The organism is Labilibaculum euxinicum, assembly GCF_963678175.1.
GTDB classification, from domain to species: Bacteria; Bacteroidota; Bacteroidia; order Bacteroidales; family Marinifilaceae; genus Labilibaculum; species Labilibaculum euxinus.
Map to the genome: position 1 here is coordinate 3,863,985 of NZ_OY782756.1, position 57,671 is coordinate 3,921,655.

At 36.5% G+C, this 57,671-nt stretch carries 50 protein-coding genes (2 of these 50 cut by a window edge); 17 read left to right on the forward strand and 33 right to left on the reverse strand.

What is annotated here, in order from left to right:
- The 4 genes from ACY0M5_RS15465 to ACY0M5_RS15480 form a co-directional block, all read left to right on the forward strand.
- Positions 1 to 252: the end of a M56 family metallopeptidase gene (locus tag ACY0M5_RS15465; protein ID WP_461629747.1), read on the forward strand. The gene continues 2,715 nt to the left of window position 1, outside the view; 252 of the gene's 2,967 nt are visible here — the last part of the coding sequence; the start codon falls outside the window, past its left edge; the stop codon is at positions 250 to 252.
- Between the two features lie 230 nt (positions 253 to 482).
- A complete protein-coding gene (locus ACY0M5_RS15470; protein ID WP_124992718.1) occupies positions 483 to 905 on the forward strand; it encodes a hypothetical protein in 423 nt (140 codons plus the stop codon).
- 100 nt (positions 906 to 1,005) lie between these two features.
- The gene (locus ACY0M5_RS15475; protein WP_124992717.1) at positions 1,006 to 1,398 is read left to right on the forward strand and encodes a DUF302 domain-containing protein; all 393 of its coding nucleotides are present in this window, start codon (positions 1,006 to 1,008) and stop codon (positions 1,396 to 1,398) included.
- A 53-nt stretch (positions 1,399 to 1,451) separates the two neighbouring features.
- Positions 1,452 to 1,955: a hypothetical protein gene (locus tag ACY0M5_RS15480; protein ID WP_124992716.1), complete on the forward strand. Its 504-nt coding sequence runs from the start codon at positions 1,452 to 1,454 to the stop codon at positions 1,953 to 1,955.
- 2 nt (positions 1,956 to 1,957) lie between these two features.
- Here ACY0M5_RS15480 and ACY0M5_RS15485 read toward each other — a convergent pair whose 3' ends face one another.
- Positions 1,958 to 2,599: a protein-L-isoaspartate(D-aspartate) O-methyltransferase gene (locus ACY0M5_RS15485; protein WP_461629748.1), complete on the reverse strand. Its 642-nt coding sequence runs from the start codon at positions 2,597 to 2,599 to the stop codon at positions 1,958 to 1,960.
- A gap of 241 nt (positions 2,600 to 2,840) precedes the next feature.
- On the opposite strand from ACY0M5_RS15485, the gene ACY0M5_RS15490 reads away from it, so the two are divergent.
- Together ACY0M5_RS15490 and ACY0M5_RS15495 are read left to right on the forward strand one after the other, a co-directional pair.
- The gene (locus ACY0M5_RS15490; protein WP_461629749.1) at positions 2,841 to 4,361 is read left to right on the forward strand and encodes a M28 family metallopeptidase; all 1,521 of its coding nucleotides are present in this window, start codon (positions 2,841 to 2,843) and stop codon (positions 4,359 to 4,361) included.
- Positions 4,362 to 4,495: 134 nt separating this feature from the next.
- Positions 4,496 to 5,227 carry a hypothetical protein gene (locus ACY0M5_RS15495; RefSeq protein ID WP_461629750.1) on the forward strand — a complete coding sequence of 244 codons (732 nt, stop codon included), beginning with the start codon at positions 4,496 to 4,498 and terminating at the stop codon, positions 5,225 to 5,227.
- A 31-nt stretch (positions 5,228 to 5,258) separates the two neighbouring features.
- Here ACY0M5_RS15495 and ACY0M5_RS15500 read toward each other — a convergent pair whose 3' ends face one another.
- From ACY0M5_RS15500 to ACY0M5_RS15545, 10 genes are all read right to left on the reverse strand, one after another.
- A complete protein-coding gene (locus ACY0M5_RS15500; RefSeq protein WP_461629751.1) occupies positions 5,259 to 5,885 on the reverse strand; it encodes an MOSC domain-containing protein in 627 nt (208 codons plus the stop codon).
- 164 nt (positions 5,886 to 6,049) lie between these two features.
- Positions 6,050 to 6,634, reverse strand: coding sequence for a hypothetical protein (locus tag ACY0M5_RS15505; protein ID WP_461629752.1), 585 nt, complete (start codon positions 6,632 to 6,634; stop codon positions 6,050 to 6,052).
- Between the two features lie 149 nt (positions 6,635 to 6,783).
- Positions 6,784 to 7,452: a 3-keto-disaccharide hydrolase gene (locus tag ACY0M5_RS15510; RefSeq protein ID WP_461629753.1), complete on the reverse strand. Its 669-nt coding sequence runs from the start codon at positions 7,450 to 7,452 to the stop codon at positions 6,784 to 6,786.
- A gap of 114 nt (positions 7,453 to 7,566) precedes the next feature.
- The gene (locus ACY0M5_RS15515) at positions 7,567 to 7,884 is read right to left on the reverse strand and encodes a hypothetical protein (RefSeq protein WP_124992709.1); all 318 of its coding nucleotides are present in this window, start codon (positions 7,882 to 7,884) and stop codon (positions 7,567 to 7,569) included.
- 85 nt (positions 7,885 to 7,969) lie between these two features.
- Entirely contained in the window at positions 7,970 to 9,535 is a 1,566-nt protein-coding gene (locus ACY0M5_RS15520; protein ID WP_156196620.1) for a hypothetical protein, read from the reverse strand.
- A gap of 277 nt (positions 9,536 to 9,812) precedes the next feature.
- Positions 9,813 to 10,106 carry a hypothetical protein gene (locus ACY0M5_RS15525; protein WP_124992705.1) on the reverse strand — a complete coding sequence of 98 codons (294 nt, stop codon included), beginning with the start codon at positions 10,104 to 10,106 and terminating at the stop codon, positions 9,813 to 9,815.
- An 84-nt stretch (positions 10,107 to 10,190) separates the two neighbouring features.
- Complete coding sequence (locus tag ACY0M5_RS15530) at positions 10,191 to 11,789, reverse strand: beta-N-acetylhexosaminidase (RefSeq protein WP_461629754.1); 1,599 nt, start codon at positions 11,787 to 11,789, stop codon at positions 10,191 to 10,193.
- Positions 11,790 to 11,896: 107 nt separating this feature from the next.
- The gene (locus ACY0M5_RS15535) at positions 11,897 to 14,617 is read right to left on the reverse strand and encodes a bifunctional YncE family protein/alkaline phosphatase family protein (RefSeq protein WP_461629755.1); all 2,721 of its coding nucleotides are present in this window, start codon (positions 14,615 to 14,617) and stop codon (positions 11,897 to 11,899) included.
- Positions 14,618 to 15,030: 413 nt separating this feature from the next.
- Positions 15,031 to 16,854 carry a glycoside hydrolase family 2 protein gene (locus ACY0M5_RS15540; protein WP_461629756.1) on the reverse strand — a complete coding sequence of 608 codons (1,824 nt, stop codon included), beginning with the start codon at positions 16,852 to 16,854 and terminating at the stop codon, positions 15,031 to 15,033.
- A 21-nt stretch (positions 16,855 to 16,875) separates the two neighbouring features.
- Positions 16,876 to 18,174: a BNR-4 repeat-containing protein gene (locus tag ACY0M5_RS15545; protein WP_461629757.1), complete on the reverse strand. Its 1,299-nt coding sequence runs from the start codon at positions 18,172 to 18,174 to the stop codon at positions 16,876 to 16,878.
- A 218-nt stretch (positions 18,175 to 18,392) separates the two neighbouring features.
- Here ACY0M5_RS15545 and ACY0M5_RS15550 point away from each other — a divergent pair, with 218 nt between their 5' ends.
- Positions 18,393 to 19,544 (forward strand): helix-turn-helix domain-containing protein, encoded by a 1,152-nt coding sequence (locus tag ACY0M5_RS15550; protein ID WP_124992700.1) that lies wholly within the window; start codon positions 18,393 to 18,395, stop codon positions 19,542 to 19,544.
- A gap of 88 nt (positions 19,545 to 19,632) precedes the next feature.
- Positions 19,633 to 20,553 carry an alpha/beta hydrolase gene (locus ACY0M5_RS15555; RefSeq protein WP_461629758.1) on the forward strand — a complete coding sequence of 307 codons (921 nt, stop codon included), beginning with the start codon at positions 19,633 to 19,635 and terminating at the stop codon, positions 20,551 to 20,553.
- A 418-nt stretch (positions 20,554 to 20,971) separates the two neighbouring features.
- Here ACY0M5_RS15555 and ACY0M5_RS15560 read toward each other — a convergent pair whose 3' ends face one another.
- The 3 genes from ACY0M5_RS15560 to kduI form a co-directional block, all read right to left on the reverse strand.
- Positions 20,972 to 22,240: a DUF4861 domain-containing protein gene (locus ACY0M5_RS15560; RefSeq protein WP_461629759.1), complete on the reverse strand. Its 1,269-nt coding sequence runs from the start codon at positions 22,238 to 22,240 to the stop codon at positions 20,972 to 20,974.
- Between the two features lie 142 nt (positions 22,241 to 22,382).
- Positions 22,383 to 23,174, reverse strand: a complete 792-nt coding sequence (locus ACY0M5_RS15565; RefSeq protein ID WP_191991610.1) for a gluconate 5-dehydrogenase — start codon at positions 23,172 to 23,174, stop codon at positions 22,383 to 22,385.
- 34 nt (positions 23,175 to 23,208) lie between these two features.
- The gene (gene kduI / locus ACY0M5_RS15570) at positions 23,209 to 24,051 is read right to left on the reverse strand and encodes a 5-dehydro-4-deoxy-D-glucuronate isomerase (RefSeq protein WP_124992697.1); all 843 of its coding nucleotides are present in this window, start codon (positions 24,049 to 24,051) and stop codon (positions 23,209 to 23,211) included.
- Positions 24,052 to 24,374: 323 nt separating this feature from the next.
- Between kduI and ACY0M5_RS15575 the strand changes: the two genes are divergently transcribed.
- Entirely contained in the window at positions 24,375 to 25,394 is a 1,020-nt protein-coding gene (locus ACY0M5_RS15575) for a LacI family DNA-binding transcriptional regulator (RefSeq protein ID WP_461629760.1), read from the forward strand.
- A 472-nt stretch (positions 25,395 to 25,866) separates the two neighbouring features.
- Here the strand turns inward: ACY0M5_RS15575 and ACY0M5_RS15580 are convergent, their stop codons facing one another.
- Both ACY0M5_RS15580 and ACY0M5_RS15585 read right to left on the reverse strand, forming a co-directional pair.
- Positions 25,867 to 26,610 carry a DUF6261 family protein gene (locus ACY0M5_RS15580; protein WP_461629761.1) on the reverse strand — a complete coding sequence of 248 codons (744 nt, stop codon included), beginning with the start codon at positions 26,608 to 26,610 and terminating at the stop codon, positions 25,867 to 25,869.
- A gap of 111 nt (positions 26,611 to 26,721) precedes the next feature.
- Positions 26,722 to 27,084 (reverse strand): hypothetical protein, encoded by a 363-nt coding sequence (locus ACY0M5_RS15585; RefSeq protein WP_461629762.1) that lies wholly within the window; start codon positions 27,082 to 27,084, stop codon positions 26,722 to 26,724.
- A gap of 354 nt (positions 27,085 to 27,438) precedes the next feature.
- On the opposite strand from ACY0M5_RS15585, the gene ACY0M5_RS15590 reads away from it, so the two are divergent.
- On the forward strand, positions 27,439 to 28,488 hold the full coding sequence (locus tag ACY0M5_RS15590; protein ID WP_461629763.1) for a type I restriction endonuclease: 1,050 nt from the start codon (positions 27,439 to 27,441) through the stop codon (positions 28,486 to 28,488).
- A gap of 105 nt (positions 28,489 to 28,593) precedes the next feature.
- On the opposite strand, the gene ACY0M5_RS15595 is transcribed toward ACY0M5_RS15590, so the two are convergent.
- Positions 28,594 to 28,884, reverse strand: a complete 291-nt coding sequence (locus ACY0M5_RS15595; RefSeq protein WP_461629764.1) for a tetratricopeptide repeat protein — start codon at positions 28,882 to 28,884, stop codon at positions 28,594 to 28,596.
- 149 nt (positions 28,885 to 29,033) lie between these two features.
- On the opposite strand from ACY0M5_RS15595, the gene ACY0M5_RS15600 reads away from it, so the two are divergent.
- Positions 29,034 to 29,630, forward strand: a complete 597-nt coding sequence (locus ACY0M5_RS15600) for a flavin reductase family protein (RefSeq protein ID WP_461629765.1) — start codon at positions 29,034 to 29,036, stop codon at positions 29,628 to 29,630.
- Between the two features lie 801 nt (positions 29,631 to 30,431).
- Positions 30,432 to 30,632: a hypothetical protein gene (locus tag ACY0M5_RS15605; protein ID WP_461629766.1), complete on the forward strand. Its 201-nt coding sequence runs from the start codon at positions 30,432 to 30,434 to the stop codon at positions 30,630 to 30,632.
- 440 nt (positions 30,633 to 31,072) lie between these two features.
- Here the strand turns inward: ACY0M5_RS15605 and ACY0M5_RS15610 are convergent, their stop codons facing one another.
- The 3 genes from ACY0M5_RS15610 to ACY0M5_RS15620 all read right to left on the reverse strand — a co-directional run bounded on the left by ACY0M5_RS15610 (position 31,073) and on the right by ACY0M5_RS15620 (position 35,200).
- On the reverse strand, positions 31,073 to 31,534 hold the full coding sequence (locus ACY0M5_RS15610; RefSeq protein WP_461629767.1) for a DUF4293 domain-containing protein: 462 nt from the start codon (positions 31,532 to 31,534) through the stop codon (positions 31,073 to 31,075).
- 203 nt (positions 31,535 to 31,737) lie between these two features.
- Positions 31,738 to 34,167 carry a DUF5916 domain-containing protein gene (locus tag ACY0M5_RS15615; RefSeq protein WP_461629768.1) on the reverse strand — a complete coding sequence of 810 codons (2,430 nt, stop codon included), beginning with the start codon at positions 34,165 to 34,167 and terminating at the stop codon, positions 31,738 to 31,740.
- A 220-nt stretch (positions 34,168 to 34,387) separates the two neighbouring features.
- A complete protein-coding gene (locus ACY0M5_RS15620; RefSeq protein ID WP_124992689.1) occupies positions 34,388 to 35,200 on the reverse strand; it encodes a prohibitin family protein in 813 nt (270 codons plus the stop codon).
- Positions 35,201 to 35,385: 185 nt separating this feature from the next.
- On the opposite strand from ACY0M5_RS15620, the gene ACY0M5_RS15625 reads away from it, so the two are divergent.
- Together ACY0M5_RS15625 and ACY0M5_RS15630 are read left to right on the forward strand one after the other, a co-directional pair.
- The gene (locus ACY0M5_RS15625) at positions 35,386 to 36,261 is read left to right on the forward strand and encodes a nucleoside phosphorylase (protein WP_101308010.1); all 876 of its coding nucleotides are present in this window, start codon (positions 35,386 to 35,388) and stop codon (positions 36,259 to 36,261) included.
- An 88-nt stretch (positions 36,262 to 36,349) separates the two neighbouring features.
- Positions 36,350 to 37,210, forward strand: a complete 861-nt coding sequence (locus ACY0M5_RS15630) for a transglutaminase family protein (RefSeq protein ID WP_461629769.1) — start codon at positions 36,350 to 36,352, stop codon at positions 37,208 to 37,210.
- 50 nt (positions 37,211 to 37,260) lie between these two features.
- On the opposite strand, the gene rny is transcribed toward ACY0M5_RS15630, so the two are convergent.
- From rny to ACY0M5_RS15645, 3 genes are all read right to left on the reverse strand, one after another.
- Complete coding sequence (rny, locus tag ACY0M5_RS15635) at positions 37,261 to 38,793, reverse strand: ribonuclease Y (RefSeq protein ID WP_101308012.1); 1,533 nt, start codon at positions 38,791 to 38,793, stop codon at positions 37,261 to 37,263.
- A gap of 193 nt (positions 38,794 to 38,986) precedes the next feature.
- Complete coding sequence (locus ACY0M5_RS15640; RefSeq protein ID WP_101308013.1) at positions 38,987 to 39,277, reverse strand: cell division protein ZapA; 291 nt, start codon at positions 39,275 to 39,277, stop codon at positions 38,987 to 38,989.
- 9 nt (positions 39,278 to 39,286) lie between these two features.
- A complete protein-coding gene (locus tag ACY0M5_RS15645; protein WP_461629770.1) occupies positions 39,287 to 39,583 on the reverse strand; it encodes a hypothetical protein in 297 nt (98 codons plus the stop codon).
- 136 nt (positions 39,584 to 39,719) lie between these two features.
- On the opposite strand from ACY0M5_RS15645, the gene ACY0M5_RS15650 reads away from it, so the two are divergent.
- The 3 genes from ACY0M5_RS15650 (at position 39,720) to rplS (ending at position 43,947) form a co-directional block, all read left to right on the forward strand.
- The gene (locus ACY0M5_RS15650) at positions 39,720 to 41,450 is read left to right on the forward strand and encodes a M23 family metallopeptidase (RefSeq protein ID WP_461629771.1); all 1,731 of its coding nucleotides are present in this window, start codon (positions 39,720 to 39,722) and stop codon (positions 41,448 to 41,450) included.
- A 169-nt stretch (positions 41,451 to 41,619) separates the two neighbouring features.
- A complete protein-coding gene (locus ACY0M5_RS15655) occupies positions 41,620 to 43,332 on the forward strand; it encodes a dipeptidase (protein ID WP_461629772.1) in 1,713 nt (570 codons plus the stop codon).
- A 267-nt stretch (positions 43,333 to 43,599) separates the two neighbouring features.
- Positions 43,600 to 43,947, forward strand: coding sequence for a 50S ribosomal protein L19 (rplS, locus tag ACY0M5_RS15660; protein ID WP_124992684.1), 348 nt, complete (start codon positions 43,600 to 43,602; stop codon positions 43,945 to 43,947).
- A gap of 99 nt (positions 43,948 to 44,046) precedes the next feature.
- On the opposite strand, the gene ACY0M5_RS15665 is transcribed toward rplS, so the two are convergent.
- The 10 genes from ACY0M5_RS15665 to ACY0M5_RS15710 all read right to left on the reverse strand — a co-directional run.
- Positions 44,047 to 45,582 carry a carboxypeptidase regulatory-like domain-containing protein gene (locus ACY0M5_RS15665; protein WP_461629773.1) on the reverse strand — a complete coding sequence of 512 codons (1,536 nt, stop codon included), beginning with the start codon at positions 45,580 to 45,582 and terminating at the stop codon, positions 44,047 to 44,049.
- 28 nt (positions 45,583 to 45,610) lie between these two features.
- Positions 45,611 to 45,991 carry a hypothetical protein gene (locus ACY0M5_RS15670; protein ID WP_461629774.1) on the reverse strand — a complete coding sequence of 127 codons (381 nt, stop codon included), beginning with the start codon at positions 45,989 to 45,991 and terminating at the stop codon, positions 45,611 to 45,613.
- A gap of 176 nt (positions 45,992 to 46,167) precedes the next feature.
- Positions 46,168 to 46,701 (reverse strand): hypothetical protein, encoded by a 534-nt coding sequence (locus ACY0M5_RS15675; RefSeq protein WP_461629775.1) that lies wholly within the window; start codon positions 46,699 to 46,701, stop codon positions 46,168 to 46,170.
- Between the two features lie 76 nt (positions 46,702 to 46,777).
- Positions 46,778 to 48,421: a hypothetical protein gene (locus ACY0M5_RS15680; RefSeq protein WP_461629776.1), complete on the reverse strand. Its 1,644-nt coding sequence runs from the start codon at positions 48,419 to 48,421 to the stop codon at positions 46,778 to 46,780.
- 349 nt (positions 48,422 to 48,770) lie between these two features.
- Positions 48,771 to 50,402, reverse strand: coding sequence for a hypothetical protein (locus ACY0M5_RS15685; RefSeq protein WP_461629777.1), 1,632 nt, complete (start codon positions 50,400 to 50,402; stop codon positions 48,771 to 48,773).
- Positions 50,403 to 50,797: 395 nt separating this feature from the next.
- The gene (locus tag ACY0M5_RS15690; RefSeq protein WP_461629778.1) at positions 50,798 to 52,237 is read right to left on the reverse strand and encodes a CsgG/HfaB family protein; all 1,440 of its coding nucleotides are present in this window, start codon (positions 52,235 to 52,237) and stop codon (positions 50,798 to 50,800) included.
- Positions 52,238 to 52,265: 28 nt separating this feature from the next.
- Entirely contained in the window at positions 52,266 to 52,688 is a 423-nt protein-coding gene (locus ACY0M5_RS15695) for a curli production assembly/transport component CsgF (RefSeq protein ID WP_101308292.1), read from the reverse strand.
- A 17-nt stretch (positions 52,689 to 52,705) separates the two neighbouring features.
- Complete coding sequence (locus ACY0M5_RS15700) at positions 52,706 to 53,176, reverse strand: CsgE family curli-type amyloid fiber assembly protein (RefSeq protein ID WP_160463450.1); 471 nt, start codon at positions 53,174 to 53,176, stop codon at positions 52,706 to 52,708.
- 217 nt (positions 53,177 to 53,393) lie between these two features.
- The gene (locus ACY0M5_RS15705) at positions 53,394 to 54,413 is read right to left on the reverse strand and encodes a PorP/SprF family type IX secretion system membrane protein (protein ID WP_461629779.1); all 1,020 of its coding nucleotides are present in this window, start codon (positions 54,411 to 54,413) and stop codon (positions 53,394 to 53,396) included.
- A 1-nt stretch (position 54,414) separates the two neighbouring features.
- Positions 54,415 to 57,671 carry the 3' portion of a T9SS type B sorting domain-containing protein gene (locus ACY0M5_RS15710; protein ID WP_461629780.1) on the reverse strand. The gene runs 1,507 nt beyond the window's last position, so only the last 3,257 of its 4,764 coding nucleotides appear in the window; its start codon lies off the right edge, out of view; it ends in the stop codon at positions 54,415 to 54,417.

Below are 57,671 nucleotides of genomic sequence, written 5' to 3' on the forward strand. Positions count from 1 at the left end.
GGGAAAAATGGTGTTATTGAAATCACCAGCAAAGCGAATAACAAGCAAACTGTAAAAATGAAGTTAGGTTCAATAAAAAACCCACCACTTTTTATTGTTGATGGAAAAATAAGATCAGCAAAAAAAGCTGAGGAAATAAATCCTAATGATATTGAAAGCATTGATGTGCTGAAAGGTGAGCATGCCATTGAAAAATACGGTGAAGAAGCTAAAAATGGTGTTGTAATAATTACAAGTAAAGTGAAAAATTAATAATAAAACGAATAATTATAAAATAACTATAAAAGACTGCATTTCACAAATGTGGTCTTTTACCTTTAACACGATAAAGTTTTAAAATCAGGCATTTGCAGACAAAATATCAAATTCGTATATTAACTGAAAACCATGTAATTATAAATACTCAGCCGATGCTTTTTTTACTTGTTATATTCATTTCATATGTTTTGGTGTGGGTCACCTCACGCTTCAGCAAATACCTCATGAAATTTTCTAAAAATGATCGTTTGCGTTTTGCTTATGGAATCGGCTTCATTACTGTTGGTGGAATGCACATAATTGTTCCAAATATTTTTGAGCATATATTCGCTGCTATTTCCAACTCAACTTACGAAATAATTAATATTTTAGGATTTGTTCTGATTATTTGTGGTGTTGGTCTTTTGATCAGAAGAGTTCATAAAGAAGCAGCAATACTTCTTATTATATTGATGATTATTTTCATTCCTCTAAGTATAATTATGCTTACCCGTTATGTTCCGGGTCCATTAGGTTTAGAGTACGAACCAGTATTGGGATATTTAAGAATTCTCGCCTTCACACTCTTAATTTGGTTTTTAATTAAAGCCTGTGAACTCTCGCCAAGAAGAAAATACAACAAAACAAAATACGACCAGAATATCTAGTTATCGTTTTTATTTTTTACAGTTCACGCATTTTTTCATATCTTGATTGTTGCCTAAAAATAATATAGTGCTACTAATTTATACCTAAAAAAATAAAACGATGAGCTATTTTATCCGTTTAAGTACGCATTTTAAATTTGACGATGCCATTGACCGTGTGACCAGAGCTCTTCAAACCGAAGGATTCGGCATATTAACTGATATTGATGTGAAAGCTACTTTAAAAGAAAAACTGGATGTCAATTTTAAAAAATACAGGATTCTAGGTGCCTGCAACCCATCTTTTGCCTACAAAGCTTTTCAGGTAGAAGATCAAATCGGCATAATGATGCCTTGTAATGTAACTGTTATTGAACAAGATAATGGTCATGTAGATATTTCAATTATGGATCCAACAGCGGCTTTTAACGTAATTGAAAATGAAGCATTACAACCTTTTGCACGGGAACTAAAAAGCAGACTGGAACGATGTTTAACTTATCTTGAAGAATAAACTCCAAATGAATTTTTGACTTTATTATTTGTTTCACTTTCAAAAATTGCCTCATGAAACGCTTGTTTTTTCTCATTTTTATTCTTTCGCATTTAACCTCCTTTTCGCAAAATACAAATACAGAAAATACTATTTCTCCGCATCGTTTATTCGATTTTTGGGTGGGAGAATGGGATGTGTTCACCAATGACGAACTTGTAGGTCACAACACCATTAGTTTGCTGCAAAACGGTAACTTGCTTCAGGAAAACTGGGTGTCGGAAAAAGAAAGTTTTACGGGTACGAGCTATAGTTTTTACAATGATAAGATTGATAAATGGCAGCAAATTTGGATTGATAAAAATGGAAACAATCTATTATTAAAAGGAAATTTTGAAAATGGAAAAATGGTATTGTTAAGCGGTACCGACTCCAATATGGGAGAAGATCAATCTCTTCATCGAATTAGCTGGATATTATTGCCAAACGGCGATGTAAAGCAGATTTGGGAATCAACAATTGACGAAGGTAAAATTTGGAGTATTCAATTTGAAGGGGTTTATAAAAAGAAGAAATAAACTTAATAAAATTTCCCTTTTTCATCAACCATGGGAACAAATCGAACAGGTAAATCAATCTGTTTGCTTATTTTCCCATTTTCTTTTTTTAGAAGAACCAACTTCTTCACATTCTTCTTACCCACAGGAATTACCAATCGGCCTCCTTCTGCCAGTTGAGCAATTAAAGCTTCAGGAACTGCTGTAGGTGAACAAGTCACAATAATTCCATCGAATGGAGCTTTATCAGCCAACCCCTGATAACCATCTCCATAAAAAGTCTTTACATTTTCATATTTTAAAGAATCCAGAACAAAAGAAGCTCTTTTCTGCAGGGATTCAACAATTTCTATGGAATAAACTTCAGCACATATCTCTCCCAATATAGCTGCCTGATACCCGGAACCTGTACCAATTTCCAAAACCCGGCTTTTCGAACTCAATTCGAGCAGTTGAGTCATATACGCAACAATATAAGGTTGTGAAATGGTTTGTCCTTCCCCGATAGGCAAAGGACGATCCTGATACGCGAAACGCTTTAAGCTTGCCGGAACAAATAAATGCCTTTCCACTTTTTCCATCGCACTGATAACAAGAGCGTCATTCACACCTCTTTTAATTATCTGCTCGATGACCATGTTTACCCGAAGTTTCTCAAATTCCATCTTTTGCCGATTAGCAACTTCACTATATCTTCCTAGTGAAACAATCAATAGTATAACAAGGCTGAAGATTTTCATGATTCAAATTCCTTATTTAGTTAAAGTTACGACATTAGAGCTAAAAATGAGAAATAAAATACCTTGTAATCCCTTGCTTAAACAGTAAATAAATAAAAGCCAGATGCGAATCGGAAAACAAATTTTAGTAATTTAATTTCCATATTTCATTATTAAAGTATTTCCCATGCGATCAATCATCATTATCCTTTTCATATCAGTAAGTAATTTGTTTCATTTAAGTGCACAAGACAGTATCGCCTTGTACTATTCAAAATCACTATCGACCAATAAAATACAAAACGATATTGTAACACTATCCTCTGATAGTATGGAAGGACGAGACACTGGAAGTAAAGGACAAAAGCTTGCCGCCCAATACATCTGCCAGCAATTCATTAATGCAGGAGTAAACAATCCTAAAGGAAACAAAGACCGTTCGGGATATTTTCAGAATTTCGCGATCTACAAAAAGGAGCAAGCTGATGCTGAAATTCAGACCATAGATAAGGTATTTAAAAATTACGAAGACATTCTGATATCAGGATTCACTAATTATTCGAACAATAATATGGATCTTGTTTTTTTGGGAACTGCTCCTGACACGAGTTATATAAACAAAGATTATTCTGACAAGGCTGTTCTCTTTCTGAGCACTAACCTGTATGCTGCGGCCATAAAATCGAATGATATTGTAACTGCTTCGAAAGCCAAATTGGTGCTGTTTTGCAATCCCAATAAGAGCAGGCAATACATGGAACTACTTGCAAAAAAAAGAACAATCTCGCCCAGAGGAATGAATTTAAAACCTGAGAATAATAACGATTTCAATCCTTTTGATTCCATCAGCTCTGCCACATCCTTTACCAAATATAAAAACAGAATGCACACCTATCAGGGGGCAATCTCGAATCCGGTTGCCTGCGAACTTCTTCAAATCAAACCCAAAAGATTAAAACAGATTTTAGAGACAAAAAAGATGAAAAAAACAGAACAGAGAATCTGTAAATTCACTTTTAACTTTGATCTAAAATACAAGGAATTAAGCACTGAAAATGTGTTCGCCTTTTTGCCTGGGACCAATAAAAAAGAAGAAGTTTTAGTTATTTCTGCTCATTACGATCATGTTGGAAAAAATGATGGTGAAATATTCAATGGAGCGAATGATAATGCTTCAGGAACTGCCGCAATCATAGAAATTGCACGAAAATTTCAGGAAGCCAGCGATGAGGGGCATAAAACAAAACGCAGCATCCTTTTTGCTGCATTTACAGGAGAAGAAAAAGGTTTGTGCGGATCGAAATATTTTGTAGACAACCCGCCGTTTCCCTTATCAGATATTGTTGGAAATTTAAATTTGGATATGCTGGGCCGACACGATGAATTTAATGACACCACAGATTATGTTTACCTTTTGGGAACCAATCATCTCAAACCTAAATTGAAAGTCATATCCGATAGCATAAATCAGATCAGTACAAAATTACGCCTTGATTACAAATACGATATGCCTGATAATTTTCTGTATCAGGCTTCGGATCAGGCATCCTTTGTGAAGCATGGCATTCCTGCTGTTTTTTATTTTAATGGCTTACATACCGACTACCACAAAGCAAGCGACACTGCTGAAAAAATTGATTTCCAAGCCATAAACAGAGTATCCCAATTGGTATTTTTAACCGCCTGGGAACTGGCAAATGAAGAATAAGCACAACTTTTAATTCTTGTATTTAGGATGGAAAAAATCTTAATATGATTATTTAATTTTAAACAAGACAAAACATAAAATCTTTTTTTACGTATGTTTGTACTGTTACTATTGATTTACCTAATTACACCACTATGAGACGTCATTATTTTTTCATTATATTTTTTATTATTGGAAGTTTTTCATGCGCAAAAGACAACAAATATTCCGGTTATATTGATGAAAACCAAGCACTACTGGAAAATTTAAATGAAGTTGATGGAAGACAACACACCTACAACTATGATTTTGAATTATTAGAATTCCGCGAAAAAGTGGACTATTATGCTCCGGTGAGTTTTTCGGAAGCTATATCAAGTATTCCTTCAGTTATGAGAGATAAAATTAACCTGATATCGCAAAGTGATTTGCCATTTGCTGTTGCTCAGCAAGATGCAAATATTGTGACTTCATGGAATGCCTTCAATAAATTGGTATTTCAGGTTCAATTTTCTTATTTGGAGAATGTTTCGGGCTACCAAACCAATTTTAAAGATTTCTTTATCATCTCTATTACTCAATATCCTGAAGATCCCTTTGCAGATGAACAAGCCACATTAGCAATGGAAGAAAATATAAAGGGTTATGAAAAAATAGTTCTGGAAGGAACTCATCCTTTGTATTACAAACCTGCATCGGGAAGATGGCCCAGAATGTTTGACTATTACAAATATATTGCCGACGATAAGCTTATGGACAAGGAATCAACGGGCTCGTCGCAGTATTACACCTGGTACAATGGCTTGATTTATAAAATAGGATTTAATATGGATGTAAGCACTACCGATCATGAAGCCTTAATTCGAAAAATAATATTAGGAAGTTAACATACAAAAGGACAGCCACCGCTGTCCTTTCTTATTTATTCAAATCCCTTTTACAGCTTGCGGCCAGTGCCGGATCAGATAATGCCTTCTCCAATTTTAACTGATCTTTGGAAGATTCGTACAACAAATTGTACACTTCTCTTATCGATAAGCTTTCCTCTCGCCTTTCCAGCAAAATTAACTCATCCCCTTTCCTTACTTCTCCTTCCTCAATCACACGAATATATATGCCTGGAAAACCAGCATCAATAAACTGGTGAACCATACTGTTGCAATCAAACCTATAATTTAGTTTGTAGCATGGTTGCCGGGGCTGGGTAACCTGAACTCTGGCATTTCCTATTTGAAAAACATCACCAATTTTAATGTCTCCTTCATCCAAATCAGAAATGGTTAAATTTTCGCCAAACATTCCATAATTCCAATCCAAATTTGGGAATTTATCTTTCCAAAAAGCGTAATGTTTTTCAGAATACCAGTAACAGGCTTTATCTGCACCTCCATGATACCTTCTGTCAATTACCGCATCCTTAACAACATCTTCTTTACCAAGAAAAATTGCCTGATCAACTGCATATTTATAAATGCCGGTTTTTTCAATTTGTCCGTGATAATTGATTTCTACACTTTTACCAATATTTGTGGAAACGACTTTCATTGTTTGATTTTAAATATGATTGTGCAACAATTACTTCTTATGCGATTTCAATACAGCATGCACTCCAATCTGCCTCATCCGACAAGCTATTGTCGTAAAAAGTAAACCTTTTATTTATAGCTATTCAAATTAAAAAACTGCTGAATTTAAACCCGCATTTATTATTATTCGTATTGTTCCGGTTTCACCGAGATGGTAAATAAATAAACACCCGACTTGTCCTTATAGTAATAATTCACTTTCACTTTATTATCTCTCATACCCTGCATGTCGGGATTCGTTTTTACGGAATTAATTATGGTCGGCTCCAAATAAGATTTTAGTTCTTCAATATTTACTGAATCCTTATTCATACCAATAAGAGTGTAATTGTATTGAAAAACATTGTCGGGCAATGCAACTGCATTGTCAAGCCTGGTGGCATTATCGACCATAATCGGGCACGATTTATTAAGTTCACCTGCCATTTCCATTAATACTTTATCGAATGTTGTTTTCCGAAATAATCCGGCTAAACTTTCACCTCCAATTTGTCCAATGGCATAAAAAATTGCAAATGCCACAGCAAAAGCAATCCAATATTTAAGCCCTTTCCGCTGTTTCGCCTTTGGTATTTCCTTCAACGATTCAATGGCTTCGGTAGTGCATACGGCTTGTTTGTATTCATCAAATGATTGATCTGAATTACGAATTTTCCAATCGGAATAATTGTTTTCGAGCTTTTTGCTGCACTTTGTACAAAAAGTCATGTATTCCGATTTAAGCTCGTTTAAGTGTCCGCAATTGTTACATTTCAAATAATGCATGTCATTCTAATTTAATTATACTTCCTGAATATTTTTTTACTCATCACCATATCAAAACAATCTACCGGTACAAATAGGCCTAATTGAAGCCATTATAATTTCTTAATCTGCACCTTACGAAAATCAATCGGATAACCTTCATATTGCAATAAAATACGACCTTTCGAAACCGAAGATTCGACTCCCTCGTTTACCAGTTTACCATTCAGCTCCTGTTTAATTTTACCATTTACTACTGTAATAACTGCAGTATTCCATTCTCCAATTGCATTGCTTGCATCTGTAAAACGTTTGGCAACCACACTTCGTCCAGGTTCTGTTTGCACTCCATTAATTCGAAGTGTAACATTCTGAAGAAAAATAAAATCTCCTGTCGCACCTTCTTTTACCTGAAACTGCACTCCCTTAGGCCACAAGGTATCGCGGCTTTCTTTTGGAACCAAATAAGTAATTCCGCTGTTTTTTTTGTTGCTTTTTCTTACGAATGTTGAATCGGTATTCCACCGGAATTCTGCGCATAATTGAAAATTATCAAATGATTGCTCAGACATTAGGTAGCCTGCCTTGTTACCATACAAACGAATCATCTGCTGATCGACAGCAAAGAGCTCTAAAGCATTCTCATGTTTTCCCGATTCAGGTTCATAGGCATACCATCCCGATAAATCCTTTTGGTTAAAAAGTTCGATATTTGATTGTGCTTTGGTAAGGTTCGGAATCAGTACTAAACTGAAAATTAATAGTCGATAAATACAGGTCATTAAAATAAATTTATAGTCTGTTAAAAATATTTGTTTTTTGGGATATTCTTTGATAATTCCGGAATTAATTGCTGCATGGTCTTTTTACTGTTTTTTAATCAATCCCCCCATTTTCTATCCGATAAATTTTGCACCGGCAATTCCAATTCCCGCACCCAATAGCAACGAAAACAATATCATTGGGACAATTGCTTTTTTGTCTTTGGGATAAACAACAATCATAACCGGTATGGCGGTCAGTAAAGCGATAATCATTCCTGTCATCCACGGAGCCAATCCCCAATTCACAAATGGAATAATTAATCCGAGTGCGAAATAGTGTACAAAAGCTGAGATAGTATCCCGCTTATCAAGTTTCTGAATTGTCATTGGAATAATGTCGATCAAACCGGCTGTAAGACCAATACCTATTGCTATCAAAAAATCATTCATTTCGTTATTTGTTTTGTTTTACTGTTTCTTAGTATGTTTTTCCTTTTGTTCTATCAAATAATTTATTTTTCAATTGACGTTTTTGTTACTTAACTAATAAGCCTGTTTCATTATAATCATACTCACTTACGTTCATACTATCCATCAATATTATCGGCCTATCTTGAAGTACTGTATAAGACGTGTCTTTCCCTGTTTCTTCACTTGTACTGAAAACTGAAAATGAATATTGTTTTGTTGCATAATCATATGAATAGCTTTCCACTTCACAGCAAGTTCTATGATTTGATGAATAGTTTAATAAGACCCAATTTCCATCTTGAAAAGCGTAGGTATATGATGCTTCACCTCTCATATAACTATAATCTATTATAATTGCCCCTCCCTGAATTGACACATAAAAATCCGTTTCATTGTATCCATCAAAAGCCCAATCATCATCGTAATCATTAAATGATTCAATTGCACCAAAAGATTGTTTTTGCAATATGTATTTAGAATTAAACTTTTTATATAGAGCCAGACAACGCAAATTAGAGTCCTCCTTTTTTAATGGAGTGTTGTAAGCTACCACAAAACATAAACTGTCGCAACCTGCGCAAAATCCAGAATCTTGGCTAACGACATGCCATAGTACCGGCGTAAATTTTGCAAGAGAATCTGATTCTATCAATTCAATTTTTTTACCGTATCTACTTTCTTTAATTATATTTCTTCTTTCAGAAATTGCATCATGTTTTTCTTTATGATTTTTCCATGCCTCTTTAGGTATCGTAATCATCAATGAATCTAGTTTCTTAATAATGATATTGCTATAAGTAAATTGCTGTTTACGATCATCCGGTTCTTCTCTATAATAATCTATTTCTCTTTCGATTAAATATGAATCTCCTTTTTTTTCGATCCAGTCTCCTTGATCATTATATTTAAGTGCATATTTAACTTCTTTACGGTTTAATTTTGAACCAGAAAATCGATACGAATCTGTATAAGAAGAACTATACGTAGAATCTTGACATACCCACCTATTCGTATAAGAGCTTACATCTAAATCATCAATAATCTTAAGTTTAGTGCGATATTGATAACTAGGAGTGACTTTTCCGTAAGTAAAATCATTTCCGTACTCTGTCTCTTCGATTTGTATTTCTAAATCAGTAACTGGAGTAATCCTTCTATTCTTATAGTAACCTAGCTCTTTTCTTTTAATATTGTAATTAATTTCATCCTGAACATGACTGTAGGTATCAAATTTTCGGAAAGTGTAGATCGTATCATATTTATTGCTTCCAATAGATACATCTAAAAACCGATTATTTTGATCATCGTAAAAATAATAAACGAAACTTGAATCGGATGAATCTAAATCAAGGTGGGCACTTAAAATTGGTTTTCCATTCTTATTAAATTTAATCTTTTGTTCGAACAACATTTTTTGGTAACCAGTACTAAATCTAAAAATACATATTGTCTTTATTTTATTACTCTTTTTATGTTCTGTTAGATTTTCTATTTCATTGCTATCATCAGGATACCTGTAAGTTTCAATATTTTCAACTTTAATCAGTTCAGGTGCTTTATCACATGAAGTTGTAAGAAACAATAAAAGAATAAAAGTACTACAGACAATCAATTTAATTTTTAGAATCATGTTTCCTAAATAGGTATGTTTAAATAATTTATGTAATTCAAAAATCTCTTTTCACCCCACTCTCACGGCACAATAAAAATACTTTTCTCATTTTCAATTCCCGAATCTACGAAACTCAAACTAGCGAACAAAACATTTATACCGCAAAACTTACAACTACTTTTCAAGCAACATAAAAAACATGTATTCGCATAAATAAAAAACCCGGCTCTTTAAAAGAGTCGGGTAAACTTTACATCTAGTTTTGCTACATCTGCTTTATGCAGATATTTAATTCTTAAGCTACTTTCTTACCTTTAAAATATTCAGAAATAATATAATCTGATATTTCATTTCCCCTGTAATCCCAGCCATAAATTCGGTTGTCGGTCATATGATGAGACAATATACATATCAGATAACCTTTTTCTACATCAAAAAAATATTCAAATCCCCAGGGAGAGAATTTATAATACTCATTGTTATACGGCTTGCTTGTTTTAAAACGCCCTTTTGTTTCTGATGATTGATGTGTTTCACCACACAAATTATAAAAATATTGTTTTTGTATTTCAGATAAGTTTGTATACATCTTATTGTTATTTAAAATGTTAGCGGTGAATGGTTCTACGAAATACTTTAAGCAAAGTTTCCAATTTTACAGAAACACTACTAATTATTTCGTTTCCTTCTCTTGTATTATTTTTTCGTTTTCTCGATCAGCCCATGGAATTAAAGGCGATTGGTAATAGTTGATGTTCATGTACTTAAAACGTTCTTTCTGTTTTCCCAAACGAATTCTATACCCGTCCCAGCTTTTGTTGGTGTTCTTCGACCATCCTAATTCGGCGTAGCCCGGCAATCGTGGGAAAACAAGGTATTCAATGTCATCCATTGTTTCAATCGTTTCTCCCCATAATGGTGCTTCAATTCCCACAATATTTTCTTTACTGATGCCTTCCGCAAAGTTTTCAATACTCCACTGGTAAGCCTTTTTCACATTCACATAACCCGCCCAATGCAAGCCCAAGGGACAAATGGAATCGTATTGCATGTCGAGGTAGGCACGGTTGGCCGGCGACATAATGATTTTTACATTTTGATTTACGGCCTTTATTGCATTGTCAGGCTTGGTTTGCCAAAATTGAGCCAGAGAGTTTTCTTCCAATTCGGCCGCTGCCACATCGGCCCATCCAATCATTTTTTTCTTGTGACTGCTTACAATTTTCTGCACCCTATTCACAAAACTGATGTAATCTTTCTTTTTGGTTGCATTCGACTCGTCGCCGCCAATGTGGATGTATTCACCCGGTGTAAGGGCTGCTAATTCGCCAATCACATCATCAATAAATTTATAGGTAATCTCCTTATCGGTGTCCAACGTACTAAAACCAACATTAGTGCCGGTGTACAATTCGGTAACTTTGTTATTGGCATTTAAACAGGCGTAGGAAGCCAAAGCAGCATTGGTGTGCCCGGGCATATCAATCTCGGGGATAACAGTTATGAATCTTTCCTGCGCATAGTTTACAATTTCGCTGTACTGATTCTGAGTATAAAACCCACCTTTTTCGCCGCCTACCTGTGTGCTTCCGCCATGAGTTGTTAAATTGGGCCACGACTTGATTTCGATTCTCCAACCCTGATCATCTGTAAGGTGCAGGTGAAGCACATTCATTTTGTATGCCGCAATCAAATCAATAAACCGCTTTACATCTTCCACTCCAAAAAAGTGACGTGCCACATCCAGCATTGCTCCACGATACTGGTAATTTGGTGCATCCTTAATAATACCGCTGGCCAGTTCCCAAGGACCCTTTTGTACGCTATCCAATTCTATTTTTGCCGGCAGCAGTTGTCTGATGGTTTGCACTCCCCGAAACAATCCGGCTGGCTGATTCGCTTCCAGAACAACTCTTTTTTCAGTAATCTTTAATGTGTACGCTTCATCACCCAAAATAGTATCATCCGACAGAATCAGAGCAATTCCTTTTTTATCGGCCGGATTTGTTACTCGTTTCACTTCAGGAGTAAATCCCGTTGACGGAGCAATCAGCTTTGCCAAATAATTTGCCACTTGTTGACTGCCCTCCTGCTTTTCCTGCACATAAATTTTTGTTTTTGCAGTCCAGTCGAAAGAGCTGCCCGTTGCAACAAGACTGTCAGGCTGAGGAATTAAATTTTCTTTTGCTAAATCTTTAGGTGTTGGCTTTTTGCATGAAAAAAGCAAGAGTGAAATAAGCAATGCTTGTATCAGGAGAATTCGTTTGTTCATAAAAATGATGCTTAAAGGTTTGTTTCGCTTGTGAAAATAAGCAAATATCAAATTAACATCAAAACTTATCATTTGAAATTTAATTGATTTTAAATTGGCAATGCATTCTATTCCTCGGTATTATTTTTTGCAAAATCTTCGCGGGCATCTTCTACATTATCCATTTCGGATCCTTGTTCAATCTTTCTCCAGTCGATGGTTTTATGGTATTTCTTCATCGACAGTTCGGCATCATAAATCCGGTTATCGTGAAGTTCCAATGTATAGGGCGTAAAATCGGGGTTATCCGTAAAAAAATCCTGTAATAACGAACCCGTTAGGTCGAAATGATTCACATAGGGTACATTTAAAATATTGTATATGGTTTTCAATATGGCTCCGAAATTGGCATGAGTATGCGAAACATATCCATGCTTTACATACGGACCTGCCATCATCAAAACAGAACGGTGAGCATCAATATGATCGACTCCTCCCTGAGGATCATCTTCAGTGATAATTACGAGCATATCTTTCCAGTATTTTGTCCGCGATAAAAAGTGCAGTACACGTCCAACAGCCAAATCATTGTCGGCCATATACGACTGGCGGTACGGATATCCTTGTTCGGCATTGGGACCTGCACCATGATCATTGGGAATCATCATAGTGATGAAAGGAGGCATTTCGTCGTTGCTGTCTATCCATTTCTTCGTGAATTCCAATTCAAACTGATCCATTCGGTATTGATCGGGAATGGACGTGTTGTAACCGGCATAATTATGGCTGGTTCTTGTGAACAAGGCATTTTGCATGGGAATCATTACGCCATGAGCAGCACCCGTATTGGTGTCGTACCATGCCTCGCGTTCGTGCCCGCTTTCGTTGGCCTGTCCGAAATTGTAGAATTCTATCTGCTGTCGTTCCAAGGCCTCCCAAAGTCCGCCTGTTTCAGCATAATCTTCCGGATCCACACTTCCGATTGTTTTGGGAAAGCGCCGTCCTTCGGCTTTCGAAAAAGGCATCGCTGTTTTGTCTGTACTGGCATTGGATTCAACCCATTCATTGGGAATTACCCCCACCAACCAATGATGACCATGTACGGATGCATCACTGTCGCAATAGTAATTGTCTGAAAAAGAAAATTGTTTGGCCGCTTTTATATGATTGGGTGAAATACGCAGATTGGGAAACTGATTTTGAAGAGAGTCGGGCAATGTGTAGGTGTTGTTAGTACCATACCGTGCCAATGTACTGTCGCCGGCAGCATCGTTCAACTGCCCGAAAATCTCATCGTAGGTTCTGTTTTCCTTGGTGATATACACCACATGTTTAATCGGGCTTTGGCGCAATCCGGGCAATTCTGGCAGAGGATTTTTTTCATCCTCTTCAATCGTTGTTTCAATAAATGTATTATCGATCGATTGTTTGGTATAGCGGGCCAGTTCATCAGCGCCGGGCACCTGCACTTTTTGAAAACTCCCCAACTGAATTTCACTCACCGAACTGCCCTGAACAGGCGCTACAAAACCAACCCCGCCATTGGGACCTGCTCCCCAACCCCGGCAGGTAATGATGTAAATATTTTTTTCGTCATTCGATAATTCCACTCTGGTTGGTCCCCAGCCTGAAGGAATCAAACCTTTGGTTGTTCTGTCTTGCACATCGATTACTGCAACGGCATTAAATCCCAAAAGGGCAACATACAGGGTCTTTTCATCTTTGGTCATTGTAATTCCAAAGGGCAGCAAACCTCTAAGTTTATCAATACGTTCATCCACTTGAATAGGAATATGTCCGACTATCTTTTGGCTTGTATGATCTATTATTGTAATGTTATCGTTGGTGGCATTGGTTACATAGGCAAATTGTTTTCCCACAGCAATTGAGTTCGGACTTGCACCACCAACAACTTCGGCATCTTCTACTGTTTCCCCAATTAAATATCCGGTTTTGAATTTACTGATTACCTTATTGTTATCAAGGTCAATCGTAAACACACTCATGGCATCGGGATGATTCGGACTGCCCAAACCTGGAATCTGTTTGCCTTCTACCAATGTTCCATGAACCGATTCGGGTGTATTATTTCCGTAAGGATGATGCGAAATCAAAAGGTTTTGAATGTTTTCGGGTGTTGCTCCTGTAATAAGAGGGTAAGAATACATCCCCACATTGGCAACCAAAGCTTGTTTTTTGTCGGGACTTAAAGCAATGCCGAAAGGTTGTCGTCCAACCTTAACCGAAGCAGTTACCTTTTTAGTGGCCAAATCGACACGAACCATTCTGAAATTAGCCCTGTCCAATACCAGCAATTCGTTTTTATCAGGATTCATCATCAAATCGGATGTAAAACTATCCTGATAATCTGTGCCATTCACTTTCCCATTCAATGAAATATCATCTGTCTTTTTCAGTTTCTCAACATCATAAATAACGACATCGCCTTTGTCTCCTCCGCTTAAATAAACATATTTTGAATCGAGGGAAAAAGCAACTCCTAAAAATGAACCTTTGGATAAAGGAGTAGGTATTTTTCCTTCATAATCAGGTATTCGCTGTGCCGTTACCTGCGTTAAATCGATAATAGTAATTACACCATTGTGCAGTGTTACTGCTTTTTTTCCATCAGGCGAGATTGCCATTCCATACGGATCGTTGGTGATGGGGATAACTTCACCTGCAGGAGTCACATAACGACCACTTGGAAGCACAGACACTCCTTTTTTGTCGATCTTACAAAATTGATCTTTCCCCGGTACTTGTAATATTTTTACTGTTTTTACAGAATTTTTGCAACCAATAAACAGTACGATAAGAATTGCAGCCGTAAAAAATTTAAAATTCATGGAATTGTATTGAATGATGAAAAATGTTAGAAGTAGATTCAGCTATAAACCTATAGAATATATGCCTCACAATTCAAAAAACAAGATTAAATTCTGATCAATTTTACATTAACTTTTTCCCATGACATTACTTTTTGTGTAAGGCTATTTTAGGACGAGACATTACAGCAAAAAAAAGAGCGCTGAAAAAAAAATCAACGCTCCTTATTGTGATTATACCAATTTCATTTCAAAACAGACTTTAATTAAAATGAATTAATTTTAGCTGTATCAAGGCAAAAAAGTAAAGCACATCCATGTCACGATGCATCTTTTTAAACGAGGATATAGCTGAAAAGAAACATTTTACAAGGCCTGTTTTGATGTTAATTTGGCATTAGTACCCTTATCGATACTAAACTTATCTCCGTTTTTTATTTGTACTCCTCTTTTTTCTTTTTGTAATAGTTCTGCATAATATAGAAAGCTTTTTTCTTGGCTCCCGACTCCGAAACCAATCCTTTTCTGTTCCAGCCATCCTGCACATCAGGCAATTGACGAAGCGGTGTCATAAAATCGACCAAAATCCATGGTGTTAATCCAACTACGCCGTCAATTTTATCGAACATGGCCAAATTCTCCTGATACATATACTCCTGATATTCTTCACTCCAGCGTGTTTCCTTATCGGCATGAAATCCTTCTATTGCACCACCGCCAAACTCACTAATAATTACCGGTTTATTGTATTCTATCGTGAAACGTTTATTCCGGCAGGTTTCAGGCGATCCGCCGTACCATCCCTGATATTCATTAAAACTTACAATATCAAAAACTTCGGCAATCGGATCACTCACTTTGTAATTATCACCGGCCAATCCATCTTCCCAACCATCTTTTTTGCAGGCCGCACTCAACAAGCGGGTGCTGTCCAACGAACGCACCTGTGAAGCTACTTCTCTTAAAAAGTGATTTCGCGCTTCGCCGGGTACCGTTTCATTTGCAATGGACCAAATTATGGTGGCTGCTCTGTTTTTGTCTCTTCTAACTAATTCGGAATATTGCGCTTTCGCCTTTTTCAAAACCTCTTCATTCTTCCAGTCAATTCCCCAATACAATGGCAATTCTTCCCAAAGTAAAATTCCCATTTCATCGGCCAAACGAACAATATTTTCCTGATGCGGGTAATGTGCCAGGCGGGCAAAATTACAACCCATTTCCTTTGCCCAACCCAACAACAGCTTTGCATCATCCATTGAATGCGCTCTGTCTCTTCGAACCGGATTTTCATCATGAATGGAAACGCCGCGAAGAAAAACCGGCTTCCCATTTAACAGGATTTCTTTTCCCTCTGTCTCTACAGTTCTAAAACCAATTCTATCAGTAAGCTCATCTTCTCCCGCAATCAGTTTTACATCGTAAAGCTTAGGATTTTCGGGCGACCACAAGCTCATCTTTTTTGAGCTAAATGCAAACTCACCTCTTCCCTCTTTGTTTATGGAAACTTCGGCAGCAACTCCCAATTCCTTAATTTCAACCTTTGCCTTGTCAGGATAATCGCTGCCGGCAAGCTGAACAGAACCTTTTACCACACGCGTTTTTTTATTCAACGACTCCTTTTGTAAAATCAGTGTGTAATCATCAATATAGGTTTGAGGAACCTCTACAATTTTCACATCGCGGGTAATTCCTCCATGATTGTACCAATCGGTTACCATGGCCGGAATATAATCCTTCTCACGTCGGTTACTAACTCCTAAAATCAAAAAATTATCCTGCTTTTTTAATAAATCGGTTACCTCAAAACTAAATGGAGTAAATCCACCTTCGTGCACACCCAATTTTTTCCCATTAAATGAAAAAGTAGTTTTATAGTTTGCAGCCCCCACATATATAAATATTCTGGAGTTTTTATGCTTGGGCTGGTAATCGAAGGTTTTTCGGAACCAAATGCTTCCTTCGTAATAATACAACTCTTCTTTTTGCGAATTCCATGAACCGGGAACCCATAAAGTTTGAGCATTATCGAAACTATACTCTACCCTATCGCTCTTCGATTTTGCTTTGCTGTTTTTATACAAAGGACTAAAACCGATCTGCCCGGTTTCATACTGATCCAAAATATACTTCCACTTGCCGTTCAGGCTTTGATGGGTGCGACCATTAACATTCGTAATAAAATTGCCTTGTGCAAATAAATTACCTGCACCAAACAACAGGCAAATAACTAATACCGATATAAATTTTGTGATTCTCATTATTGTATCCTTTAATGATTTCTAATCTAGAAAATATTTAATTCTGCTTTTAAAATTTGTATAATGAATATACTTCTCGTTTTCCATCCACAACACAACTGTTTTATCGCCTTTTTTCATGTTTTTAGGAACAATAGGACGAACATTGTCATATTTTGAATGCTGCGTAATTGGAGTTACTTCCCATGTTTTACCAAAATCTGAAGTCACTCTTTTCTCAATTTCAAAAACTCCGTTCACATTTCTCGATAAATAAATTGTATTAGGCTTTAATGGATGAAAAGTTAAACCCGCAGAATAATGCGGTTCCCGTTCCATTTTTCCCTCAGGTGTTTGAGGAAACCATTTCCCCGAATTACAAATCTCATTATCGATCCATTCTCCTTTTATATATTGAGCGTAGTGATATAAATGTTCCGTTTCTTTCGGATAACGAGCATATAAAATAACCGGATTCCCTTTTTCGTCGGCAGAAATATCGTACACCCATGCTCTTCCAGCTTCTTTTGTTGCCTTATAAACTACTGTTGCTTCTTTAGGCTCAAAAGGAATCTGATTTAAATCACAAATTTTTGTTCCATCAGCTCTCCAGAATGCACCCTTTTCGTAACAGGCGTAATAAACAGAATTGGTTGGTTCTTTTCGCGGATGTCCATCGGTAAAAATGATGTGTATTTTAGATTTTCCATCGGAATAGTACCGAACATAGGGGCGATTGTCATCGTTAAATGGTTGATTCGTTATAAAAACCTGAGCCGGATTAAAAGTTTCGCCATTGTCATCCGACCACATCATGTTGGGTTTAAAACCTGTCCACCGGCCAAAACAAAACAACCTGTTTTTTTCCTTTTTTAAAGCGATCGGATTTGCATAAGTAACACACTTTCGCGGATACAATTTAAATTGCTCCTCGCTAAACACCTCTTTAAAGGAAGTTGCACCAAAATCCTTGGAATCTTCCTTTGCGGACAATTTATTCATACGCACAGCCTGATCGAAATGCTTGGTATAAAACATCAGCACATCTTTGTTGTTCAACTCAATAAAAGAAGGATTCGCATGATCGTCTTTATCCAATTTCGGACTTACCGTTTGAATGTAACTCGTTTTAGCTTCCAGATTCAAAGTCGCAGCTTCAATCGATCCGTCGGAAGTGACCCAACCAGTTACAACTTCAGCCTTTCCATTGTGTTTGTAAATTGCTCCAGGTGCAGAAAACCAACACCATGCTCCATCATTTGTCAATGTGTTTTGTTGTCCTAAAACTACTGTTGACATAAATAAGAAGCAGATGACCGCGAAAACTTTATTTTTCATCATTCTATTAACTATTTTAATTTGAAAATCATTCATTCTTCCACTTTGAAAAACTCAAATTATTTGTGCTTTCAATAATCCTTTTACAAATGAAACGATTCCAAGCATTTTGTCTATCTTTAACATTGCTTTAACGGTACTTATAACGGTTAACACTAAACCCAAAGCATTGTAAAACCAACCATTACAAACCAAACCCGAAAACTGAAAATTCTTCTTTAATGAATATCTCTTTAGATAACAAGCGGCTTATTATTGCGAAAATCAGGAATAGCAAAACATTTTCCAAGGCTCCGACAAGCAGTTCTTTACTTTCCTATCTATTCGAAGAAACAATTAAAGGAACCGATCTTAAAGAAAAATTAATTGAAATAGAATTTTTTGGAGAATCAAAAAACGCAGAAAAAAGCAGTCCCAGAGTGCGGGTTAATGTTTATAATCTGAGGAAAAAAATTGCCCGGTATTACGAAACCGAAGGCAAAGAAGATGCCTGCAGACTGCACATTGAAAAAGGTCAGTATCAATTGATGTTTTCGATGAAAAAAAACAAAGAAAGCGCAGTTAAAAAAATAAAATTATCCTTATACATACCTTACGTAGTACTATTTGTTGTTTTATTGCTGTTTGCCCTTAGTAAAATACCTCAAAAAGCACCTGCCATCTGGAACTCCTTTGTTGCGGATGAAACCAAACCGAAGCTAATTATTGGTGACGCTTTTGGTGTTATGGGCAATACGGCAACCGGTGCCTTTGGATGGAACCGCGATTATACAATCAACAGCATTGAGGAATTTTATCAGTTCTGCGACAACAACCCAAAGCTTAAAAACGAGCTTTCTCCTGCCAATTACACGTACATGACCGGTATGGGAGCCATTACCAGCCAAAAAATTACTTCTCTGTTCGACAAATACAATACTGATTTTAACATTCATTTTTCAAGCCAAACCTCCATTGCTGATTTAAAAGATGGAAATACAATTTATGCCGGCCCAATTAAAAATAACAATTCGTTCATCCATTTTTTTAATGAAGCAAATCAATACTACAAAATTAAGGATTCCAAACTGTATTTCTCGAAACACCCAAGTATAAAGGACACCACATTTAATTTATTCACCGAAGGACTTGTCTCTGAATATTCAATTGTATCTAAATACAAAGGTCCTAATAATCACGATCAATTCGTTTTCTTTTCGGATCACGACATAGGCGTCTGTTCAACAGTAGAATATTTCACAAATACCGACTCCCTGCAAAAATTCACAGCATCTTATTTGGGCAATTCGACCTATTTTACTGCCGTTTTTATGGCGAAAGGCAAAAGCAGAACCAATACCGATTTAAAACTGCTGCTGGTTACCACAGAATAAAATCACCTGCCCGTTTAAACATCGTATTACATCTGCAATTCATCGAATAATCGTAAATTTATTTTCCAAAATCAATAAAATATAAATCATGAAAAAAACAGGTCTTCTCTTGTTACTAATTAGTGTGTATTCGTTCAATATATTTGGTCAGAATAACATTATTCCTCTATGGCCGAATGAGATGCCAAACCACAAAGTTTCAAATGAAACAGAAGTTACAAATGCAACAGATGTTGTTCGGATTTCGAAAGTACAAACGCCGACAATAGAGGTATTCACTCCTGCCAAAAAAAATACAAACGGGCAGGCTGTTCTTATTTGCCCTGGCGGCGGGTATCGAATTTTAGCATACGATTCGGAAGGTACCGATATAGCCAAATGGTTAAATTCAAAAGGAATTACAGCCTTTGTTCTAAAATACCGCTTACCGGATTCTCAGTCGGTTATTGAAAGTTACAAAGCCCCCTTACAAGATGCAATGAGAGCTTTAAGAACCATCCGGTTTAATGCTGAAAAATACAACATCAATAAAAATGAAATAGGTGTAATGGGCTTTTCGGCCGGCGGACATCTGGCTTCAACCCTTGGCACACATTACAATGAATTGATGTATCCTGCAGCTGACGATATTGATTTAGAAAGTGCCCGTCCCGATTTTATGGCACTCATCTATCCTGTAATCAGCATGAAAGAGGGCATTACACATCAAGGATCGAAGCGAAATTTATTGGGAGAAAATCCAACTGAAAAATTAGTCGGTAAATTCTGCAACGACCTACAAGTTACCAGCGATACACCGCCTGCTTTTCTTATTCACGCATCCGATGACAATGGGGTGCCGGTAAAAAACAGCTTGTTGATGTACGAAAGCTTAATCAGCCATGGAGTTTCTGCTGAAATGCATATCTTCTCGACCGGAGGCCACGGCTTTTCTTTTGGTTTTAACAAAGGGCATGTCAGCTCCTGGACCGATTTATTTTACACCTGGAGCAAATCAATCAAAAAATAAGTGAAATAATTTTCACAGCAAAGAGGGTGTTCAAAAAGTTCAGTCTTCTTGTCATGTTGAGCAATCCCGATGGCTCGGGACGAAACAGCTGTTTTTCAAAGTGAAAGATTCTTCGTCCCGATTCATCGGGATCAGAATGACAATAGAACAATGCTTTTTGAATACCCCCTTTGTTCTTTAATCCAATAGATCCTTGGAGATCTCAGATCGGTTTGCAATACGATTATTTTTAATCCTTTGCACGAAGGCATCCGTTAGGGAAATCAATCATTTACAAAAGCTTAACGAACTATCCTTAAACATCAATTGCATAAAAAAAGCAATGCCATATTCTTACGAATACAACATTGCTCACACTAGCCGATATAAAAATATACTAATTCACAATTTTCACAAAATTGGTTTCAGTAAAAAATACTTATTTAATGCTTACAACAACAGGCGAACTCAATTCATCAGCCTGACTTTTCATCAGATTTTCAAAATTTTCCTGTTCTGCCCACTTTTTATTTTCCAACTCCCAGGCGGCAAAAAAGTAGTGCGTTACACTGTTGTTATTATTAATTTTTTGAGTTACAAAGTGTGTTAAACCAACAGGTTGGTTCCAACGGCTTCCATTACTTACCGCTTCGCTCAAAACAGGAGCGTCACCAATTCTTACTTTACTATCCGATGGAAATAAAACTCCCATCGCCAGGCAGTCGTTATTCATCGATTGAATATCGTGGGTTGCAATTGCCTCGAATTGATTGTTTGCCACAAACGAAAATGGTTTCTTTTCTTTTAAGTAGCTGGTTACAATCCCTACAGCCAATTCCGACTCTTCATCCAATCCGCCTACGGTAACATCACTCTGAAACCAATATTTGCCGGCCCAAACAGTAATTTTCTCTTGCGCACTCAGGCTTTTGCCATCCACATTCCATCCGCCGTAATTCAATTCAAAAACAGAACGAACCGGTCCTTTTGTTACCAGCTGAAATTCGAACTTATCGGTTGATCCCAAACGGTATAAAGAATCTTGATGAAACAAGGCCAAACCACCGGCACCTAAGGATGGACCAACATGTAAAACATCCATTCCCCAACTGCTTAGTTCATGGTAACTAGTACTTTCTTTGGTTCCAATTTTATCCATAATCATTTCAGGCTGAAGCTTTCCAAATAAATCCTTAGCATTTCTGCAGTCGAAATAATCACGAAAGCCCATCAAATCGTTTTCCCAACTCACACTTTCGGCCTGATAAATAACCGGAATCCCGGTATATCCTTTCGGGGAAACTGCATGATTAACACCTTCAAATCCTTTTTCGATGGAACCAACTCCCAAACGCACATTGGTACGTACGGTATATTCAGGAATCTTGTCATACGACACAAAATTCACATTCAATTTTTTCACCTCGTTTGCTTCAAAATCGCAAACCAAAGCCAATTCATCCCATTTTCCATCTCTGTCTAAATCATCAACCTGCGAAGGGATTGTAGTTCCTTTTTCATCAGTAACAACCGGGAATTTCTCATTAGGAATATCACCTGTTAATTTCTGAATTTCCATCCTGCTAATTACAACAGGTGCATCTTTTCGGGCCTTAGCCGTATTGTTCTTTAACTGAAGAACAGGAGACGAAGTACATGCACTTAAAAAAATTGCTAAAACGGCAATAGCAAAACAATATCTCTTCATTTTACAAAAATTTAGATCTTAAAAACCAATGGACTGGATGAAAAAAAAGAATAAGAGGAGTTTTGATTCACTTCTCAGCGACATTCAAATTCCCCCTCTTACTCTTTCACACAACTAACTAATAATCTAACTTATCTCACTATTATTTTTCGTTTGATGGTTTACCGATGGTTGCCAAAATACCTCCATCAACATAAACAACATGTCCGTTTACAAAATCGGATGCTTTTGATGCAAGGAATACAGCTGTACCACCCAAATCTTCAGGATCTCCCCAACGTGCTGCAGGCGTTCTGTTAATAATGAAATCATTAAAAGGATGACCGTCTTCGCGGATAGGGGCAGTTTGTGATGTTGCAAAATATCCCGGTCCGATTCCATTGGTTTGAATATTATACTTACCCCACTCTGTAGCCATGTTTTTTGTTAACATTTTCAAGCCTCCTTTGGCAGCAGCATAAGCACTAACACTATTACGCCCCAACTCACTCATCATCGAACAGATATTGATGATTTTTCCTTCGCGGCGCTCAATCATTTTACGTCCAACATATTTTCCCATAATAAACGGACCAACCAAATCAACATCAATCACCTGACGATAATCACTTACCTCCATGTCCTGCATAGCAACACGTTTGATGATTCCGGCATTGTTTACCAAAATATTAATAGGACCAACTTCTGCTTCTATTTTTGCAACATTAGCAATTACACCAGCTTCGTCAGTTACATCAAAAACATATCCTTTCGCATCAATTCCCCGACTTGCATACTCGGCAATTGCTTTATCCATATTGCCACGTGAACTACCATTTATCACCAAATTCGCTCCTGCTTCGGCCAAAGCTACAGCCATAGCCATTCCTAAGCCATGCGTTGCTCCAGTTACCAAAGCAACTTTACCATCTAACTTAAATAAATCTAAAATCATATCTTAGTTGTACTAATTGAACATTACTATTTCATTAACGCAATTCATCCGGCTGACAAATATCCATATCGCCGTAATTCAGGTTTTCGCCGCCCATTCCCCAAATAAATGTGTAGTTACTTGTTCCTGCTGCCGAGTGAATCGACCATGTAGGCGAGAAAACAGCTTCTTCATTTGCCATCCAAATGTGGCGGGTTTCTTTCGGATCACCCATAAAATGACAAATAGCCTGTCCTTTTGGTACTTCAAAATAGAAGTAAGCTTCCATTCTTCTGCTGTGAGTATGCGCCGGCATTGTGTTCCAAACACTTCCGGGATGCAACTCAGTCATTCCCATTTGCAGCTGATTTGTTTTAATTGTATCCGAAACAATTAATTTGCGCAATGTTCTGCGGTTTGAATTTTCAGACTCGCCCAACTCAACAACAATAGCATCTTCGTGTCCGATTTTCACATTTGGAAAAATCTCGTGTGCCGGAGCAGAGTTTAAATAAAAATGAGCAGGAGAAGCCGCATCTACACTCGCAAAAACGATTTCCTTATTTCCTTTTCCCACATAAAGAGCCTCTTTGTAGTCCAGCTCATAAACTGCGCCGTCAACACTTACGCTTCCCTTTCCGCCAACATTCACAATACCCAACTCTCTTCTTTCCAAAAAATAGTCAGCTTTTAAAGGATCGATTGCTTCCAGTGTCAATGCTTCTTTTACCGGAACTGCACCACCTACAATAATTCTATCGTACTGAGAGTAAGTCAAATTAATACTTCCTTCTTCCATTAAATTCTGAACCAAATACTCATCTCTTAATCGAGTAGTATCGTAACTCTTCGCATCAGCAGGATGAGTTGCATATCTTTCTTCGTATTTCAAACCCATGGTCTTTATTTTATAAATTAGTACAATCTTTTTGATATTTATTCCCGGCAGAATTTTACCTGTCGGCCTCATGCAAAGTAATAAAATGTAATTGATTGGTGCAATCGATTGTCTGTTTTTATTTTTTTTTAACTAAAAACACAATCAGCACCAAAGCATCAAACCATCAGTAAACACTGATTACCAACACCGTTTTAATCAATAAAAAAAAATAATGACTCAAATTAAATTGTGCAATCGATTACCCTTTGTTGCACTTTTATTACACGTATGTAAAAATAATATGCATCTTTGTATTGGATTACAAGCTACATAACCGGAACATGAAAAAAGAGAGTCACACAACAATACACGATATCGCAAGAGCTTTAAATATATCTGGTTCTACCGTATCCAGAGCTCTCAACGACAATTCCAGAATTAGCGAAAAAACAAAAAAAGCCGTTCGCGACATGGCCAGGCAACTGGGCTACCAACCCAATGCCCTGGCATCTAATTTGCGCACCAGTTGCACAAACACAATTGGTGTTATTATTCCCCGAATCAGCAGGTACTTCTTTTCTTCGGCCATTACCGGTATCGAGGAATTGGCCCGAACCAGAGGCTACAATGTTATTATTTGTCAATCGAACGATCAGGAAGCCAGAGAAGCCGATTGTGTGCAAACTCTTTTTGCCAGCAGGGTTGATGGTGTAATTTCATCGATAGCCATCAACACCGAAAACTTTGAGCATTACAAAACCTTCACCAGCAGAAACATTCCCTTGGTGTTTTTCGACCGGGTTTGCGACGAGCTGGAAACCAGCCAGGTGGTGGTTGATGACTTTAAAGGCGGCTTTATTGCTGCCGAACACCTAATTTCGAAAGGATGCAAACGAATTGCCCACATTGGCGGGCCACAGCATTTAAACATTTACATTAACCGTTTGCAGGGATACTTAAAAGCACTGCGCAAGCACAATTTTGAAATTGATGAAGAACTGATTATTGAAAGCCTGTTAACCCGCGAAGACGGCGAGGCGTGCGCAAAAAAATTGCTGGACTCGCCCAGACGTCCGGATGCCATATTTGCTGCCAACGATATTTCGGCACTCAGCATTATTCTTTACGCCAAAGAAATAGGACTTCGAATTCCTGAAGATCTGGCGGTTGTGGGATTCAGCAACGAACCTTTCTCCGAATATGTCAGCCCTTCGCTAACCACCATTGAGCAATCGGGTTTTGATGTTGGCACCAAGGCAACCGAATTGCTGCTCGACATTATCACCAACAAAACCGGAAATCATCAGGAAACCATCGTATTGCCGGTAAAACTGATTGAGAGAGAATCGAGCAACCGGTAAAGATTTTCAAACTTTAAAAAAAGCATTGATACAACTGATTTAAAACCAATATTGTCCTAATTGATTTTAACAATTGGGCTTTCCGCCCAAACCCGACATCATTTCTTGTCTTGAAACAAGAAACGAAGCAAAGAAATTCAAGGCTGCTTTTTAAAAAACTTCCTTATTTAATTCAAACCTAAGTGCGTACGGGCGATCTTCGAACAAGTTCTCAGCTTCCCGGTCTTACTAAAGGTTTGAACTAAAACGAAAGCTCTTTAAAAAAGATGCCAAGCAAATACCTAACTTAAATTGTACCCCTTAAGATTATCACGAGCTGTAAGTTTTTATAAAAGAAGTAATTAATACTTATTCTCAAAAAACGTTTAGGACGCAATTGATTTAAAGCATAAAAAATACCGGAAACAAATGAATGCCTCCGGTACTAACCCCAGATACCAAAATGGTATCTAACCCATAAAACAAAAAAAAACTATTCGCCTGCGCTGATTTCTTCAACAACATCCTTAGCCGACCGCCCTGCACGCTGCAGTAAAAGTGCATTGGTTTCTTCCGATACAATGTTTATTTCTTTCACCAATTTCCCATAAGCGGCATCCGAATTTAAATCACACATCACATCTAAATATTTAAAGAAAGTCTCAAACTCTTTTCTGATTTCTTTACACATTTCACCGCCAATTTCCTCGTTCCGATCCAATTTCGCATTCCCTCTTGCCTCAACCGCTTCGGTAAATTCCTGTTCCGCTTTTTCAAGCTCTTCCAACCATGGCTCTCCAAGCATGTTTTGCAAACAGCCGCTTAAAAACGGACTGTTCTTTATTTTTGCAAACAAAGCAGTAAGAATAGCCGATTCCTCTAACATCGGGCGACGGATAATGCCACTGCCATAACTTTCTATTTCATTCAGAATTGCTTTGCCCGCCTCGCTAACAACAGGATTTAAACGCTTCGAACATGCCTCTGCAAAAGTTGCAAAGGCAATCATTGCCTGATCTCTCCTGCTGTCGCATTCGGTCACATTTACAGTTAACAACTGCGTGTTCACTTTTTTGCCCGATTCCTCAAGTCTGCCTTTCGATTTCTCGATTCTGCTTTTAAATGGCTCCAAAGTAACACTGTCTGTAGCAGCATTTGTTATTAAACTGTAAACACGAGCTGTAAAAGTTAGGTATTCCGCTATGCGCATGCGGTAAAACAAAGGATACTTAATCATGAAGTATATATATTACGTTAATATTACAGCTATCTAAATTATCATTTTATCACTCAATAAAAAAGTCTGTAAGTAAATTTATTTTGTTTCACACACAAAATAACTTAACAATCAGGTCAAGCCAACCACCCAAGCCTTTCGAAACATCAGTAAAACATAAGTATACACAACTACCAATTTCTTATTTATACTAAAAATAAACAGTAAAAACTCCCATTTCCCTTTGCGGATATCCAAATTAAGCCCAAAACGAAACAGCCCTGCATTGCCTGGAGCCCTGCCGGCACTTTTGCTTTCAGGCCCTGCATTGGTACAGACCCTCAACAAAATGGAGAAATTGCATCTCACGGCATTGCCAGCCCACTTACCAAGTTTGCTTTGCCTCCCGGCAAACCTGCAAGCCTCCCCCGCACTTTTACGAAGTGCTCCTGCACCACTGCCAGCCTCAATGCCAACAGTGCGATGCAGGCTCACACTTGTGCGGGCACCGCTCCAAAAATTGCCGGCAGGGCAAACAGCAGGTTGAGATGCCCACCAAAACAGTACGAATTGGGCTTTTAGTACGTTAACTATGCCACCCCAATTTTACGGGCAGGGCTTTTACCGGGTGAAGATGATGCTCGTGAGTGTTTGGTGGGGGTATTGAATGTATCGAGGAGACTTTCCAATCTATAACGATTATATCCTTTCAGGGCTAAATTGAATGTGCTTGTTTTAATAGGGAAGCTTGTGTGTTTCAAGACAGTAAAAACACTTAACAATATTTTGAATATCTGTAAATTGGTTATACATTTAGTAATCCCAAGTACTAACCTAATAATTAATAATATGGAATTCCAAAACAAAGTAAAAATCCTGGCAGAAAGAGTTAACAACTTAAAAGAAAACATTCAGACAGAAGAAGCTACAAAAAATGCTTTTATTATGCCCTTCATTCAATTACTTGGATATGACGTTTTCAATCCACTTGAAGTAATCCCTGAATTCACGGCTGATATCGGAATAAAAAAAGGAGAGAAAGTTGATTATGCAATTCTACAAGAGAATAATCCAATTATACTTATCGAATGCAAACATTGGAAAGAAAATTTAGACATACACAGTTCACAATTACACAGATATTTTCATGCAACAAAAGCTCGTTTTGGTCTTTTAACCAATGGCATAAAGTACCGCTTCTATACTGACTTAGAAGAAAAAAACATGATGGATAAGGAGCCATTCTTAGAAATTGACATTGAAAACCTTAAAGAGAGTGCAGTAATTGAATTAACAAAATTTCAAAAGGCATCTTTCGATGTTGATAAAATTATTGATAGTGCAAGTGGTTTAAAATACTCAACTGCAATAAAAGATATTTTAATGCATGAACTCGCCGAGCCATCAGAGGAGTTTGTTAAATTCTTTGCAAAACAAATCTATTCAGGAAAAATAATTACAAAGAAAGTGCTTGAACAATTCACTGAAATTGTTAAAAAAGCAAATAACCAAGCCTTTAAGGACATAGTAAATGACAGATTAAAATCTGCTCTCCATAAAGAAGAACAAACTATAATACAAGAACAGGAAGAATCTCAAGAAGAGATTAAAATAATTACTACCGAAGAAGAAACTGAAGCATATCACATTATCCGTTCAATTATTAGAACAAAAATAGATGCAAACAGAATAATCGCACGCGATACCCAATCTTATTTCGGTATTTTACTCGATGATAATAATAGAAAGCCCCTTTGCCGATTACATTTAAATAGCTCAAAAAAATATATTGGACTATTTGATCAGAATAAAAAGGAAGAACGAATTGCAATTAATAATATTGACGAAATTTACCAATACTCAGATAGGCTTATTGCAACTGCTTTGATGTATGAGTAAATTATTTTTTTTTACATATAAGATTTAAGCCAGATTTAGCACTGAAAATAAAGCCTAACAATCCAAATTGTTAGGCTTTTGTAAACTCCGTAGATCCTTGTCTGTTTAAGGATTGTACAAATCGGGATTGAAAAAATTCATGATGGATTGGATCATCTCGATTTTTACGTTTGCCTTTTTATGATCCGGCTGCAGATCGGTAACCCGAATATAGGCGCTTAGGGCTTTTGGCAGCTCGCCCAACTGGTGGTGCATTTCGCCTACCTTAAAATGAGCTTCTGCATTGTCTTTATCCAATTCCGTAATCTCTTTGTATTTCTCCAGGGCAGAACGAAAATCCCCTTCACTTTCGAAATTTTGCGCGTCTACCAGTATATTTTCAATATCCTTGTTCATGGTTTTTGTTGTTTCGGCAAAGCGATCGGCCTGCCTGTGTTTGTGAGCAACAAATGTAAGGAAATTTGAATTTGTTTGGATTAATTGTGCGCATCTTATCGGTAAAGAAACAGTTATTTGTAATTTTGCGTCACTAAAACGCTACAAGTATGACAAAACAACACTGGAAACCCGGAACCATGGTTTACCCATTGCCTGCTGTAATGGTAAGCTGTGGCAGTACGCCCGAAAATTACAACATCATCACCATTGCCTGGACAGGAACCATTTGCTCCGATCCGGCCATGTGTTACATATCTGTTCGCAAGAACCGTCACTCCTACAACATCATTAAAGAAAGCGGCGAATTTGTGATCAACCTTACCACAAAAGATTTGGCTTATGCCACCGATTGGTGCGGTGTAAAATCGGGCAAGAATTTCGACAAATTCAAGGAAATGAAGCTTACACCCGGTAAATCGAAAGAAATTTCTGCTCCCATTATCGAGGAATCGCCGTTGAGCATTGAGTGCAAGGTAACTAAAATAGTAGAACTGGGTTCGCACGATATGTTTATGGCCGAGGTGGTAAACGTTCAAGCCGACGAGCGGTACATCAACGAAAAAGGGGAATTCTCGCTGGCCAAATCAGGACCATTGGTTTACTCGCACGGCCACTACTTCGAATTGGGAGAGCTAATCGGTCGTTTTGGCTACTCGGTAATGAAAAAGAAAACCAAGGAGAAAATTAAAAAGTCGAAAGGTTAGGAAAAGTCTTGAAGGGTCTAAAAGTCGAAGGTCGAAAAGTATGACTGGTAGAAATCCATCAATCAGCGCACCAATTGGCATTCAGTTCGACGAGACAAAAACACCCCTCTCCCTGTCGGAATCTCCCCTGAAAAAAAGTCTGGAAAGGTCTTGAAGGGTCTAAAAGTCGAAGGTCGAAAAGTATGACTGGTAGAAATCCATCAATCAGCGCACCAATTGGCATTCAGTTCGACGGTGGGCCCCATAGGTGAAAAAGTCGTTAAAAACAGAATTCCATGAGCGAGGTACGAGTGAATATTATTCTGTTTAGACTTTGAACCGTAATGGGTAACAAAGAACTGCAGCCTAGCCTTTTTGGTTCTTTTATGGTAATGATAAAAGAACAGCCCGTCTGGCTTGAAGACAAAGGTCAAAAAAATCAAAAGTCTTGAAAAGTCGAAAAGTCGAAAGTCAAAAAGTCGAAAGTCAAAAAGTCCAAAGGTCCTATCAATCAGCGCACCAACTGGCATTCAGTTCGACGAGACAAAAACACCCCTCTCCCTGTCGGGATCTCCCCTGAAAGGGAGAAATTCACCAAATTAAGATTTACTGATAACTGTTCACTGAATAAACAAACAAAACCGGCTCAAAAGCCGGTTTTGTTTGTTTATTCTTGGGGCGCTTATCGAATTCAACACATCAATCAGCGCACCAATTGGCATTCAGTTCAACGGTGGGCCCCATAGGTGAAAAAGTCGTTAAAAACAGAATTCCATGAGCGAGGTACGAGTGAATATTATTCTGTTTAGACTTTGAACCGTAATGGGTAACGAAGAACTGCAGCCTAGCCCTTTTGGTTCTTTTATGGTAATGATAAAAGAACAGCCCGTCTGGCTTGAAGACAAAGGTCAAAAAAATCAAAAGGTCAGGAAAAGTCTGGAAAAGTCTGGAAAAGTCAAAAAGTCCAAAGATCCTATCAACCAGCGCACCAATTGGCATTCAGTTCGACGGTGGGCTCCATAGGTAAAAAAGGCGTTAAAAACAGAATTCCATGAGCGAGGTACGAGTGAATATTATTCTGTTTAGACTTTGAACCGTAATGGGTAACGAAGAACTGCAGCCTAGCCCTTTTGGTTCTTTTATGGTAATGATAAAAGAACAGCCCGTCTGGCTTGAAGACAAAGGTCAAAAATTGAAAAGTCTCGAAAAGTCTCGAAAGGGTCTGGAATAGTCTAAAAGTCGAAGGTCAAAAGTCCAAAGGTCGAAAAGTATGACTGGTAGAAATCCATCAATCAGCGCACCAATTGACATTCAGTTCGACGAGACAACCCCCCCCCTCTCCCTGTCGGGATCTCCCCTGAAAGGGAGAAATTCACCAAATTAAGATTTACTGATAACTGTTCACTGATTAAACAAACAAAACCGGCTTTTGAGCCGGTTTTGTTTGTTTATTTTTGGGTCGCTTACCGTATCCGATCCATCGATCGGATTAACGCCTCATCTTTACCAATCTCGCGTATTGCCAAATAGCTTAGCACCAATGCAATCAAGGGGAATGCATTAATAAGACTATAACTTGTAATGGCATTTAGTTCTTTTGCCTGACTGCTTATGCTGTAATAGATCAATCCCATTGCACCAATCATGCAAATCATATTGAACACAGTTAAACGAATCTGCAGCATTCTTTTCTTGAATAAGAAAATAGTAACGAAACTAATTAAGGCAATAATGCTTAACAAGATAGCAACCGGCATGGCATTAAAAACTGCAGGCTCTCCTTCCTGCAAAGAAGGAATTCCACGGTATAAAAATTGGTATACTGCACCCGATGCATCTACCAATTCCGCTAAGGGGAAAAAGAACATCACTGCAATTAAAATAAAACTCCCAAACAGGTATAAAGACTGAATTCTTTGTATCATCGTATTTCTATTTTTTTTGTACAAATTTAAACTTAAATACAAAAGCAGCAAACTTTCGTTTACTGCTTTTTACCATCATTACTTACAACTAACTAATCACACTAGTAAAAAATACTCTTGCCCTGCAGAAATCCCCCTAACCACAAAGCAAATTTTCTATCAGCTTTTGCAGCAAGTTACATCTGCAAAATTTAAGCAGGCTATTAACCTTTTCTTTTTAACGACATGTAGTCGATATAATAAATCACTTTAACAGACAGACTGTTAAACTGTGTTGCATCAAATGTATCCTTCAGATTATTCACAAAACGATGGGCAATTTTATCATCTTCGCTAAATATTGTGTTCTTCCAGACTACTGCTAATTCACTTCCCGGAGCAAATCTCCACGAGTACACCATGTCAATAGTAAAGCTGTTAAAATTGATGTCGTTGTTCTCATTGTAATCTGTGGAATTTAACCCCCCATCAGATCGCAAAGTATGAAAGCTGTTGTATTCAGCTTTTGCCCAGTAATGCCTTACCTTCATACTTAACGAGCTTTTATTGTTGAAAATAAAACTTCCGGTGAGCTTATTCTCCAAATAAGAATTAGTTCTGTCTCCGATGTAAACTGTTGTTTTGCCATTAATTTCTTCATCATCAACATAACCTAAATCATTCAAATTCCTTCCCCACTCCAACTGATAACTCATCACAAACCGATCACTAAAACGGTAACGTGGTTCAATCTCAAATTCAAACACCTGTAAATTATCGTTTGACAATCTTTTCCCGTACTCACCCCGAATATCAATGGCGAATGCCTTTCTGTAATCCGTTGAGATCCATGCTCCGGCAAATGCTGACGATCCTTTTCGCAGCTTTAATCCATCAACTCTTGGCTCATCCCAGTCGTACTGATGCAATGGCCGGAAATTACCATAAATACCCACATCGGTATAACTTTTAAATTTCACATGTGCATCATAAAAAATAGTAAAGCGCGAAAACCTTGCAGGTTCATACCTTGCCTCATGATTAAATCGTAAATTCCAATTTCGTGCCAGAATACTGCCTTTCGGTTCTGAATTATTATAATAAAACTCCAGGTTATTATTGATTAGATTGTTTCGGCTTAAATACCCCATATCGTTAGGATTGTATTTATCCGAAATCATTCTGTGGTAAAAATCCCAGGTAAATTTCCCCTTAATTCTACCAAACTCCAGCTCATGATAATGACCGATTTCATCCGATTCCCCTTTGCCGAACCGTGCAGAAACAATCCCCGTGCCCTTTAAACAATACGAGCGTTCTTTATTCCTAAATTCAAACTCGGTACCGCTTACATTCGCCACATAATCCAACTCAGGCATGTACACATTCGTATTAAACAAACTGATATACGACTCATTTTTTAAACTCTGATCGAACACCAACATATTGTAATTCGAAAATGGCTGCGTTTTAACCTTTCTGCTATCTCCCGTAAGTGTATCGGTAACTTCGGCATAGGTATTTTTAGTCATCGCATTAAAAACACCAATTCCCAATCCCTTTGTATTGCGGCCCGAAATTTTTGTTGCATTAATAATTTTTGCCTCAATAGGATTTTCTGTGATGTCCTCATTCTCATTTAGCTGATCTTCTACATCATCCATATAAACAGGACGACCACCAATTCTTCGCGAATAGAAAATCTCTCCCCGGTCAAACAACTCCGTGGCCTCGGTAAAGAACTGTCTGTTCTCATCAAATTTAACCTCAAAGGGCGATAAGTTCAGAATTTCGTCATCCGACTGCACCTGCCCAAAATCGGGAATCAGCATCATATCCAAGGTGTAACTTTCGTTAATTCCATACTTTAAATCCATTCCTCCCCGGTAATTCACATCAACTGCCGATTGATCGGAAGATTTGTCGAAATAAGTGGAAAAATAAGGTGTAAATGACAGGCGAACCGGAGGATGCACATTCTCAATTCCTTTCAGAACACCACTCTGACTGACCCAGCCATCTTCTTCTTTATCAATAAAATTCCATGTAACTTTTTCACGTACACTCTGAATGTTTCGAACAATATTAATTCCCCACTCCTGAATTTCTTTGGCAGGAAAGCGCAATGCGGAGTAAGGTATCTCCATTTCGGTACTCCAGCCTTTTTCATTAATAATGACAGCACTATTCCAAACAGCATTCCAGCTTGAATCTTCGTTCCCCTTAACAACTTTAGCATCCCACTGCACTCCTGCCGGAGTTACAATAAATTCAAAAGCATCCAGTCCAGTATTAAAAGGGTCAATTACCAAAGATAAAAAGTCAGTATTATTCAGATCATCCCGCTTACTTAATTCTTTAAGAATTCCATCAGGATTGTTATCGTACATCATCACACCAACAATAATGGAATGATCGGTATAGATAAATTTCGCTTCAGTTTTAAAATTGGAAGGTTTACCATTCGATGGCTCAAACTGAATAAAATTAGTGGCAATCGGAATGCCTTTCCAAACTTCATCAGTAAGATTTCCATCAATCACAGGTTTAGTTGTAACTCGAACAGCAGTAAGTTCTTTTTTGGGTGCTAAGCCGTATGCGGGCAAAGCGAATACGATTGTAATAAGGCAAAACAGTAACAGCACTCTCTTCATGGTGGTAGTAAACATATAGGGGTTTAGCAAAAAAATGTGGTTAATTCCCCACCCTACCATCACATTTTATGCCAACAGAACAATATTAACTAACTTACAGACACTTAATGTTTTTCGAACAAAAATAAACTGAACGTTTACGGAACAATGCTGTTCGCATACGAACAACAAAAAAACCGCTTGACGAATCAAGCGGTTATGAATATCTTAATTAAATACCTTAGTTATTTCCTAGAATTAATGGCATTCCATTTTTTCCACTTCCAATAACTACCACTTTAGCATTTGGAGATTCAGAAAGTTTAATGGTAGCTTCTATACCACGCATTTTCAAAAGGGCATCAGTTAAACTACTGTTGATAATCTTATTGGCAACAGCTTCACCATCTGCGGCGATACGTTTTCTTTCCGCCTCACTTTTTTCTTTATCCAATCTAAACTGATAGGCTAAAGCCTCTTGCTCCTGCTGCAATTTGCTTTCAATAGCCGTTTTAATTTTTGCCGGAAGATTTATGGAACGAATCAACAAGGCTTTCATTTGAATGTTATTCTTATGCAGAATTAATGAAGTTTCCTGAATAATTGCATCTTCCACCTCTTTTCTTCTTGTAGAATAAATTTCTTCTGCATTGTACCTTCCTGCAACCTGTCTAACCGAAGAACGAACCTCTGGAATTACAAGTTGATTAATATAGTCCTTTCCAAAAACCTCATGCAAATATCCAATTTTCTCGTACTCAGGATTAAATCGAACAGACACATCAATATTCAGCGACAAACCACTTTTATCCAAAACATCCATGGTTTCTTCACTTTTCTGTTCACGAACTACATAAACATTCATTTTATTCCAAGGAGCAATAATATGGAAACCAGGCTGAGCAACATGCTCTTTATCTAATCCCCCGGAAAATTTACGGAAAATAACTCCACGCTCACCCGGTTGCAATGTAACAAACATACTTGATCCTGATAGGATCAAAATAACGGCCAATATACCTAGAACAATTAAAAAATAAGGTTGCTTCTTCATGATTTTGTATTTCAATTATATTTCTAATTCCCGTTAAATGTACTACAATTATGTCAGATTTAGAAGAATATTGCAATCGTAATTTTGAAAATCACATCTCTTATCAAAAGAAACTATTTAGTTAGTTTGCAGATTGAATTTTTTTACATATTTTCGGCTCTTTACTCTTGTAAATTTTAAAAATCATGGAAAAAATAAAATCATCAGAATTAATAATAAATCCTGACGGAAGTGTTTTTCACTTACACCTTAAACCGGAACATCTTGCTGACACAGTAATTCTCGTTGGAGATCCCGGACGTGTTGAGTTAGTTGCAAGTTATTTTGACAGTGTGGAATGTACGATATCAAACCGCGAGTTTGTAACAAAAACCGGAAGCTATAAAGGAAAAAGGTTTTCTGTTCTTTCAACAGGAATTGGTACCGACAACATAGATATCGTAGTGAACGAATTAGATGCTTTGGTAAATATCGATTTGGAAACACGAACACCTAAAAAAGAACATTCCACTTTAAATTTGGTTAGAATTGGAACTTCCGGAGCTTTACAGGGAAATATTCCTGTTGATTCCTTTCTGCTGTCAAACAAATCGATAGGTTTTGACGGGATGCTGAATTTTTATGCCGACAGAGATTCCGTATCCGAATTGGATTTCGAAGATGCATTTAAGAAGTATGTGAATTGGGATCAAAAACTAGCTTCTCCCTATGTTGTTCCTGCCTCAAAAAGTCTGTTGGACATTATAGATGGTGACGACATGACAAGAGGTGTTACTATTTCAGCAAACGGATTTTACGGACCTCAAGGCAGAGTTCTTCGCCTTCAGACTTTGGATCCTGATTTGAATGATAAAATCGAAAAATTCGAATACAAAGGAGAGAAGATCACCAATTACGAAATGGAAAGTTCTGCAATATTCGGGCTTTCTGCAATGTTAGGACATGAGTCGGTTGCCGTTTGTGCAATAATTGCGAATAGAATTACTAAGGATGCCAGTAAAGATTATCATCCAACGATAAAAAAACTAATTCAGACCGTTTTAGATCGACTAAGTAAATAGCTTTTTCCCTTACTATCAAAGATTTAACCCGCAGGATTGCTTTTCCTTGCGGGTTTTACTATATTTAGTGAGGACAAAACCTGTTATCATGAATAAGAATAAGTTAGAAGCTCTATTATCCTTACTAGACGATCCAGATAAAGAAATTCATAAAAGTGTCGAAAAAGAACTGATAGAGTTACCGGTTAGTACGATCCCACAACTGGAAGATTTCTGGCTGGAATCTAAGAATCCTATCTTTCAGGAAAGACTGGAAATGGTAATCAACAAAATTCAGTTTAAGACCGTTAAGAGAGAGCTTATTGAATGGAGTTCAAATGAAAACCCGAATTTAATAGATGGTGCTATTCTTGTAAATAAGAGTTACAATCCAAACCTGTTAATAGATCCTATCCGAAAAAGTATCCAGAAAATAAAAGACGATGTAAGCTTAGAAATAAGCGATAATCTTACCGCACTGGAAAAAATTAAGATTCTAAATCATTTTTTCTACAACATATATAACTATCAGGCTCTCTCTCCAAATCAACCCACAAACTGGGATGGTGATATCAGTACAGTATTATCACAAAAGCATGGTAATTATATAATAATTGCAATTATTTATGCCGGTATTGCTCAGGAACTAAACATTCCCGTATATGGAATAAATCTTCCGGGCAGTGTTTTTCTATGTTATAAAGACGAATCATCTGCCAAATCAAATACAGAAAATACCAATTCAATTCTTTTTTACATCAATCCTATTGATAAAGGAACCGTTTTTGGACGGAAGGATCTACAATATATTATCAAAGCTAAAAACATTGTAAACAAAGCCCAGTTCTATAAATTAGCATCCAACACAAGTATGATTAAAAGATTGGTTCAACATGAAATTAATGTGTACAAAAAACTGAACCTAAATAGTTTCATACCCAATTTCAAAGAATTATTTCGCTCCATATAAAAAAAGCCCGTTTCATTAAGAAACAGGCTTTTTCACTATTTTATACTTTATTACTTCGCGTAATTAATCGCTCTTGTTTCTCTAATTACAGTAATTTTCACTTGACCCGGATAGGTCATTTCATCCTGAATTTTCTGGGCAATATCCAAAGACAATGTTTCAGCTTCTTTGTCAGAAACTTTATCGCTGCCAACAATTACTCTCAATTCTCTACCTGCCTGAATAGCATATGTTTTAAGAACTCCAGGATGCGACAATGCCAAATTCTCAAGATCCTTCAATCTCTTGATATATGACTCTACAATTTCCCGTCTTGCTCCAGGACGTGCACCTGAAATAGCATCACAAGCCTGAATAATCGGAGAGATCATCGATGTCATTTCAATTTCGTCGTGGTGAGCACCGATAGCATTACAGATATCCGGCTTCTCTTTGTACTTTTCGGCCAATTTCATACCCAAAATTGCATGTGGCAATTCAGGCTCTTCATCCGGCACCTTTCCAATATCATGCAACAGACCGGCACGTTTTGCTCTTTTTGCATTCAATCCAAGCTCAGTTGCCATGATTGCACAAAGATTAGCTGTTTCTCTGGAGTGCTGCAGTAAATTTTGTCCGTAAGATGAACGATACTTCATTTTACCAACCAAACGAATCAATTCAGGATGCAATCCATGAACACCCAAATCAATTGCAGTACGTTTTCCAGTCTCAATAATTTCTTCTTCAATCTGCTTACGAACCTTATTAACAACCTCTTCAATTCTTGCCGGGTGAATACGGCCATCGGTTACCAATTGGTGTAAAGCCAGTCTGGCAATCTCACGTCGTACAGGATCAAAACCAGAAAGAACAATAGCTTCAGGAGTATCATCAACAATTATTTCAATACCGGTAGCTGCTTCCAAGGCACGAATGTTCCGACCTTCCCGACCAATAATTCTACCTTTTATTTCATCCGATTCGATATGGAAAATTGTAACTGAATTTTCAATCGCAGTTTCAGTAGCTACCCGCTGAATCGTTTTCACAACCACTTTTTTAGCCTCCATATTAGCTGTCATCTTAGCCTCTTCCATGATTTCGTTCACGTAAGACATGGCCTCGGTTTTCGCTACATCACGCATAGAATCGATCAACTGAGTTTTAGCCTCTTCGCCGGACAAGCCGGAAATCTTTTCCAACTGCTCGATTTGCTGCTTTTTTGCCTTCTCCAACTCATCAGATTTTCTTTCTACCAAATCAATTTGAACGGTCAAATTCTCACGAACGATATCAACCTCTTTCTTTTTGCGCTGAAATTCATCTATTCGTTGATTTAAAGCATTTTCCCTTTGTTTGTATTTCGTCTCAGCTGCAAGTAATTTATTATTTCTTGAGTTGATTTGTTTCTCATGCTCTGTTTTTAATTGGAAAAATTTCTCTTTTGCCTGAAGAATCTTATCTTTTTTGATCACTTCTGCTTCCGATTGTGCATCCCTAATTATTGAGCTGCTCCTGGCTTTAAGTGTCTTTTGCAAAACAAAGTAAGAAACGATGCCACCACCAACAAAAGCAATGGACCCTATTATTATTTCAATCATATCATAGAATATTAAGTCAGTATTATTATATATATAAAATGCAACCCGCACTATCACTCAGGCTTACAATAATAACATTCAATAGTCCTCCCCCGTCTCACCATAAGATACAGGAAAAATGACTACAAAACATTAAAATTGCGATCAGCTTAAGAAATAATGCGGGTTACAACTTTCCTACTAAGAATGTAAACTACTCTTTATCTAAAAATTCTCTTAACTCCTGTTCCATTGCCTTGACCTCTTCAAGAACCGGGGAAACATCAGTTTTATTTTCAGCTTCAATAACCTTAATCACATACTGTAACGAAGCCATTGCTAAAAAATCCTGAGTATCTTTATCTTTATATCGTTGTTTGTATTGCAATACTTTTTCATTAATCATTTTTGCAGCTTTTCGGATAACCTCTTCCTGATTACGATCTATCTTCAAAGGATAAAACCGATCCGCTACATTAACTCTTATTGAAAGTTTTTCGTCCATAAACAAATTCTACCTGTTTAAAAGAGCAATACATTTATCAATCTCCCGCACAATTCGGTTAATTTTAACCTTAGCTTCCTGCGAATCGTCGCTATTCGCAGCAAATGTTTTGGCTAACTTTAATGTATTGTATTGATGGTCGAGTTCTTCCCTTTCCCTTTTCAGGATTTCAACCTTTTCCATAAGCTCCAGTTTCTCATGAATTAAAGATTCTTTCTCCTGTTTAGATTTCCGGTACAACAAAATAAGTTCCGAAATTTGTCCTTTTAAACTATTCAGTACTTCGTTTGGCTCTTGATCCATCATTAAAATTTTTCTTTTACAAAATTAACATTGCTGAGAAGATTATCAAATATATTAGTTTGTATTTTGTAAATCATTTCAGAAAAAATAGGTTTTTTTGTAGTTTTGATAATCCTTTCACAAAACCAGCATTTATAATATGAAGATAACCAGAACATACACCATTCTCACACTATTATCACTACTATTTCTATTTTCTAAACAAATATACTCTCAGAGTATAATATTCCCTCAAAATTATTTTCGCTCACCCGTTGATTTTGACATAACATTATCAGGTAACTTTGCAGAACTCCGTAACAATCACTTTCATTCCGGTATCGATATCAGAACATTTACAACTGGTAAAAAAGTATATGCGGTTGCTGATGGTTTCGTGAACAGAATCAAAATATCCTCAGGAGGTTATGGAAAAGCAATTTATATCGATCATCCAAATGGTTACACCTCTGTTTTCGCACATCTCGATCACTTCAACAAGGATATTGAAGAATTTGTCAAGTCATACCAATATCAAAACAACACTTTCGAATTTGATTTAAATCTCAAGAATAATGAAATACAGATTAAAAAAGGTACTGTAATTGCATTTTCAGGAAATACAGGTTCATCTGCCGGTCCGCATTTGCATTTCGAAATAAGAGATACAAAATCTGAACATCCGCTTAATCCGTTACTTTTTGGTTTCAAAATAAAGGATACGACTCCTCCAAAAATATTCAATTTTTATGCCTACCCACTCGATTCTGCAAGCAATGTAAATGGTTTAAACAGCAGACAAAGTTTTCCGGTTACTTTTTACAACAAAGCATTTCATTTAAAAGGCGATCCTAAACTGAAATTATTAGGAAATATTGGTTTTGCTCTTGAAACAAATGATTATATGGATAATACATGGGGAAAGTGCGGCATTTTCGACATGAAAATGAAAATAAATGACACATTAATCTCAAGTTACTCTTTTGAAGAGTTCTCTTTTGACGAATCAACTTATATCAACAGTCACCTTGATTACGAACTAAATGTATCTCATAACAAACGCATTCATAAAACTTTTAAAGAGCCAAATAATCAACTTAGCATTTATTCGAAGATGAAAAACAATGGGATCTTTCAATTTAAAAAGGGTACTGGTTACAAAATTGACTTTTTTGTTTCCGATGCAAATCTAAATAAAAGCAGTCTTCGGGTTTATGCAACGGGAAACGAAATTGAAAAGATTTTTCCGAAAGGTGATTTTGATGAGCTAATGAACTATGAAAAAGAGAACACTTTCAAAAAAGAAAATATAGAAGTGAAATTTCCAAAGAATAGTTTCTATTCAAACATTCCTTTTACCTATTCATGCGAACAGGATTCAAACTATCTTTCGGATATTCATTACATCTGCAATGAAAACATTCCCGTACACAATTATTATACGATATCAATAAAGCCAAAATCAATTCCTAAAGGAAAATCCGATAAGCTTCTTATAGTCCGAATAGATAAAAAAGGAGAAATAATCAACGAAGGGGGAATTTATTTCGATTCTTCAGTAAAAACGAAATCGAGATATTTTGGAAAATTTGCGGTGAGCGCAGACACCATTTCTCCTACGATTAAACCAATTACCAATTTTAACCTTAAATCCCTTAAGGGACAGAAATCAATCAGATTTACTATCAAAGATGAGCTTTCAGGGATAAAATCATACGAAGGATCAATTGATGGTAAATGGGTGCTATTTGAATATGACGCTAAAAATGATCTTTTATTTTATGTTTTTGATCACAAAAGATTAGCTCCGAATAAAAACCATCAATTACAAATAAAGGTGACAGATCAAGTTCAAAACCAGAAAATATTCACAAGTAATTTCATCTGGTAATTCAATTTATATATTTCATAAAGCTTCAGTTTATAACATATCCATTTCAAACACGATCAAAAGACCGATAAATCAGGACTTTTATCATTTTTATCTACTGATTTTTTTCTATTTTTGTACGACCGAAAACGGTTTAATTCAGTATTGAATACATTTAAAATAGTTAAACATGAAAAAGATTTTTGTAGTTGCTGCTCTTCTAATGTTGGTGTCTGCTTTTTCAACTCCAAGTGCCAGAGCATGCACGAATTACCTAATAACCCGTGGAGCTTCCACTGATGGTTCTAATATGATTACATATGCAGCAGATTCGCATGTATTATACGGAGAACTATATTTTCGTCCTGCTGCAGATTGGGCAGAAGGAACAATGATTGATGTTTACGAATGGGATACAGGAAAATTACTTGGTAAAATTCCACAAATTCCTCATACATATTCTGTAGTTGGTAACATGAATGAATTTCAGGTGGCCATTGGAGAAACTACTTACGGAGGTCGCTCAGAATTAGGATCTCAAGAGGGAGCTGTAATTGATTACGGAAGTCTTATCTACCTGTCTCTTCAGAGATCAAAAAGCGCGCGTGAAGCGATTAAAGTAATGACTGAGTTGGTTGAAACCTACGGATATTACAGTTCAGGAGAGTCTTTTTCAATTTCTGATGCTAACGAAGTTTGGATTTTAGAGTTGATTGGCAAAGGTAATGGTGAAAAAGGTGCAGTTTGGGTAGCTCGTATGATTCCTGACGGATATGTTAGTGGTCACGCTAATCAAGCAAGAATCACTACTTTTCCATTAGAAGGTAAAACGTCTATCTCTTCTGATAAAATGGATAAGATTTTCAATCCTGAAGTTCAAAATGTTTATGCAAAAGATGTTATTTCATTTGCAAAAGAAAAAGGATACTATCCTAAAGAAGGAAAAAATAAAGATTTCAGTTTTTCTGACACTTATGCTCCTGTTGATTTTGGTGGTGCCAGATTTTGTGAAATTAGAGTATGGTCTTTCTTTAACGATGTAAAAGAAGGAATGGATCAATATTTTGACTACTGCAAGGGCAAAATTGAACACGACGATAAAGGTTATGCTACCAACAGAATGCCTTTATGGATTAAACCGGATCACAAAATCAATGTACTTGAAGTAATGGATTTCATGAGAAATCATTTAGAAGGTACAGATTTAGATATGTCAAAAGATATGGGTGCAGGTCCTTACGGAAATCCATACAGATGGAGACCTTTAACCTGGAAGGTAGATGGTGTTACATATTGTAATGAACGTGCTACTGCTACTCAACAAACAGGTTTCTCATTTGTTGCTCAAAGCAGAAACTGGTTACCTGATGCTGTTGGTGGAATTAACTGGTTTGGTGTTGATGATGCATCTTCATCAGTTTATTTCCCGGTATATTGTGGAATTACAAGAGTTCCAGAAACATTTGCCGTTGGAAATGGAAAAATTATGGATTTCACAAGTAAATCTGCATTTTGGATATTCAATCAGGTTAGTAATTTTGCCTATACCCGATACAATGTAATACATCCCGAAATTGCAGCTAAACAAAAGGCTTTAGAAACTAAATACCTTGCTTTCACCAATATCATTGATCTTGCTGCTGAAGGAATGTTTAAGAAGAACAAAGCAACAGCAATTGAATTTTTAACAGATTTCTCTTGTAACCAAGGAAATAATCTTGTTGCAGAATGGAAAGATTTTTATGGCAACCTTTTTGCTAAATTTATGGATGGAAACATCAAAGAAAAAGATGGGGACAATCAAAATCCAAAAGTTAATCAACCAGGTTACAGTGAAGAGTTTTACAAGACAATTGTAAAAACAACTGGTGACAAGCTTAAAGTTGTTGGTAATGCTCATTAATATCAACAAATAAATACCACAAAAAAAGGAACCGAAAAGGTTCCTTTTTTTATGCCTGAATAACTATTTAAAATCTATTATAACTATACAGATTCAATCAGTATTTGATTTCTTTTATGAATCAGGAATCATGAATAAAAAATAACTTTATTAGGATGTTTTTATAGATTTTTTTATTAATTTCGCGTCGAATTCGTGCGTAATCTCTGACATGGTAATAGATGAATATGTTTACATTGCGTTCGTGAACTTTAACAAATTAAGACAATGGATTTAATTAAAATTGCAGAAGAAGCTTTCGCTACAGGTGTTCAAAATCCTGAATTCAAAGCAGGGGATACTATTAGTGTTTCTTACAAAATTAAAGAGGGAAACAAAGAAAGAATCCAGGTTTTTAGAGGTGTTGTTATCCAGATTAAAGGTACTGGCACAACTAAAACTTTCACAATCAGAAAAATGTCTGGTAACGTAGGTGTTGAAAGAATTATTCCACTTTGTTCTCCATTCATCGATAAAATTGAAGTGAACAAAAGAGGTCGTGTTAGAAGAGCAAGAATTTTCTATCTACGTGCACTTACAGGTAAAAAAGCAAGAATCAAAGAAAGAAGATTCTAATTTACCTCTTTCCAAAAAATATAAAAGCTTTCCAAAATTGGAAAGCTTTTTTTATGTCGGTATGCTTTAAAAATCAAACTCTATTTAAATTTTAATAATCTAAGGATTGTACAAATCAGGCATCTCTCCATTAGAGATGATCTTTTCCCGGTTGCTTCCATCCGGATCCATAATCCAAATACTCTTTGTTCCTTTATCAGTATTTAAAACATTCATAAATACAATTTTCCCTCCAGTATCAGTATATCTAGCCTGAAGATCATTTGTCCCCGCAGGTTTGTCATCACCTGATAAATCCACAAAATTAGTTCCATCAATATTTACAGAATAAATTTTGGCATTTAATTGCCTGCCATTATCATATTCATTCAATGAATCCAAAGAAAAAATTACTTTTGTGCCATCCGGCGAAAAGTGCGGACTCGAAATTGTTCCTTCCAAATTGTCTACCAATAAAAACAAATTAGATCCATTCGGATCCATTAGATAAATTTCATTATCATACGGCATCTCTCCTTGCGTAAGAACTGCAATTTTCTCCTTTGTATGATGATCAAATTGATCTGTCCAGTCACAATCTGTAAAATGGCGATTTACCGGAGCATTATCAATTTTAGTACTTTCTCCCGTACCATTAAAATTAACAGTATACAAACCTCCTTTATTTCCATAAAGGATTTTCTCTCCATCAGGAGACCAGACAAAACCATTTCCTTTATTGTTATTTCCTTCAACAGGAAAATTATTGGTTACCTGAAAAACATTCTTGCCTTTAGTATCCATGGTGTAAATATGATACTTTCCATCTTCCGAATTCGACGAATATGCAATCATCTTTAAATTGGGTGAAATCCTAGGATTAATCTCATCACCACCATCCTTAGTTAACCGAACCAGATGATTTTCTGCTAAATCCCACGAGTAAATATCTCTGGAGCCTAGAGTATCTTTAACAAACAAATACCCATTCTTAGGGAAGTTTTCTGTTCTAAACTTCCATTCACGGCCTTTAGTTTCCTGTCTTGCTCTATTGCTAACATCAACTTTCCAACGATAATTCGTTTCAAATTTTAAATTCTTAGCCACAAAAGTGGTATCCATAATACTTTCTGCAATCGTATCCCCTTTAAACTGACCATCCTCATAAAGAATAACATTAAAAAATAAGGTATCGCCTTTTTCCGTTTCTCCATTGTTCCAAACGAGCTTCACCTCTGTCTGCAGATTAGCAGTGGCATCCAAGGGCAAAGAATAAACAGGCTCGGCAGGAGCGACTGTTTCCGGAGGAGCAATTCCCATAATCACCTGCATAACCAATTCTTTTCCTTCCTGAACCTTAACGGGTATACTTACGGCAGTATAGCCTTCTTTTTTAGCATTGACAGTTACATCACCTACATTAACCTCACTCAGATTGAAAGATCCATCTGAGTTAGTTGTCACGGATGTAGTTCCAGGATTAGTTGTAATAGTAACTCCTTCCATTGGCAAACTCCCAGCTTCTTCAGAAGTTTTAACAGTACCACTTATCGAACCAAACAATTCCGGATCAACAGTACTTTCATTACAAGAAAAAATAATTAAAGGCAGACACAGTAAAATAAAATGCCTGAAGAGTAGGTAGAATTGTCGCATATATATTGTCAATTTTATTTTTTTTAAATTAATAATTATCTCCTTGTAAAACAACCGAATCTTGAGCAACAATCAGATTATCCTGATAAATTAACAATTTAGCTATTAACTTATCAGCTTTGCTAAGATTTATTCTTGATTCAGAAAGAGTAGAAATGCTCTTATCTAAAATGGTAAAGATTCCTTTCTGGATGGTTTTGGTGTCTCCTGCATGACCTTTTTTTGTCACCTCAAAAATATATCTTAATGTTAAAGAACTATGCCCAACATTTTGAACATTTGCCTTTAACAAGTAACTCTGAACCTCACTTTCCATTACAATCAAGGCTTTAACAGGCAATTGTCCCATAACCCCTACAGTATTTAAAACAAAGCACATAACAACCGAAACAATGAGTCTTGCATACATTCCTAATTAGCTTTGATATTGTAAATCTAAATTTATTTAATATTTAGCAACGAACCAATACGGAGTCCGTTAAATTACTATAATAACTTCAAAAAAAAGTACCTATTCCCTAAATTATCTTAAAAAAAAGGGATGCCCGTAGAAGGACATCCCATCAAATTAAACCTGCTCTGTATTCACAAACCACTTTTTATTATTACATTCATACCAGTTCCAACCTGATTTACGATCATTCCGTTATTTGCCAATCCTGAATCAATCTCTAATTGGTTGTCATTACCAGCCTGAGTAATTTCAAAGCTCTTATTATTCCCAATAACTTCTTGTTGCAATGAATTGTTATCACCATATTGATGAACGCTAGTGGAAATGTTTTTCCCTTGAAGTAAGGATTCAACAAGGTTTCTATCACCTGATTGTAATATTTTCAAGAGATTAGATTCTCCTTTTTGTATTGCCTTAATCAAGTTCTCCATTCCTACTTGCTGAATAATGACCAACTGTTTCTGACTAAATTGATGAAGTATCAATTCGTTCTCATTTCCTGATTGAATTGCCAAAACTTTGGTTTCAGCATTTATAGCATCAACAGCACCGTAATTTAATTGGTTTAGAATCTGATCTTCAACATTATAATTTTGTCCTACTAGATTACCGAAGCAAAATACGAACAGAGCAAACCATAAATATTTTCGAATAATTACAGACATAGAAAGGTTTGTGAAAACTATTGGAGGAAAAAAATCCCGCCGAAGCGGGAATTTTTTTCTATTAAATATTTTGTAATTATGGAGTTACAAAGATAGTTCCTGCATTTCCTTGCTGAGTTACAGCGAAGTTATCATTACCATCCTGAATAACTAAACCAAAATGACTATTACCAACCTGCTCAAGGAATGAAGTATTATCGTCACCAAACTGATAGGTTAAACCTGTGTTATCATCACCAGTTTGAATAATTGTTGCACTATTTCTAGCTCCATCAATCTGACCGATTACTGCAACGTTACGATCACCTTCCTGAAGGATATCTGCTAAACTTTCTTCCTGATCAACCTGGAAAACCCATCCACGGTTATTATCACCTCTTTGCTCAACAGCTGCGTCAGAACCAGATCCGCCAAATTGTCCAACAAATGCAAAGTTATGCTCACCTTTTTGAAATACATCAGCATTATTCATTGTTCCACCAATTTGGTCAACGATCGCAGTATTACCATGATCTTTCTGAACAACTTTTGCTTTATTCTTAGTACCCCACAATTGAGAAACATAAGCTGTTTGATGATCACCAAATTGCTTCACTGTAGCTTTGTCTTTACTACCAAACTTCTGAGTTACATCAGCAAAGTTTCTGTAACCATCCTGCAGTACATTTACTTTACCTTTAGACTCACCAATCTGCTCAACAAATGCCCAGTTACGTGCTCCCATTTGAGTTGTTTTAGCATCATTATGATCGCCGCCAACTTGAACAGTTCTTGCGCCATTAGCCCAACCGTTTTGATCTATAGAAGCATCATTATCCACTCCACCTCTTTGGAAAGTTGAAGCTCTGTTAAAATAACCATTCTGATGAATCATAGCATTATTGGAATAACCACCTATTTGTGTAGCAGTAGCTCTATTAAATGCTCTCAACTGAGTAATAGCCGCATTATTGAAACGACCGCCTAATTGTAGAGTAGAAGCTAAATTACGATATCCCCACTGATTAATGTAAGCAGAATTGAAAGCTCCACCTCTTTGCATTGTACTTGCTCTATTTGCTCTACCTACTTGTAAAATTTCTGCAGAAGCCATATAAGTATACATTTGAGAAATAGATGCAGAATTATACATGCCAAATTGACTTACCATAGCGCTACTGTGAGCACCCATTTGATATACATCACTGTTATTAAATGCACCCCACTGAAGCACACTTGCAGTATTTGCATGATTCCCTTGCAAAACAGAAGAATAGTTTGCTAATCCCAATTGAGTTACACCTGCCGAATTTAAAAATCCATACTGCAAAACATTAGACATATTGAAAAGACCATACTGACTTACAGCAGCAGAATTAAACATTCCCATCTGCATAATTCCTGACATGTTACCAAGTCCCATTTGATCAACAACAGCAGAATTAAAAAAGCCTACCTGATCAACGTAAGAACCATTAAAAGCACCATCCTGAGTTACATCAGCACTGTTTCCAACAAGAAACTGATCGATGCTTGAGTAATTAGCAAGCCCTGTTTGATCAACAGTTGCACCATTCCATAGTCCAAGTTGATCCACATCACTGCTATTAAACCAGCCAACCTGAGTTACGCCAGCAGTGTTCAGCCAACCTGTCTGGTTGACATTCGAATTGTTTACCTGTGCAAATGCAGAAGATACTGCAAAAACAACAGCTACAAATAAAAATAAAAATTTTTTCATGGTTGAATTTTTTAAAGGTTTAAAGTGAATTAATTTTAAAAATCAATTTTAAAGGTTTAAGAGCTCTGACTGATCTAATTATGCACTTATAGCATCCTTCGATCTTTTTATCTAAATTAAGCAAAAGCCTTTCCAACCACTTATGTTTTTACACAAACGTCATTGATTTAGTGATTAAACCAAGCCTCTTTTATGCTAATCTTTATTCATTCTAAAAAAGAATAAGAAAACTTAAACAAAAGTTTAAGGAGTCTTAAATGCAGGAAATTAAAAAACCGTCAAAATCGAATAAAAATCCAATTTTGACGGTCTTAAATACTATAAATCAATCAAATATTCTGACTACTAATTAGAAACCATTATATTGACTAACAGTGGCTGAATTTCCATTCCCATATTGAGAAACAAATGAAGAGTGACCATTACCATTTTGGTAAACATTTACGAAGTTGTTACTTCCCACTTGTTCTGTATAAGATACATTTTCAGCACCAACCTGGGTTGTGAATGCAACATTATTTTCACCATATGCCTGAATAGAAACAGCTTCGTTGTCATCACCATACTGCTGAATTAAAGCATAACTGTTATCCACTTCATATTGACCAATTCCTGCTGCGTTACCATTCCCAACCTGAATAATACCTGCAAAAGTATTACTTGTTGCAAATTGTTCAATATATGCATAGTTTTCGTTACCTATTTGGGCAACACCTGCATAACTTCCTGAGTTTTCTACCTGAAGAATTTCAGCCTCATTGAATTTACCATCTTGTCCAATATATGCATTATTAAATGAACCGTCAATCTGAGTAATTACAGCATCATTTCCTTTTCCATACTGCTCAACTTCAGCGACATTTAACCAACCACCCAATTGATATACGGAAGCTTCATTCATCCTACCTCTTTGTGTTACTACAGCGGTATTAAACAAACCTCCATCTTGAAATATTTCAGCATTATTTCTTCTTCCTTTCTGAGAAATCAAACCTTTATTAAAAGCCCCATTAAGCTGTGTAACAACAGCTTCATTTCCACGTCCTCTTTGATTAATGGTTGCAGAGTTTAAAAAACCACCATCTTGCTCAGTTACTGCAACATTCTTTTTCCCATGTTGCTTAACAGCAGACTTATTAAAAACTCCTCCATTCTGAAAAGCATATGCCTCATTGGACTTGCCGTCCTGATTCACATCAATTTTATTTAAAATCCCACCTACTTGTTTTGTCCATGCAAGGTTATTTTTACCTTTTTGCATAACAACAGAACTATTTCCTGCTCCAAAAAACTGATCAACATATGCGTAATTTTTAGATCCAACCTGAGAAATTTCAGCATTATTGCTACGTCCCATGAATTGATTAACAAGACCATAATTAGCAAATCCCCGTTGAGCCACAAGTGCTGAATTTCTAGTTGTAAATGTTTGATAAATATTCGCATTATTCAAAACACCCCATTGACTTATGGTTGCCTTATCATATTGACCACCTGTTTGCATTACATTAGCCGAATTTAAAAATCCAAACTGGAACACATCAGCAGTTTCATGATAACTTAAAAATTGACTGATAACAGACATGTTGAAAAATCCGAATTGATCTACATCTGCCTTATTGTAACTTCCCCAAAGTTGAGAAATATAAGATGCATTAAATCCTAATTGGTTAACCTCTGCAAGGTTGTAATTTCCAACTTGTAAAGCTTTTGAGAAATTAGTCATGGACTGAGCAGCATAATACTCATTTCCTTCACCATACTGATCTAAAAATGACACATTTAGAAACCCATACTGATTAACTTCAGCAATGTTACCTTCCCCATTTTGGTAAATGTCATTAATATTTAGAACACCCACTTGCTCTACTGTGGATAAATTGTCATTCCCAACTTGGTTCACGTTGGAATGGTTAACTTGGGCAAATGAAACTACCCCAGTACATAGTACTACTAAAAAGATGAATAAAATCTTTTTCATGGTTTATAAATTTTTAAGGTTTAAAGTGAATAGATCAGGTCTCCCTGATTTAAAAGTTTTACAAATTTGGTTGTTGGTTGATTTTTACTTGATAATTTATGTTTTATCGTTTTAAATTCAATTTAAATGTAAAGAGATCTATTGAGTTTATATTATTAGATTACATCAAACAGCAAATTAATATGATGAATATGATCAAGAATTTGATAAAGGCAACTCAAAGTTTTAAATTCAATACAAATAATTAATTTAAATTAAACAACAACACACAAACTACTGTCTTGCAAACCATTAAAGGCAATAAGCTGAAAAATACACAAATAAAAAAAGGGCCGAATGTATATTCGACCCTGTTAATAACTTGTTAATATTTTATTCAGCAGAAATAAACTGACTCACTGCTTTTTTTGTACTTTTTCCTTTCTGTTTTTCTTCTTCTTATTTCTATCCCAGATCTTATCAAAATAGAAGTTTAAGCCGATTTTTCCTTCCCAAAAATAATCATTAAAATTTCCTTGTTTTAATCCATCTATATTATCATTAAATATGTAATGATTCAACACAGAGAAATTCAAACCAATACGATCATTAAATAAAAATTCTACACCTGCTCCATATAATGCCTGAGTATATATTGAGTTTGAAAGATCAATAGTATATATAGACTTTTCATGTTCTGAAAAAACACCTAAGCCACCTTCAACATAAGGAGTCCAATCTTTATAAGGCAATAAACGATATTTAGCCGTTAAATCAAGAGAATTATAAGTTTTTTGAAAATAATTTGTAGTTGCAAGATCTCCCCGGCTAAAATTAAGTCCAAACTGCAATGCTGTTTGAGTATCGTATAATAAAGATACTCCAGCCATAGCTTTCATCTCCGTATGCTTATAATCTCCCATATACAACCATGATCCGCCATTAAAGCCTAAACCAAATTTACGGCGGCGTGGAGTAATTAACTGATCAAAGAAATCTGCCCCCTGATTATCTTCTTTTCCTTCAACATATTTTGTTATTACATCTGAATTAACATCTTCCGGATTCTTCAAATCCCAGAGTCCTTCAATAACACCTTCTATAATCAATGACTCAACAGCTTTCTCTATCGCTTCTTTCACAGCCATTTCAGACGGTTCATTATAGGTGAAACCAACCTCTGCCTCAAGCAGACGTTTAAACTTAACATATCGGAAGATACTAGCGTCCAATTTTTGAGAAAGAATCATTTTAGAAGTGTACACTGTTTTTAGAATTCGACCATTACTTGTAGAAATAGCACGAAGATAAACAGTTACCCTGTCTTGCCGGTACTGACCTGAAGCTCCAGCACCAAAATACTTTAATCCAGCACCACCAGTCAAAACATTGGCATCGTAACTAATAACACCACCTTCCAATACCAAACCGGCAAACAAAAGAGGAGGCAATAATTGAGAACTTTCATTTTGACCTGCGTAATTTGCACGACTTGATCGTATAATTTTTCGCTCATTCAGTAAATTAGATAAGCCTTCTCTTTCAATAGGAATAAACCAACCTGATTCTTCAATTGCTTTTAAGAGTATTGATGTGGTTCCCTGCGTAACCGCTGTCGACCAATTGGCTCCATTATCCGAAGGCTTATATTGTCCGGTCTGATCACGAAATTTATACACTGCCGCCACTATCTTTTCTTTTGGCTCAGGCAAACTAACCAAACTTTTCCTTGCAGGTGTTTCAGCTCCAATTTCGGCTCTTTGCTCACTTAAAGGCTGATTAAAATATGGAACACATCCATTTAAGAGAGGTAGTAAAATTAAAACACTATAGTAGTGGCGTATACATTTAAACATATATAGGGAATTAGCAAATAACTATTTATTAATAACTGGGAATAACAATATTTGTAAAATTTCCATTTGTAATATCACTGACATTCACAGTAACACCACTTGCATCTTCAGAAATATCAACCTTATAATTCCCTAGATTATACGAACCGGTTTCAAGCTGATTATTATCTCCAAAAATAGAATTAACCAATTTACTTGATAGTTGATTCAATATTTGTCGGTTCAGGTTATCCTGAAAATCATCCAACGGATCTTTATTTAATGCACTATCAGCATTTGGATCTTCAATTCTATTTTGCTGGGTCGCAGAATTCAATAACCAATTGTAATTGTACTGATCACCCCCAAAAGATGAATTTATTGGTTTATACACAAAATCCTGAGCCATAGATTCGGTTGGCAATAATAAACTCAGAAAAAACAAGACAAATACTATTTTTATAATATTCATGATTTACAGTTTAAAGTTCAAAACATTCCCGTTCCCTGTTGATCTTCATCTTCAAGTTGGGCATTCATTTTTTCATAATTATTTAAAAATTGCATCGCCATTTGGTTTGCATATTGGGACATTTGTTCCAATACTTCATAGCGTGGCTGCACTCTTTGTTTAAATACTTCATTATCATTTACCAAAACAACAATTTGAGTTGCTAAGCCCGGCAAAACCATTTCTTTAATAGTAATGGTGAAATTCTTTGCTTTTTGAGGTGCAACCCAGATGGAAAAAAACATATCGTAGAAATCACGTCCTACTTTGGTCATTGTTTCATCCATAACCAAACCATCAACTTCCATCTCGGAACCTACATTTTCATAGGCTGTATTTTTTTCAACAATATCATCAAGTGTTTGTTGAAGAATCTTTAATGTTTTTATTGAGTCACTTACATCTTCGGTTTCCTGTCCCTTCATTTCCGGAAGTGAAACAAAAAACATAAAAAAAAAGATTAATAATAAAACTCTATAAAAATTTCTCATTTGAATTTCAATAAAATCAATGATTATCACAACATAAATATATCATTTCTAAATTTAATATCATAGCAATACCAAATTCAATAGACTTCTCTTAAGGAATCTTAACTTTTGTTAACCGGTTAATAATAATTAAACTTCAACACTCTATAATTCAATAACATTCAATCTATTTATTTTAAAATTTCGGACATCGAATTGCACGTATCCTTCTTTTCTTTCTTAAAAAATAAGTTCCGGAACAAGAAGATTTTGCCTTTCCCAATAAATAGCTAAGCGATATCTCGTGAGCTCCTGAATTTGTTTTCACCAAATTAGACACCACATAATCATAGGAATAGCCAATTCTAACTTTATCAGTCTGGTAACCAATCAAAATAATGAATGCATCAAAATCGAAGGAAAGATTATGACGAAACCAAGCACCAACAACCCAGTTATTTCTGGATAAATACATTCCATAATTTATTTGCTCAAAATCCAATTGCCGTTGATACAATATATTTGGGGAAATGGTAAAATTGCTTTTCATTAATCCGCGAGAATATCCCATTGGAATATTTGCACCTGCATGCACTGTATATTTACGAGGTAAAACCGCTGTATTCTGCTCTGAATTGAATGCCTCATTGGGTTCTGAGAGATGATCAATTACACCTCCAAAATAAAGACTTTTATAATTTACGATGATCCCCATGGAAAAGTCCCAGTACGATTTACTCAAATTATTTGGCTGAACTTCTCTGGAAGGATAAATCACTCCATACAATGGATCTATCATATCTGAAAACACAAATGAACTCCAATCCAATTTCCGTTGAATATAACCAGCCTTGAATCCAACATTCATTGATAAATTTCGATTAATATCCAAGGAGTATGAATACATTCCGGAAGCTGTGGTTGTTTTAATTGCTCCTTGTCCCTGATTATCCTGAAGAATTAATATTCCCAGTCCACCATTCATCAAATCAACGAATTGATCGTAAGAAGCACTATAAGTGACAAAAGGACGATTATTCTGAGGCCACTGATTTCGATAAGACATTCCTAAAGTCGGAACGTACTCTGATCCGGCAAACGCAGGATTAAGATAAAGCCGGTTTGCGTAAAACTGAGAGAACTCAACGTCCTGAGCCTTGACCAATGAAGTCCAAAGCAAACAACAGACAATACAAATAAATCTCCATTTTACCATTTTATCGAATTAAAGAAACATTGCCATCCTGACGAACTTTCCCATTAACAATCAGGATCCAAACATATACTCCCACATTTGCTTTCTTCCCTTTATAGGTACCATCCCAGCCCTGCCCCAAATCAGTAAATGTATAGATTAGTTCACCCCAACGGTTGTATATATACATCTCAATATCTTCACCTGCAATATCACCTGTGATTGATGGTCCAAAAGTATCATTAACACCATTTCCGTCAGGTGTAAATGCATTTGGAACAAATATCCGATACCTATCGACATAAACCAGAATGGAATCCATCCCAACACAACCGTTCATATCTGTATATTCCAAAAAGTACTTTCCTTCTTCAGTAACCGTATAGGTTGAAGCCGTTGTACCGTCCTGCCACAGATAATTGCCTGGTAAAAACCGAATATCTATTGAAGGAGATAATATTTTTGATTCGGTGTAAAATATTGTTGTATCCATTCCTAAATCAAAAAATGGCCTATCATGAACGGTAAAATCAATCACCGAGGAATTAACACATCCATTTTCTATTTTAGCGAAATAACTTTCACCGGAACGAAGTGAGATTTTAAGCGGATTCAATACAGGTATGAGTAAATCAACATCTTCATACCAACTTACTGTAACAGAGGCATCAGGTGTTACCTGATTATTAAGCGCAGTCAGGTCATAATTCACAACCTCTCCTGTTCCCAAAACATCCTCACACAATTCTATACTTAGATCATTTGCTTCCGGCAGTGGGTCGACTAAGAAATTTAATCGTCCGGTATTTTCACAAGAACTCGCATTAGTGGCAAGGGCATAATATGAGCTTTGATTAAAGACAGTTACACCCGCAGGATTCGCTACAGGAATATTCAATTGGTCATCTTCGAACCATTGCACATTTGCAGCAGGATCGTTACTCACCTGCAAATTATAATCGGTAAGGTTTATTCCTGACAATGAGGACGATCCAAAGCTCTCTTCACAAACTACCTCGTTTACTGTTGAGGTTTGAGGTAATGATAAAATATCAAATGACAGCTCTGCAAAATTCTCGCAGACACCATCCCAAACTCTGGCGTAATATACATCTCCGTCTGAAACAAGAACATTTCGTGTATTTAAAACAGGATTGGAGTAAGTTGCTTCAGAATACCAAATAATAGTACTGGTTACTGATGTTGTAATATCAGAATAGTAATTATTCAAATTTTCACCTCTTACCTGCCCGGAATTGAAACCATCTTCGCATAACAAGACCTGATGGTTTTGAGCATCAGGCAAGGAGTTGATTGTAAAATCAATTCTTCCAACATTACTCTCCGCGCCAAAACTTACGCGAACAAAAAAACTATCTCCGTTAGAAATGGCTGCATTCATAGGATTTGGAACCGGCAAACTCAAGGCCATATTAAAAAACCATTCTTTAACTGTTCCCGGATCATTGTTTACTGCCGGCTCTAATTTTGAAAGATCGTAGGATGTCAATGAACCACTTCCCGATAGATCTTCACATAACTCAACCTGCAAATCATTTGCTTCGGGCAGATTTCGAACAGTAAATGTTAAAACTGCAGAGTTTTGACAACTGCCATCATCTACCAAGGCATAATAATTGTCTCCTGTTGTTACACTTACATTATCAGGAGTTAATACAGAAATTGTATGCAAAGCATCTTCATACCACGATATTGAATTGCTTGAAATAATTGAAGTATAAGCCAATAAATTTATCCCTGTTGCCAGACCTGTTCCAAAAGTATCTTCCCAAACCTCAACAGTTTGATTGACAGCACCGGGTAATGAATTAACGGTATAAGTAACGGCGGCAACATTCGTATTAAAGGCATCGCTTACTGATGCAAAAAAACGATCGTCATTTGCAGCAATTACATTTGCAGGGTCAGGAATTGCGTTCGTGGGTAATCCATTGGGTTCTGTTGGCCAATCACTATACCATGCAAAAGCATCTCCATTCCCTTCATTAATCTGATTTTCAAGCAAACTTAAATCAACCAAGGCATTGCCTGTTCCCGCAACATCTTCACAAACAACAGGAAATACATCCCTTGCAATTGGTGTATTAACCACTGAAAAATCAACAGTTGCAACATTCGAACAAACTCCGTTTGATACAAGGACATAAAAAACATCACCATCCGCAACATCTTGATTTGTTGGATCAGGAATCAAATTTGTAAGACCAGCATCCAAGTACCAATCAATTGAGTTTGATTGCCCGCCAAGTATCATATTATTGTAAAAACTTAAATCTACACCAAGAGAAGTCATAGATCCGGACACATCTTCAAATTCAACAACACTTTGGTTATTCGCAATTGGTGAGGAAAGAACTGTATAGATAACTGTGGCCGTATTCGACTCACCGGCACTTTGAACCAAAACATAAAACACCTGCCCGTTGGTTACACTTACATTTGAAGGGGTTGCCACAGGAGTTAAAAATGCAGCATCGGTAAACCAACTGACACTACTGGTTGTTCCCCCATTAATGGCACCATTAAGCAACAATAAATCAATATCAGATGCTATTCCACCTCCAAACACATCCTCGCACACGTCTATATTTAAATCATTTGCAATTGGCGATGATCGTAATGTGAACTTGATACTTCCACGATTTAAACATGATCCATTGTCAATATATGCGTAAAAAACATCCTGATCATTCACAACAAGGTTAGTTGTATTTACAATTGGATTTGTTAATGCTGCATCAAAATACCATACGATATTATTTGATCCCGCAACCTGTATATTATAGGATGTTAAATCAACACCCGAAGCTGTTCCTGAACCAAAACTATCTTCCCAGATTTGAACTGAAATATCGTTCCCCACAGGAAGTGTTTCGATGGTGTAAGTAACAGTGGCAACACTTGTCTCGGTACCTGTTGATACCTGAGCATAAAACACTTCTCCATTGGAAACTATCCTATTGTTAGGATTTATTACCGGTTGTGTTAAAGCAAGATCGTGGAACCATGTTACTGTGAAACCATTATTATTTGTGATTGCTGCTTCGAGCAATGTTAAGTCGATATTGGAAACAATACCCGTATTATAATTGTCCTCACATAGAGTAATATTTTGATCCAAAGCTTTCGGCAAAGTGTTCACCGTATAAGTTACCACAGCAACATTACTGCAAAAACCATCATTCACCTCAACCCAGAATTGTTGTCCGTTGGTAACTGTTACATTGGTGGCATCAGTCACTACCGATGTTAGAGTGG

Bases quoted from the DNA above. Each gene is read 5' to 3' on its own strand.
- ACY0M5_RS15470 (WP_124992718.1), top strand. From the start codon at position 483: ATGAAATTTTCTAAAAATGATCGTTTGCGTTTTGCTTATGGAATCGGC.
- ACY0M5_RS15475 (WP_124992717.1), top strand. From the start codon at position 1,006: ATGAGCTATTTTATCCGTTTAAGTACGCATTTTAAATTTGACGATGCC.
- ACY0M5_RS15480 (WP_124992716.1), top strand. From the start codon at position 1,452: ATGAAACGCTTGTTTTTTCTCATTTTTATTCTTTCGCATTTAACCTCC.
- ACY0M5_RS15485 (WP_461629748.1), bottom strand. From the start codon at position 2,599: ATGGAATTTGAGAAACTTCGGGTAAACATGGTCATCGAGCAGATAATT.
- ACY0M5_RS15490 (WP_461629749.1), top strand. From the start codon at position 2,841: ATGCGATCAATCATCATTATCCTTTTCATATCAGTAAGTAATTTGTTT.
- ACY0M5_RS15495 (WP_461629750.1), top strand. From the start codon at position 4,496: ATGAGACGTCATTATTTTTTCATTATATTTTTTATTATTGGAAGTTTT.
- ACY0M5_RS15500 (WP_461629751.1), bottom strand. From the start codon at position 5,885: ATGAAAGTCGTTTCCACAAATATTGGTAAAAGTGTAGAAATCAATTAT.
- ACY0M5_RS15505 (WP_461629752.1), bottom strand. From the start codon at position 6,634: ATGACTTTTTGTACAAAGTGCAGCAAAAAGCTCGAAAACAATTATTCC.
- ACY0M5_RS15510 (WP_461629753.1), bottom strand. From the start codon at position 7,452: ATGACCTGTATTTATCGACTATTAATTTTCAGTTTAGTACTGATTCCG.
- ACY0M5_RS15515 (WP_124992709.1), bottom strand. From the start codon at position 7,884: ATGAATGATTTTTTGATAGCAATAGGTATTGGTCTTACAGCCGGTTTG.
- ACY0M5_RS15520 (WP_156196620.1), bottom strand. From the start codon at position 9,535: ATGATTCTAAAAATTAAATTGATTGTCTGTAGTACTTTTATTCTTTTA.
- ACY0M5_RS15525 (WP_124992705.1), bottom strand. From the start codon at position 10,106: ATGTATACAAACTTATCTGAAATACAAAAACAATATTTTTATAATTTG.
- ACY0M5_RS15530 (WP_461629754.1), bottom strand. From the start codon at position 11,789: ATGAACAAACGAATTCTCCTGATACAAGCATTGCTTATTTCACTCTTG.
- ACY0M5_RS15535 (WP_461629755.1), bottom strand. From the start codon at position 14,617: ATGAATTTTAAATTTTTTACGGCTGCAATTCTTATCGTACTGTTTATT.
- ACY0M5_RS15540 (WP_461629756.1), bottom strand. From the start codon at position 16,854: ATGAGAATCACAAAATTTATATCGGTATTAGTTATTTGCCTGTTGTTT.
- ACY0M5_RS15545 (WP_461629757.1), bottom strand. From the start codon at position 18,174: ATGATGAAAAATAAAGTTTTCGCGGTCATCTGCTTCTTATTTATGTCA.
- ACY0M5_RS15550 (WP_124992700.1), top strand. From the start codon at position 18,393: ATGAATATCTCTTTAGATAACAAGCGGCTTATTATTGCGAAAATCAGG.
- ACY0M5_RS15555 (WP_461629758.1), top strand. From the start codon at position 19,633: ATGAAAAAAACAGGTCTTCTCTTGTTACTAATTAGTGTGTATTCGTTC.
- ACY0M5_RS15560 (WP_461629759.1), bottom strand. From the start codon at position 22,240: ATGAAGAGATATTGTTTTGCTATTGCCGTTTTAGCAATTTTTTTAAGT.
- ACY0M5_RS15565 (WP_191991610.1), bottom strand. From the start codon at position 23,174: ATGATTTTAGATTTATTTAAGTTAGATGGTAAAGTTGCTTTGGTAACT.
- kduI (WP_124992697.1), bottom strand. From the start codon at position 24,051: ATGGGTTTGAAATACGAAGAAAGATATGCAACTCATCCTGCTGATGCG.
- ACY0M5_RS15575 (WP_461629760.1), top strand. From the start codon at position 24,375: ATGAAAAAAGAGAGTCACACAACAATACACGATATCGCAAGAGCTTTA.
- ACY0M5_RS15580 (WP_461629761.1), bottom strand. From the start codon at position 26,610: ATGATTAAGTATCCTTTGTTTTACCGCATGCGCATAGCGGAATACCTA.
- ACY0M5_RS15590 (WP_461629763.1), top strand. From the start codon at position 27,439: ATGGAATTCCAAAACAAAGTAAAAATCCTGGCAGAAAGAGTTAACAAC.
- ACY0M5_RS15595 (WP_461629764.1), bottom strand. From the start codon at position 28,884: ATGAACAAGGATATTGAAAATATACTGGTAGACGCGCAAAATTTCGAA.
- ACY0M5_RS15600 (WP_461629765.1), top strand. From the start codon at position 29,034: ATGACAAAACAACACTGGAAACCCGGAACCATGGTTTACCCATTGCCT.
- ACY0M5_RS15605 (WP_461629766.1), top strand. From the start codon at position 30,432: ATGGGTAACGAAGAACTGCAGCCTAGCCCTTTTGGTTCTTTTATGGTA.
- ACY0M5_RS15610 (WP_461629767.1), bottom strand. From the start codon at position 31,534: ATGATACAAAGAATTCAGTCTTTATACCTGTTTGGGAGTTTTATTTTA.
- ACY0M5_RS15615 (WP_461629768.1), bottom strand. From the start codon at position 34,167: ATGAAGAGAGTGCTGTTACTGTTTTGCCTTATTACAATCGTATTCGCT.
- ACY0M5_RS15620 (WP_124992689.1), bottom strand. From the start codon at position 35,200: ATGAAGAAGCAACCTTATTTTTTAATTGTTCTAGGTATATTGGCCGTT.
- ACY0M5_RS15625 (WP_101308010.1), top strand. From the start codon at position 35,386: ATGGAAAAAATAAAATCATCAGAATTAATAATAAATCCTGACGGAAGT.
- ACY0M5_RS15630 (WP_461629769.1), top strand. From the start codon at position 36,350: ATGAATAAGAATAAGTTAGAAGCTCTATTATCCTTACTAGACGATCCA.
- rny (WP_101308012.1), bottom strand. From the start codon at position 38,793: ATGATTGAAATAATAATAGGGTCCATTGCTTTTGTTGGTGGTGGCATC.
- ACY0M5_RS15640 (WP_101308013.1), bottom strand. From the start codon at position 39,277: ATGGACGAAAAACTTTCAATAAGAGTTAATGTAGCGGATCGGTTTTAT.
- ACY0M5_RS15645 (WP_461629770.1), bottom strand. From the start codon at position 39,583: ATGATGGATCAAGAGCCAAACGAAGTACTGAATAGTTTAAAAGGACAA.
- ACY0M5_RS15650 (WP_461629771.1), top strand. From the start codon at position 39,720: ATGAAGATAACCAGAACATACACCATTCTCACACTATTATCACTACTA.
- ACY0M5_RS15655 (WP_461629772.1), top strand. From the start codon at position 41,620: ATGAAAAAGATTTTTGTAGTTGCTGCTCTTCTAATGTTGGTGTCTGCT.
- rplS (WP_124992684.1), top strand. From the start codon at position 43,600: ATGGATTTAATTAAAATTGCAGAAGAAGCTTTCGCTACAGGTGTTCAA.
- ACY0M5_RS15665 (WP_461629773.1), bottom strand. From the start codon at position 45,582: ATGCGACAATTCTACCTACTCTTCAGGCATTTTATTTTACTGTGTCTG.
- ACY0M5_RS15670 (WP_461629774.1), bottom strand. From the start codon at position 45,991: ATGTATGCAAGACTCATTGTTTCGGTTGTTATGTGCTTTGTTTTAAAT.
- ACY0M5_RS15675 (WP_461629775.1), bottom strand. From the start codon at position 46,701: ATGTCTGTAATTATTCGAAAATATTTATGGTTTGCTCTGTTCGTATTT.
- ACY0M5_RS15680 (WP_461629776.1), bottom strand. From the start codon at position 48,421: ATGAAAAAATTTTTATTTTTATTTGTAGCTGTTGTTTTTGCAGTATCT.
- ACY0M5_RS15685 (WP_461629777.1), bottom strand. From the start codon at position 50,402: ATGAAAAAGATTTTATTCATCTTTTTAGTAGTACTATGTACTGGGGTA.
- ACY0M5_RS15690 (WP_461629778.1), bottom strand. From the start codon at position 52,237: ATGTTTAAATGTATACGCCACTACTATAGTGTTTTAATTTTACTACCT.
- ACY0M5_RS15695 (WP_101308292.1), bottom strand. From the start codon at position 52,688: ATGAATATTATAAAAATAGTATTTGTCTTGTTTTTTCTGAGTTTATTA.
- ACY0M5_RS15700 (WP_160463450.1), bottom strand. From the start codon at position 53,176: ATGTTTTTTGTTTCACTTCCGGAAATGAAGGGACAGGAAACCGAAGAT.
- ACY0M5_RS15705 (WP_461629779.1), bottom strand. From the start codon at position 54,413: ATGGTAAAATGGAGATTTATTTGTATTGTCTGTTGTTTGCTTTGGACT.